This is a genomic window from Nocardia sp. NPDC055165 (assembly GCF_053606985.1).
Genome location: NZ_JBSGSS010000001.1, coordinates 674,532 through 732,202, shown reverse-complemented (window position 1 = coordinate 732,202; position 57,671 = coordinate 674,532). Strand labels below are relative to the sequence as shown.

General features: G+C 67.9%; 41 protein-coding genes (2 of these 41 cut by a window edge). 22 read left to right on the top strand and 19 right to left on the bottom strand.

What is annotated here, in order from left to right; translation table 11 throughout:
• The 4 genes in view from ACWFRF_RS03540 to ACWFRF_RS03525 are tightly spaced (at most 24 nt apart) and all read left to right on the top strand, a layout consistent with a single transcriptional unit that may run on beyond the window.
• Window positions 1–6,424, top strand: the 3' portion of a protein-coding gene (locus tag ACWFRF_RS03540; RefSeq protein WP_452448772.1) for a type I polyketide synthase. Its footprint begins 53 nt before the window's first position; 6,424 of the gene's 6,477 nt are visible here — the last part of the coding sequence; the start codon falls outside the window, past its left edge; its stop codon occupies window positions 6,422–6,424.
• 24 nt (window positions 6,425–6,448) lie between these two features.
• A complete protein-coding gene (locus ACWFRF_RS03535; RefSeq protein ID WP_452448771.1) occupies window positions 6,449–9,646 on the top strand; it encodes a type I polyketide synthase in 3,198 nt (1,065 codons plus the stop codon).
• Window positions 9,643–10,632, top strand: a complete 990-nt coding sequence (locus tag ACWFRF_RS03530) for an AfsA-related hotdog domain-containing protein (protein WP_378995021.1) — start codon at window positions 9,643–9,645, stop codon at window positions 10,630–10,632. Before ACWFRF_RS03535 ends, ACWFRF_RS03530 begins: the two co-directional genes overlap by 4 nt.
• The gene (locus ACWFRF_RS03525; RefSeq protein ID WP_452448769.1) at window positions 10,629–11,927 is read left to right on the top strand and encodes a protoporphyrinogen/coproporphyrinogen oxidase; all 1,299 of its coding nucleotides are present in this window, start codon (window positions 10,629–10,631) and stop codon (window positions 11,925–11,927) included. Before ACWFRF_RS03530 ends, ACWFRF_RS03525 begins: the two co-directional genes overlap by 4 nt.
• A gap of 25 nt (window positions 11,928–11,952) precedes the next feature.
• On the opposite strand, the gene ACWFRF_RS03520 is transcribed toward ACWFRF_RS03525, so the two are convergent.
• The 3 genes from ACWFRF_RS03520 to ACWFRF_RS03510 all read right to left on the bottom strand — a co-directional run bounded on the left by ACWFRF_RS03520 (window position 11,953) and on the right by ACWFRF_RS03510 (window position 14,990).
• Window positions 11,953–13,203 carry a PucR family transcriptional regulator gene (locus tag ACWFRF_RS03520; protein WP_378995016.1) on the bottom strand — a complete coding sequence of 417 codons (1,251 nt, stop codon included), beginning with the start codon at window positions 13,201–13,203 and terminating at the stop codon, window positions 11,953–11,955.
• A 165-nt stretch (window positions 13,204–13,368) separates the two neighbouring features.
• A complete protein-coding gene (locus ACWFRF_RS03515) occupies window positions 13,369–14,619 on the bottom strand; it encodes a YhgE/Pip domain-containing protein (RefSeq protein ID WP_452448768.1) in 1,251 nt (416 codons plus the stop codon).
• Between the two features lie 92 nt (window positions 14,620–14,711).
• Window positions 14,712–14,990 (bottom strand): hypothetical protein, encoded by a 279-nt coding sequence (locus ACWFRF_RS03510; RefSeq protein ID WP_452448767.1) that lies wholly within the window; start codon window positions 14,988–14,990, stop codon window positions 14,712–14,714.
• Window positions 14,991–15,144: 154 nt separating this feature from the next.
• On the opposite strand from ACWFRF_RS03510, the gene ACWFRF_RS03505 reads away from it, so the two are divergent.
• The gene (locus ACWFRF_RS03505) at window positions 15,145–16,056 is read left to right on the top strand and encodes a hypothetical protein (protein WP_452448766.1); all 912 of its coding nucleotides are present in this window, start codon (window positions 15,145–15,147) and stop codon (window positions 16,054–16,056) included.
• Window positions 16,057–16,063: 7 nt separating this feature from the next.
• Here ACWFRF_RS03505 and ACWFRF_RS03500 read toward each other — a convergent pair whose 3' ends face one another.
• From ACWFRF_RS03500 to ACWFRF_RS03475, 6 genes are all read right to left on the bottom strand, one after another.
• Window positions 16,064–17,734, bottom strand: coding sequence for a DUF885 domain-containing protein (locus ACWFRF_RS03500; RefSeq protein WP_452448765.1), 1,671 nt, complete (start codon window positions 17,732–17,734; stop codon window positions 16,064–16,066).
• Window positions 17,735–17,823: 89 nt separating this feature from the next.
• Window positions 17,824–18,492, bottom strand: a complete 669-nt coding sequence (locus ACWFRF_RS03495; protein ID WP_452448764.1) for a DNA alkylation repair protein — start codon at window positions 18,490–18,492, stop codon at window positions 17,824–17,826.
• A gap of 34 nt (window positions 18,493–18,526) precedes the next feature.
• Window positions 18,527–19,168, bottom strand: coding sequence for a class I SAM-dependent methyltransferase (locus ACWFRF_RS03490; RefSeq protein WP_379317535.1), 642 nt, complete (start codon window positions 19,166–19,168; stop codon window positions 18,527–18,529).
• Window positions 19,169–19,304: 136 nt separating this feature from the next.
• Window positions 19,305–19,946 carry a hypothetical protein gene (locus ACWFRF_RS03485; protein WP_452448763.1) on the bottom strand — a complete coding sequence of 214 codons (642 nt, stop codon included), beginning with the start codon at window positions 19,944–19,946 and terminating at the stop codon, window positions 19,305–19,307.
• A gap of 184 nt (window positions 19,947–20,130) precedes the next feature.
• Window positions 20,131–20,664 carry a hypothetical protein gene (locus ACWFRF_RS03480; protein WP_452448762.1) on the bottom strand — a complete coding sequence of 178 codons (534 nt, stop codon included), beginning with the start codon at window positions 20,662–20,664 and terminating at the stop codon, window positions 20,131–20,133.
• Window positions 20,665–20,911: 247 nt separating this feature from the next.
• Window positions 20,912–21,091 (bottom strand): hypothetical protein, encoded by a 180-nt coding sequence (locus ACWFRF_RS03475; protein ID WP_452448760.1) that lies wholly within the window; start codon window positions 21,089–21,091, stop codon window positions 20,912–20,914.
• A gap of 679 nt (window positions 21,092–21,770) precedes the next feature.
• Here ACWFRF_RS03475 and ACWFRF_RS03470 point away from each other — a divergent pair.
• The 5 genes from ACWFRF_RS03470 to ACWFRF_RS03450 all read left to right on the top strand — a co-directional run bounded on the left by ACWFRF_RS03470 (window position 21,771) and on the right by ACWFRF_RS03450 (window position 26,254).
• Window positions 21,771–22,109 (top strand): hypothetical protein, encoded by a 339-nt coding sequence (locus ACWFRF_RS03470; RefSeq protein ID WP_452448759.1) that lies wholly within the window; start codon window positions 21,771–21,773, stop codon window positions 22,107–22,109.
• Window positions 22,090–22,620, top strand: a complete 531-nt coding sequence (locus ACWFRF_RS03465) for a DUF6879 family protein (protein ID WP_452448758.1) — start codon at window positions 22,090–22,092, stop codon at window positions 22,618–22,620. The genes ACWFRF_RS03470 and ACWFRF_RS03465 overlap by 20 nt, the downstream gene beginning before the upstream one ends.
• Complete coding sequence (locus tag ACWFRF_RS03460) at window positions 22,617–23,450, top strand: helix-turn-helix domain-containing protein (protein ID WP_452448756.1); 834 nt, start codon at window positions 22,617–22,619, stop codon at window positions 23,448–23,450. The genes ACWFRF_RS03465 and ACWFRF_RS03460 overlap by 4 nt, the downstream gene beginning before the upstream one ends.
• Window positions 23,451–23,760: 310 nt before the next feature.
• Complete coding sequence (locus ACWFRF_RS03455) at window positions 23,761–24,576, top strand: NAD(P)H-binding protein (protein ID WP_452448755.1); 816 nt, start codon at window positions 23,761–23,763, stop codon at window positions 24,574–24,576.
• An 865-nt stretch (window positions 24,577–25,441) separates the two neighbouring features.
• Window positions 25,442–26,254, top strand: a complete 813-nt coding sequence (locus ACWFRF_RS03450; RefSeq protein WP_452448754.1) for a DUF4129 domain-containing protein — start codon at window positions 25,442–25,444, stop codon at window positions 26,252–26,254.
• A gap of 8 nt (window positions 26,255–26,262) precedes the next feature.
• Here the strand turns inward: ACWFRF_RS03450 and ACWFRF_RS03445 are convergent, their stop codons facing one another.
• Complete coding sequence (locus tag ACWFRF_RS03445) at window positions 26,263–26,910, bottom strand: TetR/AcrR family transcriptional regulator (protein WP_452448753.1); 648 nt, start codon at window positions 26,908–26,910, stop codon at window positions 26,263–26,265.
• A gap of 232 nt (window positions 26,911–27,142) precedes the next feature.
• Here ACWFRF_RS03445 and ACWFRF_RS03440 point away from each other — a divergent pair, with 232 nt between their 5' ends.
• Window positions 27,143–28,351: an esterase/lipase family protein gene (locus tag ACWFRF_RS03440; RefSeq protein WP_452448752.1), complete on the top strand. Its 1,209-nt coding sequence runs from the start codon at window positions 27,143–27,145 to the stop codon at window positions 28,349–28,351.
• Window positions 28,352–28,415: 64 nt separating this feature from the next.
• Here ACWFRF_RS03440 and ACWFRF_RS03435 read toward each other — a convergent pair whose 3' ends face one another.
• Genes ACWFRF_RS03435 through ACWFRF_RS03425 form a run of 3 tightly spaced genes read right to left on the bottom strand, consistent with a single transcriptional unit; the run spans window position 28,416 to window position 33,302 of the window.
• Complete coding sequence (locus tag ACWFRF_RS03435; RefSeq protein WP_452448750.1) at window positions 28,416–29,516, bottom strand: alpha/beta hydrolase; 1,101 nt, start codon at window positions 29,514–29,516, stop codon at window positions 28,416–28,418.
• A complete protein-coding gene (locus ACWFRF_RS03430) occupies window positions 29,506–31,074 on the bottom strand; it encodes an ArnT family glycosyltransferase (protein ID WP_452448749.1) in 1,569 nt (522 codons plus the stop codon). Before ACWFRF_RS03430 ends, ACWFRF_RS03435 begins: the two co-directional genes overlap by 11 nt.
• 17 nt (window positions 31,075–31,091) lie before the next feature.
• Window positions 31,092–33,302, bottom strand: coding sequence for an MMPL family transporter (locus ACWFRF_RS03425; protein ID WP_452448748.1), 2,211 nt, complete (start codon window positions 33,300–33,302; stop codon window positions 31,092–31,094).
• 272 nt (window positions 33,303–33,574) lie between these two features.
• Here ACWFRF_RS03425 and ACWFRF_RS03420 point away from each other — a divergent pair, with 272 nt between their 5' ends.
• From ACWFRF_RS03420 to ligA, 7 genes are all read left to right on the top strand, one after another.
• Window positions 33,575–40,000, top strand: coding sequence for a type I polyketide synthase (locus ACWFRF_RS03420; protein ID WP_452448747.1), 6,426 nt, complete (start codon window positions 33,575–33,577; stop codon window positions 39,998–40,000).
• Window positions 40,000–41,406: a condensation domain-containing protein gene (locus tag ACWFRF_RS03415; protein WP_452448746.1), complete on the top strand. Its 1,407-nt coding sequence runs from the start codon at window positions 40,000–40,002 to the stop codon at window positions 41,404–41,406. The genes ACWFRF_RS03420 and ACWFRF_RS03415 overlap by 1 nt, the downstream gene beginning before the upstream one ends.
• On the top strand, window positions 41,403–42,119 hold the full coding sequence (locus ACWFRF_RS03410) for a hypothetical protein (protein ID WP_452448745.1): 717 nt from the start codon (window positions 41,403–41,405) through the stop codon (window positions 42,117–42,119). Before ACWFRF_RS03415 ends, ACWFRF_RS03410 begins: the two co-directional genes overlap by 4 nt.
• Complete coding sequence (locus ACWFRF_RS03405; protein ID WP_452448744.1) at window positions 42,116–43,549, top strand: MFS transporter; 1,434 nt, start codon at window positions 42,116–42,118, stop codon at window positions 43,547–43,549. The genes ACWFRF_RS03410 and ACWFRF_RS03405 overlap by 4 nt, the downstream gene beginning before the upstream one ends.
• Window positions 43,550–43,615: 66 nt before the next feature.
• The gene (locus ACWFRF_RS03400) at window positions 43,616–45,280 is read left to right on the top strand and encodes a bifunctional 3'-5' exonuclease/DNA polymerase (protein WP_452448743.1); all 1,665 of its coding nucleotides are present in this window, start codon (window positions 43,616–43,618) and stop codon (window positions 45,278–45,280) included.
• Window positions 45,281–45,329: 49 nt separating this feature from the next.
• The gene (locus ACWFRF_RS03395; protein WP_452448741.1) at window positions 45,330–45,974 is read left to right on the top strand and encodes a LysE family translocator; all 645 of its coding nucleotides are present in this window, start codon (window positions 45,330–45,332) and stop codon (window positions 45,972–45,974) included.
• 131 nt (window positions 45,975–46,105) lie between these two features.
• Entirely contained in the window at window positions 46,106–48,097 is a 1,992-nt protein-coding gene (ligA, locus tag ACWFRF_RS03390; RefSeq protein WP_452448740.1) for an NAD-dependent DNA ligase LigA, read from the top strand.
• Between the two features lie 15 nt (window positions 48,098–48,112).
• Here the strand turns inward: ligA and ACWFRF_RS03385 are convergent, their stop codons facing one another.
• Genes ACWFRF_RS03385 through ACWFRF_RS03360 form a run of 6 tightly spaced genes read right to left on the bottom strand, consistent with a single transcriptional unit; the run spans window position 48,113 to window position 53,769 of the window.
• Window positions 48,113–49,723: an acyl-CoA synthetase gene (locus tag ACWFRF_RS03385; protein ID WP_452448739.1), complete on the bottom strand. Its 1,611-nt coding sequence runs from the start codon at window positions 49,721–49,723 to the stop codon at window positions 48,113–48,115.
• A gap of 24 nt (window positions 49,724–49,747) precedes the next feature.
• A complete protein-coding gene (locus ACWFRF_RS03380) occupies window positions 49,748–50,986 on the bottom strand; it encodes a hypothetical protein (protein WP_452448738.1) in 1,239 nt (412 codons plus the stop codon).
• A 5-nt stretch (window positions 50,987–50,991) separates the two neighbouring features.
• Window positions 50,992–51,543 (bottom strand): Cif family virulence factor, encoded by a 552-nt coding sequence (locus tag ACWFRF_RS03375; protein ID WP_378992706.1) that lies wholly within the window; start codon window positions 51,541–51,543, stop codon window positions 50,992–50,994.
• Window positions 51,543–51,770, bottom strand: coding sequence for a ferredoxin (locus ACWFRF_RS03370; protein WP_379295003.1), 228 nt, complete (start codon window positions 51,768–51,770; stop codon window positions 51,543–51,545). The genes ACWFRF_RS03375 and ACWFRF_RS03370 overlap by 1 nt, the downstream gene beginning before the upstream one ends.
• The gene (locus tag ACWFRF_RS03365) at window positions 51,767–52,564 is read right to left on the bottom strand and encodes an SDR family oxidoreductase (RefSeq protein WP_378992708.1); all 798 of its coding nucleotides are present in this window, start codon (window positions 52,562–52,564) and stop codon (window positions 51,767–51,769) included. The genes ACWFRF_RS03370 and ACWFRF_RS03365 overlap by 4 nt, the downstream gene beginning before the upstream one ends.
• Complete coding sequence (locus tag ACWFRF_RS03360) at window positions 52,564–53,769, bottom strand: cytochrome P450 (RefSeq protein ID WP_452448737.1); 1,206 nt, start codon at window positions 53,767–53,769, stop codon at window positions 52,564–52,566. Before ACWFRF_RS03360 ends, ACWFRF_RS03365 begins: the two co-directional genes overlap by 1 nt.
• Before the next feature lie 233 nt (window positions 53,770–54,002).
• Between ACWFRF_RS03360 and ACWFRF_RS03355 the strand changes: the two genes are divergently transcribed.
• The 4 genes in view from ACWFRF_RS03355 to ACWFRF_RS03340 are tightly spaced (at most 4 nt apart) and all read left to right on the top strand, a layout consistent with a single transcriptional unit that may run on beyond the window.
• Complete coding sequence (locus ACWFRF_RS03355; protein WP_452448736.1) at window positions 54,003–54,902, top strand: MlaE family ABC transporter permease; 900 nt, start codon at window positions 54,003–54,005, stop codon at window positions 54,900–54,902.
• On the top strand, window positions 54,902–55,768 hold the full coding sequence (locus ACWFRF_RS03350) for an ABC transporter permease (RefSeq protein ID WP_378992711.1): 867 nt from the start codon (window positions 54,902–54,904) through the stop codon (window positions 55,766–55,768). Before ACWFRF_RS03355 ends, ACWFRF_RS03350 begins: the two co-directional genes overlap by 1 nt.
• A 4-nt stretch (window positions 55,769–55,772) precedes the next feature.
• The gene (locus ACWFRF_RS03345; RefSeq protein WP_452448735.1) at window positions 55,773–56,816 is read left to right on the top strand and encodes a hypothetical protein; all 1,044 of its coding nucleotides are present in this window, start codon (window positions 55,773–55,775) and stop codon (window positions 56,814–56,816) included.
• Window positions 56,816–57,671, top strand: the 5' portion of a protein-coding gene (locus tag ACWFRF_RS03340) for an MlaD family protein (protein WP_378992715.1). The gene runs 143 nt beyond the window's last position; the window shows 856 of its 999 coding nt (coding positions 1–856); its start codon is at window positions 56,816–56,818; the stop codon falls past the right edge of the window. The genes ACWFRF_RS03345 and ACWFRF_RS03340 overlap by 1 nt, the downstream gene beginning before the upstream one ends.

Sequence of the window (57,671 nt, the reverse complement as noted above, 5' to 3'; positions counted from 1 at the left end):
GCAGACCACCCGCGCGCGCCTCGATGATGTGGAAGCGCGGGCGACCGAGCCGATCGCCATCGTCGGCATGGCGTGCCGTTATCCGGGTGGGGTCACCTCGCCGGAGGAGTTGTGGCAGGCGGCGGTCGAGGGGCGCAGTCTGGTGTCGCAGTGGCCGGCCGATCGCGGCTGGGATGTGGAGGGCCTGTTCGATCCCGAGCCGGGTGTGCCGGGCAAGTCGTATGTGCGCACGGGCGGATTCCTCGACGGCGCTACCGGATTCGACGCGAACTTCTTCGGGATCAGCCCGCGTGAGGCGCAGGCGATGGATGCGCAGCAGCGACTCGTGCTCGAGACGGCCTGGGAGGCCTTCGAGCGGGCGGGCATCGACCCGACGACTGTTCGCGGTAGCGCCACGGGGGTCTTCGTCGGCTTGATGCCCGACACCGAGGGCCCGTCGTCGCGCGATATCGACGAGCGGGTGCGCGCGACGATCGAACAGTTCCTGATGACCGGTCAGGCGTCGAGTATCGCCTCGGGCCGGGTGTCGTATGTGCTGGGGCTGGAAGGTCCGTCGGTCACTGTGGACACGGCGTGCTCGTCCTCGCTGGTCGCGATTCATCAGGCGGTGCGATCGTTGCGCTCCGGCGAGTCGACGATGGCGCTGGCCGGCGGTGTCACCGTGATGGCGACGCCCGCCGCGTTCGTCGCGTTCTCCACCCAGCGTGCGCTGGCGGCCGACGGTCGGTGCAAGTCGTTCGCCGCGGGCGCCGACGGCACCGCGTGGGGCGAGGGCGTCGGCATGCTGCTGCTCGAGCGCGTCTCCGAGGCCAGGCGCCTCGGGCACACGATCCTGGGTCTGGTGCGTGGCACCGCGGTGAATTCCGACGGCGCGTCCAACGGTCTGACCGCCCCGAACGGGCGGTCCCAGCAGCGGGTGATCCGATCCGCGCTGGCCGATGCCGGGTTGAGCACGACCGAGGTGGACGTCGTCGAGGCGCACGGCACCGGTACCCGCCTGGGTGACCCCATCGAAGCGGAAGCCTTGCTCGCGACCTACGGCGCCGAGCGCGAGGGCGGGGAGGCGCTGCTGCTCGGGTCGCTCAAGTCGAATATGGGGCACACGCAAGCCGCCGCCGGGGTCGGTGGGCTGATCAAGATGGTGATGGCGATGCGGCACGGGGTGGTGCCGCCGACACTGAACGTCGACGAGCCGACGCCGCATGTGGACTGGTCGTCGGGCTCGGTCCGGTTGGTCACCGAGGCGCGGGCATGGCCCGCGACCGGGCGGACGCCGCGCGCCGCGGTGTCGTCGTTCGGGATCAGCGGCACCAATGCGCACGTCGTCATCGAGCGGGGCGAGTCCTCGCCGGAGATCGAGCGATCGGCCGCAATCGTCGCACCGCCGGTGATTGCGTGGGTCCTCACCGCGCGGTCCGACGCGGCGGTGGCCGCGCAGGCAGGCGCGCTGCTCGGTCGGGTCGAGGCAGAACACGGCGCCGACCCGGTCGATATCGGTGTCGCGCTGCTCGAGACCCGCGCCCGGTTCGAGCATCGCGCCGTGATCGTCGGCCACGATGCCCAGGAGCTGACGGCAGGGCTGCGAGCACTCGCGGACGGGCAGGGCGCACCGAATGTGGTGCGTGGCAGCGCCATCGCGGCCGTTACTGCGGCGATGTTCCCCGGTCAGGGCGCGCAACGCGCCGGGATGGGGCACGAGCTGTACGAGGGTTACCCGGTCTATCGCGCCGCTTTCGACGAGATCTGTGCGGAATTCGATCAGCATCGCGAAACGCCGCTGCGCGAGATGATTTTCGACGATCGGGCAGACGCGACCTCGCTCGACCGAACTGAGATCGCCCAGATCGCGCTCTTCGCTACCGAGGTGGCGATGTACCGGCTGGCCGAATCCTGGGGATTGCGACCGGCATTCGTGCTCGGTCACTCGATCGGTGAGATCGTGGCGGCCTATGTGGCCGGGGTCTGGTCGCTGCCGGATGCCTGCACCCTGGTCGCCGCCCGTGGTCGGCTCATGCAGTCCGCGCCGCCGGGTGGGGCGATGGTCTCGGTCGCCGCGGACTCCGAGACCGTCGCCGAACTCGTGCGTCGATACGACGACGTGAGCATCGCCGCGGTGAACGGGCCCGCGTCCGTGGTTGTTTCGGGTGCGCACGCGTCCGTGACGGCCATCGCCGAGCAGTTGGCGGCCGACGGCGTGCGTACCCACCGATTGCGGGTGAGTCATGCGTTCCATTCGCCCCAGATGGACGCGGTGCTGGCCGAATTCGGTGAAGTCTGCCGGGGTCTGACCTATCGCCCGCCGACCGTGCCGGTGATCTCGGCGCTCACCGGCAAGGTGGCCGAGGCCGCGCAGTTGTGCTCGCCGGAATACTGGGTGAGCCACCTGCGTGAGCCGGTTCGCTACCTGGACGCGGTGCGGTGGGCCCGTGAACAGGGCGGGGTCAACTGCTTTGCCGAGTTGGGGCCGGGGGCCGCGCTGACGGCGATGGTGCACGAGATCGTCGACGACGGTGCGGCGATGGCCGCCGTCGCGTTGCAGCGGCCGGGCATCGCGGGCGACCTCGCGTTCGTCGCAGGACTGTCCACTCTGTATTCCCACGGGGCAGCGCTGGATCCGGGCTCGCTCTTCGAAGGCGCCGACGCCCGCCCGGTAGACCTGCCGACCTATGCCTTCCAGCGCGATCGGTACTGGCTCGAGGTGAGCGAGGGCAGCAATGTTCGTGGCGCCGGGCTCGACGCCGACGACCATCCGCTGCTCGGTGCGAAGATCGGCCTCGCTCAGGACGGTGGACTGCTGCTGACCGGGCGACTGTCGCTGCACTCGCACCCGTGGCTGGCCGGACACCGGATCGGTGGCGCGGTGCTGCTGCCCGGTACCGCGTTCATCGAACTCGCTTGGCATGCAGGTCAATTCGTTCAGTGCCCGACCGTCGGCGAACTCGTTCTCGAAGCCCCGCTCGTGATTCCCGAGACCGGCGCGGTGGAACTGCAGGTGCTGGTCGGACCGGCCGAGGAATCCGGGTATCGGACAGTCGGGGTGTACTCGCGCCTACAGACAGCGTCGGTGGAGGAGCTGCCGTGGACCGGACACGCCACCGGCACCGTGCAACCGTCGGACGATATCGCGGTGCCGGCCGGCGGGGCCTGGCCGCCGGTGGGTGCGGTGGCGGTGGCCGTCGGCGACCCGTACGAGGCGATGGCCGCGGTCGGTTACGACTACGGCTCCGCTTTTCGAGGCCTGCGCCAGATCTGGCGCCACGGCGACGAGGTCTTTGCCGAGGTGGCACTGCCCGAATCAGCCATCGGGGAGGCCGCCGAGTTCGGTCTGCACCCCGCGCTGCTCGACGCCGCACTGCACGCGATGATCGCGACCGGCACGGTCGGCCCGACCGAATCCGGCAAGATCCGGCTCCCGTTCGCCTGGGAAGGCGTCTCGCTGCATGCGGTCGGCGCGTCGTCGCTGCGGGTTCGCCTCACACCGGTCGGCACCGACCGCATCGGTCTCGAACTCACCGATTCGGCAGGTAGGCCGGTGGCCAGTGCGCGATCACTGGCGCTGCGCGAGATCTCCCTCGAAGCGCTGGGTCAGCGCCCGGCGTCCTCGGACGGCGGACTGTACGAGATGAACTGGGTGACCTTACCCTCGCCCGAACCCACTGCGGGACCGGGCGAATGGTCCGAGCTGGACTTTGTGGACGGCAGGGTAGCTGTAGAGCGCTGCGCACGCACTGATCGCGATCTCGTTGTCGTGCGCGTGCACAGCGATGTCACCGCGTCCGTTCCCGCCGCCGTGCGCGAGCAGGTGATCGCCGTACAGACGGTGGTGCAGCGATTGCTCACCGACGACGAATTCGCCGAGGCGCTGGTGGTTTTCGTGACCAGCGGCGCGGTGGCGATCCACGGCGCCGAGGATGTCGGTGACCTGGCCGGCGCGGCGGTGTGGGGTCTGCTGCGGTCCGCGCAGAACGAGAACCCCGGCCGCATCGCGCTGCTCGATCTCGATGATCGCAGCGACTACCGCGAGGCGGTGCGCAGCTGCGCCGCACTCACCACCGAGCCGCAACTAGCGATCCGGCACGGGGAGACGCACGCGCCGCGCCTGGTGCGCGCGGGTGCGGACACGGTCGGGTCGGCTGAGCTGCTCGGTGCGCACGACTGGCGATTGGTCGACCACGGGCGCGGAACCCTCAACGGCGACAACATAATTCTGGCGCCGGCCGAGATCGAGCCGCTCGCACCCGGGCAGGTGCGGATCGCGGTGCGGGCGGCGGGTGTCAACTTCCGCGATGTGCTGATCGTGCTCGGGATGTACCCGATTCCGAACACCGCCATCGGTGGTGAGGGTGCGGGGGTGATCGTCGAGGTCGCTCCCGATGTGGTGGACTTCGCGGTGGGCGATCGGGTGATGGGCATCTTCACCGGCGTCAGCGCCACGGTGGTGGCCGACCGGCGCACGGTCATCAAGATTCCGGAAGGCTGGTCGTTCGACGAGGCGGCGGCCGCACCGATCGTGTTCGCGACGGCCTACTACTCGCTGGTCGACCTGGCGCGGGTGCGGTCGGGGGAGTCGCTGCTGATCCACGCCGCCACCGGCGGTGTAGGCATGGCCGCGGTCCAGTTGGCCCGCCATCTCGGGTTGGACCTCTACGTCACGGCCAGCCCCGGCAAGTGGGATGTGCTGCGCGCGAACGGCTTCGACGACGAACGGATCGGCAATACGCGAACTACCGAGTTCAAGGCGAAGTTCCTCGAAGCGACCGGCGGACGCGGTGTCGATGTCGTGCTCGACTCCCTCGCGGGCGACAAGGTCGACGCGTCGCTGGACCTGTTGCCGCGCGGCGGTCGGTTCATCGAGATGGGCCTGACCGATCTGCGTGACGCCGACGAGATCGCGGCAACCCACCCGGGCGTCCGGTACCAGAACTTCATCCTGATGGAGGCAGGCCCGGACCGGCTGCACGAGATCCTGACCGAACTGCGCAAGCTGTTCGAATTCGGTGACCTGCAACCACTTCCGGTGACCCGGTGGGACGTGCGGCGTGCGCCCGAGGCATTCCGTCAGCTGAGCCAGGCACGCCACATCGGCAAATACGTCCTGACCGTGCCGACCCCACTCGACCGCGACGGCACCGTTCTGGTGACCGGCGGCACCGGCGGCCTCGGCGCGCTGGCCGCCCGGCATCTGGTGGCCACACACGGAGTTCGGCACCTGCTGCTCACCAGTCGTCGCGGACCCGACGCGGACGGCGCGAGCGAACTCGCCGCCGAGCTGACCGCGCTCGGCGCCCAGGTCGACATCGCCGCCTGCGATGTCGGCGACCGCGACGCTCTCACCGCACTGGTGGCGGCGATCCCCGCCGCGCATCCGCTCACCGGCGTCGTCCACACCGCGGGCGTCGTCGAGGACGCGTTGTTCAGCGAGCACACTCCCGAACACATCGCCACAGTGTTGCGCCCCAAGGCCGATGCCGCCTGGCACCTGCACGAGGTGACCGGCGGGCGCCCGCTGGCGATGTTCGTGATGTACTCCTCGATCGCGGGTCTGCTCGGCAACCCGGGCCAGGCGAACTACGCCGCGGCCAACGGGTTCCTCGACGCGCTGGCCCAGCACCGCAGACACCGTGGCCTGACCGCCACCGCGATGGCGTGGGGGCTGTGGGAGCGCGGGACCGGCATCACGGGGCACCTGACCGAGCGCGACCTGCGGCGAATGCGCCGAGAAGGGCTGGTCCCGCTCACCGACGACGACGGGATGGCCCTGTTCGACAACGCCCTGTCGACCGGCAGAGCACTGGCCGTACCCGCACGCCTCGACCTCACGGCACTGGGCTCGCTCGGCGATGTCGACGAGATGCCCGCGATGCTGCGGTCGCTGCTGCGTGGCCCGCGCCGGGCGGCCGGCGGGGGCTCCGACGAGTCGGCGAAGCTGCTGTCGAGCCTCACCGGTCAGGAGCCCGCCGAACAGGAGCGGATCATCCTCGGCGTCATCCGGTCGCACGCGGCGGCCGTCCTCGGTCACGCGTCGGCGGAGGCGGTGCCCGCCGATACCGCGTTCACCGACCTGGGTTTCGACTCGTTGGGCGCCGTGGAATTCCGCAACCGGCTGGAGGCGGCCACCGGCGCGAAGCTGCGCACGACGATCGTCTTCGACTACCCCAACGCCACCGCGCTGGCGAGCTACCTGCGCACCGAGATCGCGCCCGTGGACGACCCGGGCGCCCGCATCGCCGGACAGCTCGACGCAGTGGCGGCGGGATGCGCCGGTGTCGAGCTGCCACCGGAGCGGGTCGAGGAACTGCTGCTGCGGATCAACGACCTCGTGCGCACCCTGCGCGGCGACTCGGCGCGCGATCTGGTCGACAACATCGACGGTGCCGACGACGACGCCCTGTTCGATCTCATCGACCAGGTCCGTTCGGTCTGAGCCGAGACAGAAAGCGAGAGGCCGATGGCCACCGAAGCGGAACTTCGCACGTATCTCAAACGCGCCACCCGGCAGTTACAGGAGACCAGACAGCAGCTCGAGGACGAGCAGGCACGCGCACGGGAACCGATCGCGATCGTGGGTATGTCGTGCCGGTTCCCCGGCGGGATCGAATCGCCCGAGCACCTGTGGGAGGCGCTGATCGAGGGGCGCGACCTGATCTCGGAGTTCCCGGCGGATCGCGGCTGGGACGTGGACGGGTTCTACGATCCCGATCCGGACAAGTTCGCCAAATCCTATGTGCGAGAGGGCGGTTTTCTCGAAGGTGCGGGCGAGTTCGACGCCGGATTCTTCGGGATCAGCCCGCGCGAGGCCGAGGCGATGGACCCGCAGCAGCGCCTGCTGCTCGAGCTCGCCTGGGAATCGGTCGAACAGGCGCGCGTCGACCCGACGACATTGCGCGGCACCGATACCGGTGTGTTCGTGGGATTCAGTGATCAGGGTTACGGATTCGGCGCCACGCAGGCCTGGGATGGGGCGGAGACCTACTACTTCACCGGCAACCATGCCTCGATGGCGGCGGGTCGGGTCGCGTACCTGCTGGGTCTGGAAGGCCCGGCGGTCACCGTCGACACCGCCTGTTCTTCGTCGCTGGTCGCGATTCATCAGGCGATGCAGTCGCTCCGGCTGCGCGAATGCGGCATGGCGCTCGCCGGCGGCGTGACAGTGATGTCCACCCCGATGCCGTTCGCGCTGTTCTCGCGTCAGCGTGCGCTGGCGCCGAACGGTCGATGCAAGTCCTATGCCGCGGGCGCGGACGGCACCGCCTGGGGTGAGGGCGTCGGTGTCGTTCTCCTGGAACGTCTGTCGGAAGCGCAGCGACACGGGCACCGAGTGCTCGCGGTACTGCGCGGTTCGGCGGTGAACAGTGACGGCGCCTCCAACGGGCTCACCGCACCGCGCGGACCGGCACAGCAGCGGGTGATCGGGTCCGCGTTGGCCAACGCTGGTCTGCGCGCGTCCGACATCGACATGGTGGAGGGCCACGGCACCGGCACCGTACTCGGTGACCCGGTGGAGGCGCAGGCCCTGCTGGCCACCTACGGGCAGCGCGACGGTGCGCCACCACTGCTGCTGGGATCGGTGAAATCGAATATGGGACACACGCAGTCGGCCGCGGGCGTGGCCGGACTGATCAAGGCGGTGCAGGCGATCCGGCACGGGATGGTTCCGCCCACGCTGCACGTGGACGCGCCGACCTCGCACGCCGACTGGACCGGAGATCGAATCCGGCTGGCGCTGCGGCCACAGCCGTGGCCGACCTCCGAACATCCACGCCGGGCCGCGGTGTCGTCCTTCGGCATCAGCGGCACCAACGCCCACTTGATCATCGAGCAAGCACCGGAATCCGAAGCACCTGCGGCGATTTCGGCCGACACCCGCCACGCTGTGTCGCCCACGGTCGCCTCCCCGCAGACCGCCGCCCTGGCGCATGCGAGGCCCACGCCCTCGCCGACTCCGTGGCTGCTCTCGGCACGCACCGCCGCCGCACTGTGTGACCAGGCGGCCCGCCTACGCACGGCAGTCGCGAATTCCCCGGACGATCTCGCCGACATCGCGCACTCCTTGGCAACCACGAGAACGAGATTCGACCATCGCGCCGTCGTCGTGGCGAACACCCGCGGCGAGTTCCAGGACGGACTCACGGCCATCGCCGAGGAACGCACCGCCCCCTCGGCAGTCCTGTCACGCCGTGGCACCGGCGGCAGACTGGCGATGATGTTCCCCGGACAGGGTGGGCAACTCGCGGGCATCGGCCGCGGGCTCTCTGACACGTACCCGGTGTTCGCCGAGGCGCTCGACACGATCTGCGTGGGTTTCGACGCCTATCTCGAGCATCCGTTGCGTACCGAGATGTTCGGGACGGGTGAGTTGCTCGCGCGAACCGACTACACCCAGCCCGCCGTGTTCGCCGTGCAGGTGGCTCTGTTCCGGCTGCTCGAATCCTGGGGAGTGGTACCGGATTTCGTTATCGGTCACTCGATCGGTGAACTCTGCGCCGCGCACGTCGCGGGTGTGCTGTCCCTGGACGACGCGATGGCCGTGGTCGCCGCGCGTGGTCGGCTGATGCAGCGGATGGACCCGGGAGCGATGGTGTCCGTGCGGGCATCCATGGCCGAGGTCGCGGCCTCCATCGCCGGTCGCGAGGCCGAGGTATCGGTCGCCGCGGTCAACGGGCCGAACGCCACCGTGATCGCCGGCGATGTCGCCGCGGTGGGTGAGCTCGCCCGGCACTGGCGCGAACGCGGCCGACGAGTAGCCAGGCTCGGCGTAGACCGGGGCTTCCACTCGCCGCACGTGGATGCGATCGTCGACGATTTCCGCTCGGTCGTCGCGACCGTTCGCCTCCAGGAACCGCGCATCCCTTTCCTCTCCACCGTGACCGGCACGGAATCCACACCGGGACAGCTCACTTCGATCGACTACTGGGTACATCAGGCCCGCGAGCCGGTGCGTTTCCACGAGAGTGTGCTGCGGCTGCACGAATCCGGCGTCGTCACTTATCTCGAACTCGGCGCGGGAGACACCCTGTCCGGCCTGGTCTACGAGACACTCGCCGATACCGGCAGCACAGCCGTTCCGGTGCTGCGACCCGGCGCCGACGAAGCCGGTTCGGCGATCGAAGCCGTGGCGGGAGCCTGGGTAACCGGTGCCGAAGTCGGCTGGTCGGCACTGTGTTCCGGTGACACCGCCAGGGCCGTGGATCTGCCGACCTATGCGTTCCAGCATCGCCGCTACTGGGTCGACACCGACAGCGCCGTCCTCGAAAGCATGATCGGCGTCGCCGGCGCCGAACTCGCCGGTGACCGGATCGCCGGTCGGCACGACGCACCGGCAGTGGAGGCAGCGTCCACGCGTTCGGACCTGCTGACCGTTCCCGAGGACCGGCGCCGCGATGTCGCGGTCGGCCTGGTGGTCGATCAGATCCGCGAGATCCTCATCGACCTCACCGCGGACGAGATCGACCTCGACGCCACCGTTCTCGCGATCGGGCTCACCTCGCTGTCCGCTCTCGAACTGCGCGGAAGGATCAATGCCGCCGCGGGCACCCAGCTCTCGCTGGAGGATCTGTTCACCCACCCGACGCCGCGGGCACTGGGTGCCGTACTCGCCACCAGGATCTGGAGCGACGCGCCGACCCACGAGGCGGTGCTCGCGTGAGCGGGGGACTGTCGCCGGTACGCGGCACCCTCGGGTTCGAACAATTGGTGCCCGCTGCGCTGGCTCACCGGCGCGGACTCGCCGAGGTCTACGTCGCCGACACCGCCGTCGTCGGCAGCTCGGAATACCTCGCCGCCGTGCAGGTGCCGCGGGCGCACTCGCTGTGGTTCGATCGGCTCGTCGCCTACCACGATCCGTTCTCCGCCGTCGAGGCCGTCCGCCAGGCACTGCTCGTCGTCGGTCAGCGACACCTCGGTGTGCCCGCCGACGCGCCGGCCAGCCTGCAGCGGATGGCGTTCGCGGTGGAAGACCTGAGCCTGTTCCGCGACAGTGAACGCGACCCGCTCGAGGGGGTGGTGCGCCTGCGTCCCGGCGCGGCGGGCACCGGGCGCGGTTACTACCACGATGTATCCTTCGACGCCACGCTGTCCGTCCACGGGGCGCTGGCCATGACGCTGCGCGGCAGCGGAATCACCTTTCCCCGTGACGCTTACGACGAGTTCCGCGAACTCCAGCAGGGCAAGCGCTCCACCCTCGCCGCGGTCGGTCCCGACTCGGTGCGGCGATTGCCACCCGAACTCGTCGGCAGGCGCGACCCACGCAATGTCGTGCTGGCCCGCACCACGGCACAGGACCTCGTCGTGGTGGTGGACCGCGGCCATCCGAGCTTCTTCGACCATCAATACGACCATGTCCCCGGCCCGTTGCTGCTCGAGGCGTTCCGGCAGGCAGCGGTGCTGTCCGCGACCTCGGCGGGACTGCTCGGCTCACCGGTCGCCGCGGTGATCGACCTCGAAGCCCAGTTCACCGACTTCGCCGAACTGGACGCCCCCATCACCTGCACCACCGCCGCCGTCGGCGATCTCGACCTGGACGAGATCACGGTCGAGGTGGCGCTGCACCAGTACGGCAACCGCATCGCCCTCGCCCACGTCGAGTTGGCGCACTATCCCGTGTCCACGCAACGACAGGAGCTCGGATCATGACGACACCATCGGCGAAACGGTACGCGGTCATCGGCGGCGGCTTGTCCGGCATCGGCGCCGCGTTCGCGCTGCACCGGGCAGGCCACACCGTCGAACTGCTCGAGCAGGACGCGGTGCTCGGCGGCCGCTGCGGCTTCGACTCCCTCGGCGGTCGGCCGATCATGATGGGCGGCAAGAACATCGGCCGCCATTACCACGAGCTGCGCGGGTTCGTCGCCGCGTCCGGGGGACGGGCGTACGAGCCCTTCGGGATCAACAGCTCGCAGATCATCAACGGCGAACTGGTGACACTCGACAACCCCGGCATCGCCGGATTCCTTCGCCATCTGCTGCGGATGGGTTCGCCGATCGACGCGGCGCGCATGCTCTACTACGGTGCGCGCGTTCGATTCGACGAACGCAATCGCTACCTGGGGTCGGACTGGTTCGGGCGAGCGGGCACCGCCAACGACAGCGTCGCGCTCGGCGCGCATTTCGGCGCCGAGTTCGGACGTACTGTGTTGCGACCGTTGACAGTTCGGCTCAACGCTGCCGAGCCGGACGAGGTGTACCTCGGCGCGTTCGGGGTGAGCCTCGGCATGGTGCAGGATCGCTACGACCAGCTCGTCGACGGCATGCAGCCGGTCCTGGACTGGTTCGCCGGACAGGTGCCGGTCCGGCTCGGCACCCGCGTGGATCGGCTCGTGGTGCGGGACGGCCGGGTGATCGGGCTCGATACCGCGGAAAACGGTGGCGCCACTACCTTTTCCGCCTACGACGGTGTTGTGCTGGCGACCCCGGCGCACGCCGCGGCCGGCCTGCTGGAACCCGTGGTTCCCGCGCTGAGCAAGGCATTGAGCGAGGTGGCCTACTACCCGTCCACGGTCGCGGTGGTGCAGTACGAGCAGCCCTTCTTCGGCAGCGCCGTTCGCTCGATCGCGTTCGACTCGGGGCCGTGCAGTGCCGCGGGGGTCTACGGGGTGAACGATCTCGATATCGTCCGCTACACCTTCAGCGGGCGCGATGCCCGGCCGAGTCCGGATGCGCAGCTCTTGGCGACGTGGATCGACGACGCCGAGGCGAAGGTGCGCGGTCATCTCGGCGGTCCGGCGATCGAGCGGGTGCGGACCGAAACACGCAGCTGGGCCGCGGCGCATTGCGCCTACCTTCCCGATCACGCCGGTTTCCGCACAGTGGTGCGCGAACAGACCGAATCCGTTGCGGGACTCCAGCTTGCGGGTGACTACCTGCTGGGCGCCCAGTTGGAGGCCTGCTACCGATCCGGCATCGCCGCGGCCCGGGCGTTGATCGCGTGAGCCAGGCCCGGGGCGCCACGCGAGATCACGCGGCGCCCCGGGTGTGCACCATATCGTCGGCGAGCAGTGCGATACGGGCCCGCAGAATGCCCTCCGCGGTCGTCAGGTCGAGGTCGGTCAGTCCGCTCACTCGACGCAGCCGGTAGTCGATGGTGTTGGGGTGCACATGCAGCCGTCGGCCGGTGGCTTTGCGATTGAGGCCCGTGGCCATATAGGTCCGCAGCGTTTCCAGCAGCTCGGGATGGGTGGCGAGTGGGGCGATGACACCGGCCAGATGCTCGCGCGCCGGACCGGGGCGGGTGAGCTGATATTCGATCGCCACATCCGAGAGCTCGTACAGCCCAGCGGGTTTGGCGATGCCACGCACCAGCTCGAGCAGCTCGTGTGCCTCCTCGGTGGCCTGCGGGATCTGCTCGGTCGGGGCGGGCACCAGGGTCGCGGTGAGCTCGACTCCCGAGGTCGCGCTGATCGTGGCGAGGACATCGCCGGTCATGCGCACCAGCTCGGGTTCATCGCTCGGGATCAGCAGGGTGCCACCGTTGGTGCTCAGCAGGGCCAGTGATCGTGAGGCGAAAGCATCGGCCAGCGCCGCCTGCACCCGCCGCAGTTTGCGGCGCGCCACCACCTGCGCGTCCACGCGCGGGTCGTGCTCCTCGGCCAGCTCCGGAATCATCAGCGCCACCACCTGATAGGAATCGGCGACTCTGATCCCGGTCTGCCGGGTGAGCGCGCCGACGCCGTGGCCGCTCAGCAGCGCCGACACCATCGTCTGCGCACCGGTCTGGTGTTCCTTGGCGACCTGGCGCTGTTCGTCGAGATAGGCGCTCGTCACCGTCGCGTTGATGACCTCGAGCGTGCGCAGCAGCAGGCGGGTACCCGCGACGACCTCGGCGAGGTCGGCTGCGGTCACCTGCCCGACGACGAGCTCGAAGCCGATCCGGAACCCCTCCGCGTAGGCGCGCAACAAGGTGCCGACGGGCACGCCCTCCCGCGCGTGCTGGGCGGATGCCGCGCGCAGCGCCACCAGTTGCTGCTCGGACGGCGTGGTGCGCTTGTCCAGCATCTCCATCGCCAGCGCCAGGCAGCGGCGGGTGAACTCGGTGACGTCACCCCGCATCGCCTCGCTCGGCAGTGCTTGGCAGGGCATCACGTTCTCGGCGAAATAGGAGACCAGCTGCGAAACCAGCTCGTCGGCGTTTCCCAGAAAACTCGACGCGGCCCGGCCGCCCGCGATGGTGAGCGGATTGGGTATCCGGTCCATGGCTTGAGAATTCATCGAGTGCACTCCGGTGTGGCAGACAGCGAATGGGGCTGGTCGTGGGACTTGTGTGAATCGCAACATAGCCACATCGGAGGTCGTAGTCGCCGGTCCCATGGAATGGCCTGGTGGGATCACGACGACCTCACAGCCGGGGTTGTGCGGACTCACAAGCGCGTGGGGTCACCCGTTCGCTGCACGGTTGCGGTGCAGTCCGACGCGGTCATAGACCGACGTGCTCGCCGTGCCGAGGACCAGTCCGACCGCCAGGCCCAGCGCGGTCATCCAGAAACCCCTCGCGAGCCCGGACCCCAGATCGGCGTCGAAGTACAGGATCGCGCGGACCGCCGTGTACACCTGATGCAGCGGTTCGAACGAGGCCAGCACGCCGAAGTAGCGAGGGGTGGCCTCGATCGGCACCGAACCGGCCGAGGACGGCAGCCCGAGAATGACGAACACGATCAAGTTCACCAGTAGCCCCGCCGAGCCGAGCGCGGCGAGCACCGACAGGCCGGTGACACCGACGGCGATCATCGCGAACGCGCTGTAGAGAAACAGCGGAAGGGGCTGCGCGATCGGCATTTCCAGCACGCGCGTGACGACGAGCAGTACCGCTGCCACGAGGTGCGCCGCGACGATGAGCACGCCCCATTTGAGCAGCAGTGTGCGCCATCGGGAGATCCGCGCGGGTCGCACGTGCGGTGACCACGGCCCGTACTCGGTCGGCACGAATCCCAGTGCGCCGTCGACCATCGTGTGGACGATCATCGCGCCGAGCGTGCCCGCGAGCAGGAGTACGAGAGCGTAGAAGAAGGCACCCAGCCCGGCCCCGCTGCCGTCGGGCAGTGGATGGAACTCGGTGTGGATCACCTCGACCGGGTTGCGCAGTGTCACTGCGGTCGCACCCGGCAGTGCGTAATCAGGACCGAGTGACCCGGACACGGTATCGAGTAGTTGCTCACCGATCCGCGTGTTCACCTCGGTCAACGCCCGGTCACTGAATCGCTGCACGATCGCCGAGGCGAACGCGCCGGTGCGTGGATTGGTCCGCACGGTGATCGTGGGACGTTCGATCTCGCCGGGAATCACGCTTCCCATGCCGAGATTGCCGAGTCGTTTGGTGAAGTCGCCCGCGATGATGATCGCGCCGTAGAGTTCGCCGCTGCGTAGCTGTCTTTCGGCCTGGGCAATTCCCAGTACGCGCAGGTCGATCTTGTCCGCGGGGACACCGTCGCGCAATGCTGTGGTGATCTCGTTGCCGATATCGCGCCACTGCGGCGGTGAACCGAGCGTATCGCCCACATCCTGGTCGACCAGCGCGATCGGGAAGTCGTGCAGATTCTTCTCGGGGTCCACGATGTAGCCGAGATACATCGTGGCCATCAGCGCACTGAGCAAGGTCAGGACGATCGTCGGGAACAGCCAGATACGCACCGCCGCACGCTAACAGCGGCCGAGGCCGCGCGGCGGTGCGTTGGAATCTGTCCAACGCCGGTGATCGAGCGTTGGCGCCGGTCCGAAAAAGCTCACACGCCGGGTAACGGTTTCGCGTCGGACGGTACATTCATGAATGCCGAAATCACGTGATCGCTGAGGTAGAGCCTCAGTTCTGAACGCCACTCGGCGGGGATGCCCGCCGGGACCAGGTCGAGTGCGTCTTCGACCTCTTCCCATATTCGGGGAAAGGGGATTCCGTTGCGCGAGCAGGATTCGACGGCGACCATCAGCTGTTGCGTCAGGCAATCCATGTGGACGGTCGGTGTCACAGTGAATGCCGTGTCGAGTAGCAGCTCGAGATCGTCCATTGTTTTCCCCTTACCGGTTTCGCACCCCTGCTGTGCGCTCAACGTAGGGGACCGATTCACGGTGTGGGAAATCGTGCGGGGGTTACTGGTGGTTCAGATATCTTTCGGCTGCCGACTTGTGATCCGCACCGACCGGCCGGTGTAGGTTCGACCGATGACCTCCACCGCCCTGTACTGCGGCACTCGCTGGGACGAACAGGGTCGATGGTTCTACGAGCTGCTCGGCGACGACGGGACCACCGAGCTGCTGCCCGGGATCGGCACGCGGCTGGCGTTCCGGATCACCGATTCGGGACGATTCTGCTTGGGCTACAACGGGTTCGGTGCGGGACGTCGCGGGAAAATTGCGTGTCCCCGTCGCGCACGGGTCGAGACCGGGCGCCAGTGCGAGCAGTGCCGGGTCACCGAGGGGTGGTCGGTGGTGCACAGCCACCGGGGCCCGCTCACGGCATTGCCCGAACAGGTCCGCGCTTATATGTCGCAGCCGCACCATCTCTACATCGCGTATTTCGGGGACGGGATGACCAAGGTCGGTACGGCCTCGGCGTCGCGGCGCAATCGCCGTCTCTTCGAACAGGGTGCGCTGGTCGCCCGGTTCATCACCGATTCCCCGGACGGGCTGCACGTTCGAGACCTGGAGCGGACGGTGACCGAGCGAGCCGGGATCGGGCAGGCGGTCGCCGGGGTCACCAAGACCCGCATCCTCACGAAACCGCTGCGTCCCTGGGCGGTGCTGGAATCCGCGGTCGCCGACGCGGCCGAGCACGCCGCGGGCGCGCTGCCCGCCGACATCACGCGCACCGACATCGCCTGGTCGGGCGGGCGGGACTTCTACGCCACGATCCAGGCGTACGGCCGATTCCCGGTCGCCACCGAAATCGCCGGTGAGCCAGGCGAATACGTCCTCGACGCGGTCACCGCGCACGGCCACACCATCGCCTGCCGCGACACCGCGGGCGCGAGCGAACTCGTGTTGGTCAACGACACCCGCCTGGTCGGTCGCCGCATCGAACTCGACTCCGCGATCACGGCGACGCCGGAACCCGCGCAGACCAGCCTGTTCTGACGTCCGCTCACTCCATGGCGGCGAGTTGTGCCCGCATCGTGTCCAGTCCCATGCCACCCAATCGCAAAGCGCGGGTGTGGAATCGCCGCATGTCGAACGACGCTCCAGCGCGCGCCCGGGCTTCCTCGCGAGCCGCCAGCCAGAGGCGTTCACCGATCTTGTAGGCGGGCGCCTGTCCGGGCCAGCCCAGGTAGCGGTCGATCTCGTCGCGAGCGGTGGTTTCGTCTTCGAGGGTCCGCGTCAGCAGGAACTCCAGGCCGAGATCGGGAGTCCACCGCTCGCCCTCGTGGAAGTCGGCGCCGGCCGGAATCTCCCACTCGAGGTGCATCCCGATGTCCACGACCACCCGGGCAGCGCGGAACAGCTGCTGGGAGAGCATCCCGAACAGGTGGCCGTCGTCGTCGAGGTAGCCGAGTTCCTGCATGAGGCGTTCGGCATAGAGCGCCCACCCCTCGCCGTGCCCGGAAGTGAACGACATCAACCGCTGGTAGGTGTTCAGCGAATCCGCCTCGTACACCCCGGTCGCGATCTGGAGATGATGGCCCGGCACACCCTCGTGATAGACCGTGCTGACCTCGCGCCAGGTCGTGAAATCCTCTTTGTCCGGCTCCACCGACCAGGTCATGCGTCCGGGTCGGCGGAAATCGGCGGTCGGGCCGATGTAATACGCACCGACGACTCCGCCCGGCGGCGCGATCGTGCATTCCAATCGCATGAGCTCGTCGGGGATCTCGAAGTGCTTCTCGCGCAACGATGCCAGGGCTTCGTCGGACACCTTCTGTAGCCACGCCCGGAGTCCGGCCCGCCCGCGCACCCGGTATTTCGGGTCTGCGTCGAGCGCTGTCGCGGTCTCGGTGAGGGAGGCACCCGGCGCGATCCGGGCGGCAACGGCGATCATCTCGGCCTCGAGCCGGGCGAACTCCGCCCAGCCCCAGTCGTAGGCTTCCCGCAGGTCGAGGTCCGCGCCGGTGAAATAGCGTGACCAGAGCCGGTAGGTCTGCTCACCGACGGCATCCTTGGCGGGCGCGCTCGCCATGAGGTCGGCGCGCAGGAACTCGGCGAGAGCGGCATAGGCCTGCTCTGCAGCCTGCGCGCCCTGTCGCAGCCGCGCCAGCGGCGCACCCTCGACACCTTCCGCGGCGGCGACAAAAGTGGTGAAGAACCCGGTGTTCGCGCCGGAACCCGCCCAGGTGTCCGCCTGCTCGGCGACCTTGATGATCTGGCGCAGCGCACTGACCTGCCCGCGCTCGGCCGCGACCAGCAGCGAAGCCCGCAGACCTGCCAGCGCCTCCGGCACCCCCGCGAGACGCTCGGCGATCACCGCCCAGTCCTCGGCAGTCTCGGCGGCCATCACGTCGAACACCATCCGAATGTGCTGTACCGGACTTTCGATCACATTGAGCGCGGCGAGGGGGAGCCCGGCGTCATGGATCTCCACGTCGAGCCCCACGCGCTCGGTGAACACGGCTTTCGCTACCCGTTCGCCGTCATCGGTAGGGTGTGCGGCGAGCATGGCGTGCAACGCATTTCGCGCTATCCGCGCCCGAATATCGTGCCCGGCAGGCGAATAGTCGGTCAGGCGATCGTCGTGTCCCGCGATGCCGAACATGGTCGCCGTGACCGGATCAGCGGCCGCGTAGTCCTCGACGAACCGATCACAGATCTCATCCACACCCATGCGGACACGCTAACGGCCATCGGCCGCCCGCGGGCAACCTACGATCGCGAGCACGGCCACCGCGGTGTGAGCGCGCCGCACAGGAACCGCTAGGCGCTCTGCCGACGCACGATCTCGGTGATCCAGGTGGGCGCGAACGGGGAGGTGCAGCCAGGGGGAGTGGGGTAGTCCTTCAAGACCTGGAGGCGTTCGCCGATGTCGAGGGCGCGGGCGCGATGGCCGGGGTGGTCGATACCGATCTGGGCGAGGCAGTGGTTCATCGCCCACTGCAGGCGATCGGGTGCGGTCTTCATCTGCGCTTCGACGAGGTCGAGCAGACCCGTGAGGTCGAGGCCGTCGGGCTTCTTCGCGACTCGTTCGGTGGTCAGTGCCCAGCCCGCGCTCGCGACCACGGGGTCCGGGTCGTCGAACCAGGCGACACGCAGTTCCTCGGCGTGCGAGTTCTTCTTCACGACATAGTTGACGATCCAGTCGTGGACCTTGGGTGTGCGCGCCTGGCGGACCATGGCGTCCAGTTCGTCACGCTCGAACATCTTCGGTCGGCAGATCAGCAGGGCGAGGAGTTTCGCCGCGGTGTCGTCAGTGTCCCAGAGTTGCCGGGCAAGCGCCGGTTGTGTCTTCAGGCGTTTGGCGAGCGCGCGCAGCTCGGTGAGGTTGACGCCGTGATCGTCGCCGTGCTTCTCGTTCACCGCGCGCATCTTCGGGTTGTCGAGGGCGGCCAGTTCGGCCAGCACCTCGTCCACCGTCGTTTCCGGCACCTGCGCCTCCTGGTCTAGTGCTCCTCGGAGACCATCATGCGTCGGACCGTGTCGAGGTGCCAGGGCCGGGTGCTCGGGAGAACACCGCGACCAGGAAGTCGGAGTCGTCGGTGAAGGGCCGAAGATCCCAGGTCGACAGCAGCAGGTCGACGGTGAGCCCGGCGGATCCGGCGTCGGTCAGGAACTCGGCGAACTCGTAGCCGCGGTCCGCACCGAATCCGATGATCGCCCGCCCGCCCGGCGCGAGATGCCCGGCGAATCCCGCCAGCACCGCCGACCGGGTGGACGGGGCCAGGAACGTCATCACATTGCCCGCGCACACGATGGCGTCGAAGTCGGCGACGGGCAGGTCCAGCTCGGCGAGGTCGCCGACCAGCCATGTCGGACCGGGATGGTCCGCGCGTGCCGCGTCGATCAGCACCGGGTCGACATCGACGCCCACCACCGTGTGCCCCACATCGTGCAGGTATCCACCGGTCCGCCCCGGCCCGCACCCCGCGTCGAGCACCCGGCTGCCACGTCCGAGCATCGCGTCGACCAACCGCGCCTCACCCACGATGTCGGTCCCCTGCGTGGCAAGCGTCCGGAACCGCTCCACATACCGGCTCGAGTGCGCCGGATCCGCGGCGACGATGTCCTCCCAGCCACTGGGTGTGCGCTCGTTCGACGCGTTCATGATCGCTCCCTCGATTCGGCCGCTATACCAACCTTGCCGACCTTAGCCGCGCTGGTGAGAAGTCCGAGCCGGCTGATCGGACGAGCGGCCGGCTGAGAACTGCCGCGAAGGCATCTGCCCTGCGCGGGAGCATTGTCTAGATCGATGGAGGCATCGCGGGCCTGAATCCGCTTGCCGGTGGTCGCTGGGCGCGGCTGCGGCGGATGAGGGTGACGATCAGAATGGCGATGCCGAGCAGGATGGCGGTGATCGCGATGGCCACCGCGAGCAGGATCGGGCCTGCGAGGGCGGAGCCGAGGTCTTGGCCGACGGCTAGGGTGATGCCGGGGCCGCCGTCGGTTTCGAGGGCGTAGACGCCGTCTCGGTCCGCGTGGAAGGTGAACTCGGCGGTTCCCTCGTGGCCACTCAGCTGATACGACTGCTCACCACTGACGGCCTCGGTCGGTACGACTTGCCCTGTGGGGTCGGTCAATCGGGCTCGCACCGCTTCCGGCGGCTCGATCGTGGCCGCACCCGGATACTCGAAGTAGACGGTGTAATCGCCTGTCGCGAGGTTCAGATCGCCGGAGCCGGGGACCGTGACGCGCTGGTATCGGTCGACGCTGTCCGACATGCGGAAGAATCCGATGGCGCCGACACCGACGGCGCCGAGCATTCCGCCCACGATCACGAGTACCGCCGCCACGATCCACCCACCCGACGACTGCTGCGGCCGCGCGGGGAGTTGGTGAAACGTCCGGCCCTGATGAGTGGTTGGAAAGCGTACGGTGTCGGACACAGCGGAGCCTCCTGAGCGCCGCGCGGTCTCACGGCTTCGCTGCTCAACTTATCTTGTCCCACAGACAGTTTCGTAGAACACTCGTGTGTCCTCCGGCGCCCACCCTCTGGTGGCGACCCGGACGGTCCGAGTGGTGACCGGTCCGAGTGGTGGCCGCGCGAGGCCGGCCACCACTCGGGACCCGTTACGGCGTCGAGTAGCCGATGAGGGCGCCGATGCCCGCACCGATCGGGATGGTCACCAGCGCGCCGACTCCGCCGAGGAAGAAGCCGAGCACTGCGCCGATGCCGGCGCCGATGAGCGCGCCGATGCCCGCGTTGTGCTGCTTGCGGGCCTCGGTGTCACCGGCCGCGTCGACGAATTCGGCCATGTTGGTGGTGACGACGGCCGGTGCGGCGGTGGGGGTCAGCGTCGCTGACCTGCCGTCGGCGGAGATCTCCGCGACCAGGTCGAAATCGCCTGCTCCGGTGATGATGCGGGTCGGCACGGCCGCGACCACGTTGCCCTCCCTGTTCGTGAGCGTGACCGCACCGCCGACGACCCGGAACGTGCCGTCCGGGGCGGACACCGTGAGCCCGGAGCCATCGGCCAGCGGACTCGCGGTGAACGCCACGCCGCTGTCGACACCCTGCACGATCGGAGCCGCGGCTGATGGTGCGGCCTGCGCGGTGGTGGTGGCCGCGAGGCCGACAGCGCCTGCCGCGAGAACGGCGATCACGCCGAATCGTTGTGCGCCCGAAGTTGTTCGAGACGAGAAATGCATCCTGCCCCTCCAGTCTGCCCGCCAGATCCGGCGGAACATCCTCTGCCGGACCGGATCTCGGTCCGAGGACATTTTCGCATCGACGGCGATTCCGTGGAACCCACCAGCGGTGATACCGGAAAAACATCATCACTTCGACATAAATGATGAATTACATTGCCACACCGTAGATATAGGTATGGTTACCGGAAATATTCCGGTCCTACGGGACGGTCGACGGTCCCGGCTCGTCTTCGGGCTCCTGGGCGACGACCAGGTTCGCCGACAGTGCGGCGGAATCGATACGGGTGATCGAGTCCAGCATCAACTGCGAGACATCGACAACCCCGACACCCTCGCCCTGACCCTGCTCCTGACGCGCGGTCACCCCATCGTTGAGCATCACCCCGACCGCACACGCTGGGAGGAGGTGCGGGGGTCACTTCGATGCGATTTTGCGCGTTGGGCGTGGCTCATTCGGGCCACAGCATCGCTGCGACCAAGACGACCACCGGAATCGTAAACGCAACAACCCATCCGGCGATGATCATTTGTCTCGGCTCTCCGCTGCTGTCAACCAATCCGCGATGTTCTCCAAGGTCCCGTGACAGACGACTCGGAACGGGTTCGAGAGCTGCCACCCGTACGGTGGTTCTTCAGCTCTACGGATGCCCATCGAACGATTGGCAGCGCGCTGGTTCAGTGCGTCCAGCTGGGCTTGTATCGCCTTGCTCATGATGCTCGCCGCTTCGGTTCCCACCGGGCGAGTGCTTCGAGCAATCTCCGGATCACCTCGGGCGGGGCGACCTCTATGGGGTCGAGCCGTGTCGGCTTCTGTATGCGTTGTGGGAGCACTGCGGGCCTCCTGGTGGCGCTCGTTGGCTTCCACCCCCGGCGGGGACTCTTGGTTCACCCGCCGGGAGCGTTGAGACGAACTTACGAACCAACGAACCAGTGTCGGTACAAACTTGACAGAACTTGCCCGTATTGGTGTCTAGCTGCCCCATAGGCACCCGAAACCGGCGACACTAGATCCTGTTGCATGCCAAACAATGCCAAGCCGTTAGACGGGGGTTCATGTCATGTTGAAACTGAGGTTCTTGGGCAATGGTGGTTCGGGTACGGGTGAGTGCCCAGCGTTGTACGCGACAGATCAGGACACCTACGCGATACAAGGCTGGACAACCAGCCACGCTGACACGATTGAGATCCCACACTTGCTGTTGGGTTTCGTTGAGCCTGATACCTACGTCGGCGCTCAGCTCGCTGACAGTGGAAGGGGAACATTCACCCTCACAGGTCGGCCTGTCACCGACCCTGAGACCCTGGCACAAGTGAAGAACCTTGCCGAAGACGAATCGGTCATCGAGGTTCCCAAGAACACGCGGAGGTTCTACGGCAATGCTGCTGCGGCTCAATGAAGAACCAGACCTCTGGGAGTCGCTGTTCGCGGAGTGCGAGCAGGAGGCGTTCCACCTGGAGACCCTGGACGCATACTCGGTTGCATCCGAGTCCGAGCCATTGCGGAGGTTCCTCGCGGGTGAACCAGCGGACCACACATGGTTCGATCCGTGGCGTTCGCTAGTCAGGCACACCACCGGACGCGGTGTGGCGATTCGGCGAGTTCGTGTACTCACCGAGCCAGCGAGTGACTACCACCGATGGATTCTGACGCTGAACCCCGAGAGCATCGAGGCCGGCGAAGAGATTAGGTACTTGCCTCGACACAACGCGGGAGATCCGCCGCTCACCGAGGACTACTGGTTGCTCGATGGTTCTCGCGTGGCTTTCCACGCCCGAGACACGTCTACTCGTGGGCGCGGTGTCGTAATCACCGAAGACGCTGGCCTGGTTGAGTACTGCGTAGAGCAACGAAACCGAGTGTGGAAGCTAGCAACACCGTTCAGCGAGTACGTGGAACACATCGCGTGACCACACCTCGCCAAGCTCGCGAGCAACTGGGTAGACGCCTTCGTGAGATTCGTAGGGATGCTGAGCTGACCGGCCGCCGGTTGGCTCAGCTCTCCGGGTGGCACGAGTCCAAGGTCTCGAAAATCGAGAACGGCACCAGGCCGCCCAACGAGGCGGACCTTCGCGCGTACACCGCGCATACCGGCACCGCGGATCAGCTGCCGGACCTGATTGCCACTCTGAGGGGCATCGAAGCCGCGTACATAGAGTGGAGACGACTCCTCGCTACGGGCACGCGCCGCCGTCAGGAACGATCGGTGACACTCGCGGAGGAAACCCGCCTACAGCGGGTGTACGAGCCGCAGATAATTCCCGGAATCTTCCAGACGCCCGAGTACGCGGAGCAAATTCTCCGGCGTGCTGTGAGGTTCTATGGCATCCCCGATGACGTAGACGCTGGGGTGTCGAAACGTATCGAGCGCCAACAGTGGTTGTACCGGGGAGACCGTAGGTTTCACGTCTTGGTGACCGAGCAGGCTATCTACAACCCGGTCGGCGGTCCTGGCGTCCATCGCGGGCAGCTCGACCGTCTGTTGTCAGTCTCGGGGTTACCCCGTGTGATGCTTGGAGTCATCCCAGCAGCGGCTCCGATGCCGATGCAATCAACCAACTTCGTGATGTTCGATTCCCGGTTGGTGCTGGTCGAGACCCCTACCGCTGAGCTATCGATTACTCAACCGAGGGAGATCGAGACCTACGCTCGGTTGTTCGCCGAACTGGCCGAGTCCTCGCTAACCGGGGGCTCCGCACGTCACATTATTCGCCATGCGATCGACACGCGGTCTGGCTAGACGGGAACTGCCCTGAACCATCACGGGTTGGGGGGCGGCTTCTTCCTTGTGGAAGATGGTTCCCATCATGACGAAGCGTTACCCGCTCGAAGTTCATGAGAAGGCCGTCCGTCTGGTCTTGGAACGACTCGGTGAGTTCGAGTGGCGAGGCCGAGGTTTTCCTCCAGTAGGTGGGCCGATCCGTGATCGGTCGGGAGACCGCCGCGGAGTTGCGAACCTGCCTGCGATCCCGCCCGAAATTGCCATGTGCGCTGCTCGGATTTCGTTGGCAGGATCGAGTGGTCCAACGAACCGAGACGAAGGGAAACCGATGACAATCCTGGTTACCGGGGCGACGGCCAATATCGGGCGCATGGTCGTGGATCAGCTGATCGCGCGCGGTGCGACCGACATTCGCGCGCTGACCATCAACCCCACCAAGGCGGCGCTGCCCGCCGGTGTTCAGGTGGCGCGGGGGCATCTGGGGCGACCGGCCGGCTTGCCCGCGGCGTTCGAGGGTGTCGACCGGATGTATCTCGCACCTTCGCCGGACAATGTCACCGAGGTCCTCGAGCTGGCGCGGGCAGCCGGGGTGCGGTACGTCGTGGATCTGTCGGGCGAGCCCGAAAGCTGGTGGGGCAGTGTGTGTAACGCCGTCGAGGGCAGCGGCTTGGCATGGACTCATCTGTGGCCCGCCGACTTCATGGAGAACACCCTGACGTGGTCTCAGCAGATCCGTGACACCGGTGCTGTTCACGAGCCGCACCCCGGCACCGCCAGTGCGCCCATCGCCATGAACGACATCGCCGCCGTAGCCGCGACCGCCCTGCTGGAGGACGGTCACCTCGGCCGCGCGCACTCCCTCGCGGGCCCGCAGGTCCTCACTCGCGCGAACCTGGTCGCGCACCTCGCCGATGCCCTCGACCGCGAGATCACCTTCCGCACCTCCACCCGCGAGGAGACCATCACCGCGCTGCAACCCACCATGGGCGACAACTCGGCCTGGTATGTCGACAACGTCCTGCTCGATTTCGCCCCGCCGCCGGAATCCCTGCCCACCGCCAGTGTCGAAGACATCACCGGCCACCCCGCTACCACGTTCGATCGATGGGCGCACGCGAACGCCGCCCGGTTTCTCGCCGACTGACACACCCCGGGCCGCGGCGGCCATCAGGGAACCGGTCACGGAAACGATGCGGAGGCGACGGACGGGGTGCACACTGGTCGGGTATCCGATTGCGGCGCTTGGTTTTCCGGGAGGGGGTCCGGTGAGCACTGTCCTTCTCGCCGTACACGACGCTGTGGGTCCCGTGCTCGCACAGGCTCCGACGCCCGAGCCGCCGCCGGAATCCGCGAGATATTTGCAACTCGTGCGCTACCTGTCGTGGCTCGCGCTCCTGCTGGTCCCGGTGCTCGTGATCATCGTCGTCCTCGTGATCGTGCGGGTGACGCGGTCGCGCCGCACCGAGCCGAGCCGGCACCCGCGCCCGGCACCGCCGCCGGTAGCGGCTCCCCCTGTCGTGGCGCCGCCGAGCTCCGCGACACCGCCGGCGCCACGTCCGCTTCGAGGTGGATGGCATCGGATTGCCGATTCGTCGAGCCCCGATCGATCGAGTGCCGTGTCAGACCTTCCGCTCCCGGGGGCGGATGGCTGGCCACCGCCGGACCCGACGGTGTGGGGACGCCCCGAGCAGAGATGATCGCGCGGGAATATTTCTTGCCTCGCGGTAGGAAATGTTGTCGGAGACAAGGAATCCGGGGGCCCTGAGGGAATTCGACCAAATCTTGTGCGGTCGGTTCCCGAGGGCCGGGGGAAATGTCATTATGTGGGCATTTCGGGTGGCATCCAGGGGTTCGGCGGTAGGTCTGTGGGAAAAATATTGGCGCCAATAGGTCGTCTGGTAGCGGCGGTCGTTCTGATTGTCGCGGCGATTATTGCGCTGCACGGGCGTTTACCTGGGACCGTTGTTCCCAGTGAAACCGGTGGGACTTCGCCGGTCGCTGTCGCGTTGATGCCGGTCTTGCTGCTGGTATCGGTGGTGATCTTGCTCGCGGGCGTCATCGTCAGTCAGCATCGGCTGCCGTTGGCGATGCCCGCGGTCGAACACGGTCTCCGGGTTCGTCTGTCGTTCACGCGGTTCGCGGTGCTGGCCCCGATCGCGCTCAGTACCGTCGCGCTGACGTTCGCGGTCGGTATCACCATGCTGTTCGTCTTGCCCGGCGCGCGGCGTCAGCCGACACCGGTGGCCTCGGTGACACCGGCGCAAGCGGGACAGCCCGGTGCGCCCGCCGCTGTCGATGTGCAGGTGGTCGATTCGGCGGTCGACTCGTCGCGTCTGAGCGGGATGGCGTTGCTGGGAGCCGCGGGCCTGGCGATCGTGCTGATCGGCATCGCGGTGGCCGGTCTCGTCGGCGTCACCGTCGCAGGCCGGGCGCCGCTGGTCGACAGCGTGGAACTGACCGAGGAGCAGGTCTCGACGACGGTCGACTCGCTGACCAGGGCCGCCGAGATGGGACTGGCGGCGATGAACGCGCCAGGTCAGGATCCGCGGACCGCGGTGATCGCCTGCTATGTGGCCATGGAGGCCGGGTTGGCCGCGGATCGTGCCGCGGCGCCGTTGATCTCGGATACGCCGAGGGAAGTGCTGGAGCGGGCTTTCGACAGCGGCGTGCTGCACGACGACGGCGCACACGAGCTGGTCGCGCTGTTCGAGGAAGCCAGGTTCAGTCCGCACGCGATGCTGGGCTGGCAGCGTATCCGGGCCGAACAGCTGCTGCGCCTGGTTCTCGCCGACCTCCAGTCCCGCGACGAGGTGCCGGTGTGAGCCCAGTGCTAGTCGCGGCCCCGCATCTCGCCGTACAGCCAGGTGCCGATCATCCGCGCGGTCATGGCGATGGCGGCGGCGCGGTCGCCGTCGGCCACGTCGTCGGCCGAAGCGCGCACGACCGCGGCGAATCCGGTGTTGACCAGAACCCAGGACATCATGTCGTTGTCACGGTCGTCGCCGGGCCCGACGAACTGGATCACGATGAGCTTGACCAGCATTCGCAATCGCGGCTCGAATTCGGGTAACCCGCTGCTGTAGAACTGCACACTGCCGACGAGCGCGCGAACCAGATCCGACTTCGCGATCAGCACTTCGGCGAAGACATCGAGTATCTCGGAGGCGATGGCGACAAAGTCGTCGCTGTTCCTGGGCGACGTCGCCACGGGCAGGCTGAATACCCGCTGGGTGAACTCCTGCTCGACATCGGCGATGAGCCGATCGAGGAGTTCGTCGACGAGAAACGACCGCTCCGGAAAGTAGCGGTACAGCGTTCCGATACTGACGTGCGCCTGCGCCGCGATGACATTGGTGGAGGTGTTGTCGATTCCCCGCTGCCCGAACAGTTCGGCGGCGGTGTCGAGAATGTGTTCCCGGGTCGCCTTCGCCCGCTCCTGCTTCGGCCGGATCCGCCGGTCGACGGGTTTCGGTGGCATCGGTATTCCTTTCGGCGGCCATCTGCTGCACTGATTCTCGTGGAAATATTCCGAAAGGTGGTCCGCATTGCGCGGAATAATATTTCCTGTGCGCGGCCATGGGGTTCCGCGACAGTGAATGGTGAGGTGCACACACCTGACCGGAAGCGATTTCCGTGCCGGTTGTTCCGGCATACGTTCGGGACGGCTTACGAGCCGATTCCTTTTTCGCATTCGGAAAGGCAGACCTTGCATGACCATTACTCGTGGCCGCACACGCTCGGTGCGTGCGGCAATACTGATGGGCGTCAGCGTTGTTGCTGTCGCCCTCTCCGGGGCGGGGGCGACGGCTGACCCGGCGTCCGAACCCACCGAACAGCAGCTGGCCGAAATCATCCACCAGGGCCGCGATGTGGCCTGGGGTACCGACGGCGGACTCGGCGGCACGGGGTCGGCCTGTACCTCCGGTAGCGGTGCGGGCTCGGGTAACGGCTCCGGCGACTGCCTCGGTGGTTCCGGCTCCAGCTCGGGCTCCTCGGGCGGCTACTCCTCCGACCCGGGCGCTATCGGCCCCGCGTCGACGGCGTTCCTGCCCGCGTTCGGCTACGGACTGCTCAATCCCGACGCGGGTGCTCCCGGCACCAACGATTGGAACTGCAAGCCGACCGCGCAACATCCGCGCCCGGTGGTGTTGTTGCACGGCACCTGGATGAACGCCTACAACGGGTACGCCTACATGGGCCAGCCCATCAAGGACGCCGGCTACTGCACGTTCACGTTCAACTACGGCCGTTCCAACATCGTCGAAGGCGGCGGGCTCGGTTCGTTCCTGCCCGGTGTCATGGGCACCGGTTACATCGAGGATTCGGCCAAGCAGACCGCGGCGTTCGTCGATCGCGTGCTCGCCGCGACCGGTTCCGACGAGGTCGACATCATCGCGCACTCCCAAGGTGGGTCGATGGCGAACTACTACACGAAGTTCGAGGGCGGGGCGGCCAAGGTCAACAAGCTGATCACTTTCGGCGCCACCCACCACGGCACCAGCCTCGACGGCATCGGCGCCCTGGGTCGCATGGTCAACAACCTGGGTATCGATGTGCTGGGTCCGATCGAGATCTTCGTCGGGCACGCGGGTATCCAGCAGACCGTCGGTTCGGATTTCGTCAAGACGCTCAACGCCAACGGTGGCACCGTTCCCGGTGTCGATTACACCGTGGTCGGCACGCGCTACGACGAGGTGACGAACCCGTACGAGCTGACGTTCCTCGACCAGGGCCCCGGCTCGACGGTCAACAACGTTGTGCTGCAGGAAGGGTGCGAGCAGGACATCTCCGATCACCTGACGATGATGTACTCGCCGCGTGCTTTGTCGATCGCGCTGCGGGCGCTCGATCCGGTGCAGAACCCGAACCTGACCTGCACGTTCAACCCGTGGCTGATCGGGGGTGGTGGCTCCCTGTAGACGAGCGGACGATTCGGGTGCATCGCGGCACGGCTTGGCCGCGATGCACCCGATTTTCGTGTGTTCAGGGGACGAGCAGCGCGGCGGCGCGTTCCCAATAGGTGTGCATGTCCTGCTCCCAGTAGCCCCACGAATGCGTGCCCGCCGGGCGGAAATCGAAGGTCGCCGGGATATCCAGGGCGGCCAGGCGGTCGCGCAGCAACGCGGTGCACACCACGGTGATCCCGTCGAGCACGCCGCCGATGAGCAGCTGATCGAGTAGTTTCACCGGATTGCGCTGGATACCAGGGCCGTTCAAGGTGTCCAGCGGGCCGGGCAGGCCGTTGCCGGTGCTCACATACACCTGAACTCCGCGTAGCTTCTCGGCATTGAGGGCGGCGTCATTGGCCGTCCAGGCCGGATCGGTGGGTGGTCCCCACATGTTGAGCGGGTTGCCGCGGCGCGCGGTGACGATCGAGGCCACCATCGCCTGTCCGGCCGGGTTGCTGGTCTGGATGCAGCCGCTGAACGAGCCGACCATCTGAAACCGCTGCGGTGCTTGCTGTGCCATCCGGAAGACCGCCGAGCTGGCCATCGACAGTCCGGCGACGGCGTCGCGGCCGGTCCCGTGGAAGGCCGAATCGATGATCGGCGGCAGTTCGGTGGTGAGGAAGGTCAGCCAGCGGTTACGTCCGGTACCGGGATCGTCGGCCTGCCAGTCGGTGTAGAAGGTGCCCGCACCGCCGATCGGCATCACGATGTTCGCCTGTTTCGCGGCGAAGAAGTCGAGGGCGTCGGTCTTGGTGAACCAGTTGCTGCCCTCGCGCCAGTCGGGGGTGTCGGTGCCACCGTCGACGCCGTTGATCAGATACAGCGAGCCGGCGGGCGCCTCGGGGTCGGCGGCGGGAATGACCGCGACGGTGACCGGTCGATTCATCGCCGCGGAGTGCACGGTCACATCGATCACCGTGCCCGGCCCGTTCGCCGCGGCCGCGACGGCGTAGGAGCCGTTCGGCGCGGGCAGCGCCGCCGCCATGGCACGGGCGGCCACCATGTCCGGGGCCGCCTGCGCCGTCGCGACGACGGGCAGGCCCGCGGCGGCGACCGCCACCGTGAGCGCGAGCCGTCGCACCATCGAATTGCGCACTGTCTTGTCTCCGTTCACTGCTGCGTCGTTATCGCCCATGCCGACTCGTTCCGTCGACCAGGCGCAGTTCCTTGGCGTCGGGCCACAGCGCCGACCACGGTTCGCTCGGGCCGTCGCACAGCCACAGCGCGACGCCGCGGTTCACGCCGGGAAAGCCGAGGGGCTCGTCGACGCGGGTCAGCAGCGTCGTCTGCGTGAAACGGGTACGCAGCGCGGTGTCGGGACCGTCGACCCCGAGGTAGAGCACCGTGGTCGCGGTGTCGGGTGGGGCGCCGAAGTAGCCATAGCCGCGGTTCGGACTGAACACCGCGGGAAGACCGGCGGCAGGCCCGAATTCCTCGAGTGCCGCTGCCTGCCAATAGTTCTGGGTCACGATCACCACACCCTCGCGCTGCCGCGGCGGTATCCGGTGATAGGTCTCGGCAACCGCGGTGACCAGGTCGTCCCAACCGCTCGGACCGAAAAGCACACTGCGCGAGTGGATCTGGGAATAGTCGGTCGTCGACTGCCGCAAGGCCGACTCCGGTAGGGGCAGCGCGACGACGAGCGCGACGCAGATCGCGGTAGCGAGCGTGCCGAAACCACCGCCGATGATCGCGCCGCGTCGCGTGATACCCCGGTCCGCCAGATACACCGCGCCCGCGGCGAACAGCCCGGGGAAAGCACCGGCCACGAAGTAGGGGCGCAGGCCCGCCAGCACGACCGCGCCCAGCCCGATCGCGATCATCGGGATCAGGAAGTAGTACGGACGGAACCGCTGCGCGCGCAGCCCGGCCCACATGCCGGCGAGCAACAGCAGACCGGCCGCACCGGTGACCTGAATCATCGTCCACGGCGCCGCGAGAACCCCGGCGGTGGCGAGCTGCTCATCGCGCACGATCGCGCCCATCGCCAGCTGTGGCCAGCCATTGCTGTGCTGCCACCACAGAATCGGGACCGCCGACCCCGCGAGCAGACCCGAGCCGAGCCACCACGCGGGCCTGCGCAGCATCTCCCGCGGCCCGAACACGGCCACGCCGAGCGCGAGCACCGCCCAGATGATCGGAATCAGCCACTTGACCTGGAAGTCGACGGCGGCGACGAACCCCGCCGCGACCAACAGGTAGTCCTCGCGAGTGCGCACCCAGCGGATCAGCAGCCACGCGAGCACCGCCGTCAAAGTGATGTCGAGGGCGAAGGTGCTCAGCATCGCCGATTGCATCACCGCCATCGGGGTGGTCGCGTAGGCGAGCGCGGCGACGGTCTGGGGGAGTCGGCCGCCGCCGAACTCCCTGGCCATCACCGCGCTGAGCACGATGGCCAGCACTGTGAACAGCAGCGCGGGTACCCGCAGTGCCACTGTGGATCCCGGTGCGAGGTGGTCCGACAGTGCCGCCAGCAGCGGAACCAGCGGGCCCTGATCGGCATAGCTCACCGACGGATGCCGTCCGGCCGCGAGGAAATACAGTTCGTCACCGCCGATCCGATAGCGGTCGATCCTGGCGAGGAACAGGATGGCGGCCACGGCGGCGACGATCGATACCTCGCGCCACGCGAAGGCGGGCAGCGTGCGGAGGGGGGCGGCGGGCACCTCGACGGTGCCGCTCCGGACGTTCATGGTGGCACTCCGCGGGTTCAGTCCCGGTCGCCGCGGACTGGCGTCGGAGCAGCTCCGGAAGGTGTCGGGTGGGCGAGGGTCTGGTGTTGCGGCGCGGGCCGCAGGCGTTCGAGCCACGCCGGCGCCCACCAGCAGGCGTCGCCGAGCAGCCGCATGGACGCGGGCACCAGCAGCATCCGCAGGATGGTGGCGTCGATGACCAGTGCGGTCACCATGCCGAAGGCGATGTACTGCATCATCAGCAGATCCGACAGTGCGAACGCGCCGGTGACCACCAGCAGGATCACCGCGGCCGCGGTGATGATGCGGCCCGTCCGGGCGATACCCGCCTGCACGGCTTCGGTGGTGGAAGCGCCCGCGGCTCTGGCTTCGACGATGCGTGACAGCAGGAATACCTCGTAGTCGGTCGAGAGCCCGTAGACCACCGACACGATCACGACCAGGACCAGCGACATGATCGGTTGCGGGGTGAAGCCGAACACCCCCGCGCCGTGCCCGTCGATGAAGACCCAGGTGAGCACGCCCAGTGTGGCGCCGAGCCCGAGCAGATTCAGCACGGCTGCTTTGAGCGGCAGCACCAGCGAACCGAACGTCAGCGCCAGCAGTAGCGTGCTGGCCAGGAAGACGAACAGGACCATCAGCGGCATCCGCTCGACCAGCGCGTCGATGCTGTCCTTCTCCACGGCGGGCTGCCCACCGACCATCAGCGTCGTGCCGGGCGGCAACGGCATCGAGCGCAGATAGTCGATGGTCGCCTCGGCATCGCCGGATCCGGCGAGCACGGTCTGGGTGGTGAGGACCTGGGGCTGGAACGGCGACTGCATCGGTTCGGCGAACGGCGCGGCCAGGCCGGGGGCGTGGTTGGCGTCGGCGCGCACGGTATCGGCGGTGGTGGGGTCGAAGGTAACGATGACCAGGTCGATCGGGTCGATCTGGCGCAATGGGAACAGTTCGTCGAAGTGCTGCTGGGCCAGGCGCGTCGGATGCGACGGCGGGAGAAACCGCTCGTTGATGGAACCGAAGGCCAGATTCTGGATCGGGACGATGAGCAGCAGCAGCCCGAGGCAGATCGGAACGGCCACCACCAGTGGACGTTTCATGACTCCCGCGGCGAATCGGCCCCAGCCGTTGCCGGGAACACGATCTCTCGCGACCGGTTTACGGAACCAGTCGACGCCGAGCCAGTCGACGCGCCTGCCCAGTACGGCCAGCATCGCGGGGAGAAGGGTGATCGAGGTCAGTGCGGCCAGGGAGATGGTGATGATCGCGCCGTAGGCGAACGACCGCAGGAAGCCCTGCGGGAACACCAGAATCCCGGCTGCCGCGACCACCACGATCAAGGCGGAGAACAACACAGTGCGTCCCGCCGTGGTCAGCGAACGCCGGACCGCATCGTCGACAGTGCGTCCGTCGGCGAGTTCCTCGCGGAACCGGCTGAGCACGAACAGTCCGTAGTCGATCGCCAGGCCGAGCCCGATCATCGAAACGACCGGGGAGACGAAGGAGTTCACCTCGGTGACCGCGGTGAGGCAGCGCAGCAGTCCCCACGCGCCGAGCATGGTGAGTCCGCCGACGATCAGCGGCAGCGCCGCGGCGACGACGCCGCCGAACAGGAAGAACAGCAGGATCGCGACCGCGGGGACGGCGAACAACTCCACCCGGCGCTGATCCTGAACCATGGTGTCGTTCAACGCGAGTGCGACCGGTTGTCCGCCGGCGAGCTCGACCTCGACTCCGGGGATCACGAACTCCTCGGCGACCTTGCGGTAATTGCGGCCCTGTTCGGTGGGGTCGACGCCGCTGACCGCGACCGAGGCGAACGCGTAGTCACGGTCGGGAGAACCGAAGACCTCGGGAATCGCCACGCCGGTATCGGTCGGCCAATACGCGCCGTTGACGCGGTCGATCTCGTTCGGGAACCGCTGCGGCAGAGTGTTCAGGCCCGCCACGACCGTCGCGGCGAAAGCCGGATCGTCGATGGTGGTGCCTTCGGGCGCCCGCACCAGCAGGATCACGTCGCTGCTGTGATCACGGCCGAACGCGTTGTCGCGCACGTGCGCCGCGCGCACCGATTCCGAAGACGGATCGTCGAAGCCCTTCGCACTGAGATCCGCGCCGAGTCCGAGCCCGTAGGTGCCCAGTGCCAGTAATCCGGTCACCATTATCAAGATCACCAGATATCGCCGCCGCACGACGGTGTCTGCCCATTGTGTCAACTCGGCGAACACATTCGCCTCCCAACTGCTCGCGATGTGGTCGAACTTGTCAGGAGTCGCCTGTCTTTTCGGTCGCTACCGCGCAATGTTGCGGCCGGTCACAACGATTCTCGGAATGCTGTTGTGAGCCATGACTTCGCGCTCTGGGCCCGATCACAGGAGACCGCGCGATTACCCGTCCGAAATTCCAGAGGTCGGTAATCGCCACGATCGCCGCGGGGGTGGGCTTCTACGTTGACACCAACGGTCACATGCCACAGGCCGGTCGAGCCGGAGGAAATTTCGTGTCGGATATTGCCATTGTCGGAATCGGATGTCGGTTCGCGGGCGGAATCGATTCCCCGGAATCGTTCTGGGACTTTATCGTCGACAAGCGCGACGGCGTCGTGGAGATGCCCGCCGATCGCTGGGATTGGCGCCGCTACTACGACCCCGAACCGCGAACCCCGGGGCGCAGCTACACCAAACACGGCGCCTTCATGACCAACGATCCGTGGGAGTTCGATCCCGACTTCTTCGGGATCTCACCGCGCGAGGCCACGGTGCTCGACCCGCAGCAGCGGTTGATGCTCGAGGTGACCTGGGAGGCCCTCGACGATGCCGGGATCGCGGGGCGCTCGGCCGGCGCGCAGGTGGGGGTCTATGTGGGCGGCTTCGTTGTCGACCAGTCGGTGATCGGCGTGGTGGGCCCCGCGCTGTTCCACACCGACATGCACACCCCGGCCAGCGCCTCCTACACGATGCTGTCCAACCGCATCGCCTACGCGCTGAACCTGGTCGGTCCGGCGATCACCGTCGACACCGCGTGCTCGTCGTCGCTGGTCGCGCTGCACCTGGCCTGCCAGGCGCTGGAGAACGACGACTGCGAGGTCGCGCTGGCGGGCGGGGTCAATGTGATGCTGCAGCCGGAAACCTTCGTGCTCATGTGCAAAGGCGGCTTCCTGGCCACCGACGGCCGCTGCAAGTCCTTCGACGCGTCCGCCGACGGTTACGGTCGCGGCGAGGGCGCGGGCATGGTGGCGCTGAAGAAGCTCGAAGACGCTGTCCGCGACGGTGATCGCGTGTACGCGGTGATCAAGGCCACCGGGTCGAATCAGGACGGGCGAACGACCGCGATCACGGTGCCGAACGCCGACTCGCAGGAGGCGCTGGCCCGCACCGTGTGCGAACGCTCGGGCCTGGCGCCCGACGAGATCACCTATCTGGAGGCGCACGGCACGGGCACGCTGGTCGGCGATCCGGTCGAATTGCGCGCTCTCGGCCGGGTTTTCGGTGCCGCGTCCGGGCGCACCGGCACCATCGGCGTCGGCTCGGTGAAAGCCACGATCGGTCACACCGAGGCCGCCGCGGGCGTGGCCAGCGTGATCAAAGCCGCACTGGCACTGCGACATCGCACGTTGCCGCCGCAGGGCTGGCTGAACGAGCCGAACCCCGACATCGCGTTCGACGAACTGGGCTTGCACATCCAGACCGAGGCGCAACCGCTGCCCGCCGACGCCGCGCCGATGTCGGTGGCGGTCAACGGGTTCGGCTACGGCGGCACCAATGCCCACGCGATCCTGCAGGAGTTCCGCGCGCCCGAATCGCCGACCGAACCGGCCCGCCACCTCGGCATTCTGCCCATCTCGGCCCGCAGTACGGGTGCCGCGCGTGCGTTGGCAGGCCGGTTCGCCGACCTGATCACCGCGGGGGCCGACCCGGACCGGCTGGCCGAAGCGGCGTGGACCCGGATGGCGCACCACCCGTTCCGCACCGGTGTACTCCTCGACGGTTCCACCGACGACCTGGTCCGTGAACTGCACGAGTACGCCTCGGGTACCGGGCGCGACGCCGGCCGCACGGTGTCCTCCAGCGCCGCCGAGCCGGTGTTCGTCTTCTCGGGGATGGGTCCGCAGCACTGGAAGATGGCTCGCGGGCTGCTCGCCGCCGGTGGAGTGTTCGCCGAGACCGCCGAGCAGATCGACGCGGAATTTCGCGCGATCGCGGGCTGGTCGATCATCGAGGAGCTGAGCAAGCCGGAGGACGAGTCCCGGGTGACCAGCACCGAGGTCGCGCAGCCCGCGAACTTCCTCGTCCAAGTAGGTCTCGTACGCGAGCTGGCCGAATACGGCATCGTCCCCGCGGCCATCGTCGGACACAGTGTGGGCGAGGTGTCGGCGGCGTACGTCAGCGGCATGCTGACACTGCGCGAAGCGGTGCGGGTGGCCTATCACCGAGCGCGACTGCAGGCCACGACCGCCGGAACCGGCGGGATGCTCGCTGTCGGCTTGACCAAGGAACAGGCCGACGCGCTCGTCGCCGACGATCCGCGCGTCGACATCGCCGCGATCAACAGCCCCACCTCCCTGACGCTGTCCGGCGACGTCGACCGACTCGACGAGATCGCCGAGAAGCTCACGGAGGACGGCATATTCGCGCGCCGGCTGCGGGTAGAGGTGCCGTATCACAGTCGCCTGATGGATCCGATCCACGACGAACTGCGCACGGCGCTGGCCGATCTGGCGCCGCAGGCGCCCACGGTGGCGCTGTACTCCTCGGTGACGGGGGAACTCGTCACCGACGGCGACTGGAACGCCGAGTACTGGTGGTCGAATGTCCGGCAGCCGGTGCGGTTCTTCGCCGCGATCGCGAGCTTGATCGCCGCGGGCAACCGGATCTTCCTCGAGGTCGGTCCCCATCCGGTGCTGTCGGGCAATATCCGCGAGGCCCTGGTCGACGCGGACGTGAACGGCACCACGGTGCCCACCCTCGACCGCGAGCAGTCCGATTCGCACAGCATCCGGCGCACCCTCGTCGGTCTGCATGCCGCCGGGGTGCTCGACCGTGAACTGCTGTTTCCCGCCGAGCGTGGCGTCACCGCGCACGTACCGTTGCCGCGCTATCCCTGGCAGCGCACCCGCCTGCACTCGGCGCTGCCACTGTTCGAGCAGGCCCGCCTCGGCACACCCGGCGGGCACGCGATGCTCGGCGACCCTGATGTGGAGGGCCGCCCCGAGTGGCTGCTGCAGGTGGGCACCGAACTGCTGCCGTGGCTGGCCGACCACGTCGTCAACGGCGTCAAGATCATGCCCGGCGCGGCGTACCTGGACGCCGCGCTGAGCGCCACCGCCGCGCGGATCGGCAGCAAACAGGTTGCGCTGGAGGGCGTTCGGTTCGTCGCGCCGCTGATCATGGGTGCCCCCGATGTGCCGTTGGTCGCGATGAGCGTCGAGGAGGCCAGCGGTCGCTTCATGATCAGATCGCGCAGCGCGACCGGAACGGCGTGGACGGTGCACTCGACCGGGCGCACCCTGACCGGCAGCCACGAACAGACCGAAGTCGCGTTGCCCACCATCGAGGTCGGGGTCGACGTCGACCCGGCGATGTTCTACGCGGGCCTGGCCTCGGCCGGGCTGCAATACGGTCCGACGTTCCAGCGGGTGACCTCCGTGCGGGTGGGACGCGACGTGGTGCTGGCCACCGTCGACGGGAGCATCGCCGAAGGCTCGCGACATCTGGCGCATCCGGCCGTCGTCGACGCCGCGATGCAGTGCGCGGCCATGCTTTTCACCGACGAACGGATCAACGAGGGCGTGATGGTGCCCGTCGGGGTGAACGCGGTGCGGCTGCTCGCCGAACTCCCCGCGGAGATCACCGTCATCGCCCGCCGCGACCCCGGTGCCCGCCTGCGCGCCGATGTCGACCTGCTCGACCGGGACCGAAACCTGGTGGCGCGGTTGACCGGCCTGCAGATCGGTGCGCTCAAGCCCGGTGACAGCCCGCTGCACCGGATGGCCGACTTCTACTACACCGAGGTGCTCGAAGAGCGCGACCCGATCGACCCCGCGGCGCTGACCGAAGCCGGGTCGGTGTCCACCGTGATCGTCGCGCTCGGTGACAGCCCGCGCACCGCCGAACTGGCCGCCGCGATCCCGGGGTCGCGGGTGCAGCTCGTCGACCCGACCAGCGACGAACTGGAGTCGGAGCTCGTCGCGAATCTGGAGGCGGCGAAAGCCGACGAAACGCAGCGCACCCACGTCTGTGTGGTCGTCGGTGCGGGCACCGACGACGTCGCCGACTTGTGGACGCTCAAGCGCGTCGCGGTCGCGGTGTCGGAGTACGTCACCCCGACCGTGGAAGGCGCCCCGCCACAGATCAGCTTCGGCGACGGCAATGTCCACGCCACGCTGGTCACCGAATCCGCCTTCACGGTTCCCGGCAGCGATGTCGCACCGGACCCGCGCCAGGCCGCGCTCGCCGGTGGCCGCCGGGTGCTGCTCAACGAACAGACCCCGCTGCGCTGGCGGTTGGTCGACACCGAACCCGGCACCACCGTCGCCGAACTCGTCGCCGAACTGGGTGTGCCCGGTGCCTTCACCCTCGACAACAGCGACGAGGTGCTGCTGCGCGACGGCAGGCGCTGGGCGCCGATGGTGACCAAGCCGCTGCCCGAGCGCATCGACGAGCTCGAGACGTCGCATCCGCTGGCCGATCCGGCGGCGAACTTCGAGCTGGACATGCCACGCACGCGGGTGCTTTCGCAGGTGGCGTGGCGTGAATGCCCACGTCCGGAGCCGGCCGCGGGCCAGATCGAGGTCGCGATGGCGGTGATCGGATTGAACTACAAGGATCCGCTCAAGGTCATCGGCCTGCTCGGCGAACGCGAACTCGCGCCGACGTATTTCGGCACCGTGCCCGGTATGGAGGGCATCGGCACCGTGGTTCGGGTCGGTGCCGAGGTCACCGATGTCGCGGTCGGCGACAAGGTCGCGGTGGCGTCCAAGGGCATGATGCGCCGATTCGCCGTCGTCGATCGGGCGCTGGCGGTGATCGTGCCCGCCGACACCGATCCCGGCTACTGCACCAGCACCATCGCCTTCGGCACGGCCGAATACGCCCTGCACGACCTGGCCCGCCTCGAACCGGGCGAGACCGTGCTGATCCACGGTGCGGCGGGCGGCGTCGGCACCGCGGCCATCCAGGTGGCCAAGTCGATCGGCGCCCGCATCATCGGCACCGCGAGCTCGCCCGAGCGGCGCGAACACGTCCTGGCCATGGGCGCGGATTTCGCGGTGAACTCGCGTTCGCTCAATTTCGTCGACGATGTCCTCGCGCTGACCGGCGGCGCAGGTGCCGATGTGATCGTCAGCAGCGCACCCGGTGAGATCCTGCGCCAGAACTTCAACGCCGCAGCCGAATTCGGTCGCATCGTCGAGGTCGGCAAGGCCGACATCTACACCGGCGGGCTGCTGGAACTGGCCAACTTCGACAAGAACCTCGCCTACTACTCGATGGATCTGGACCGCCTGGTCGCGGTGCGTCCGCAACGGCTGTCGCGACTGCTGGAGCGGGTGTTCGAGAAGGTCACCGAAGGCGTCTACACCCCGTTGCCGTACCAGATGTTCGAGACACACGAGGTGAGTCAGGCGTTCGAGGAGACACTGCGGTCCTCGCGCGTCGGCCGGGTCGCCCTGCGGATGGACGATCCGCGCCCGCCCGTGCGGCCCTCGCTGCCGCCGCTCGACATCGACAGTGCCGGAGGCTATCTCATCACCGGTGGATTCGGTGGGTTCGGCATGGCGATCGGCCGCTGGCTGGCGCTGCGCGGTGCGCGCAGGCTGGTACTGGTCGGGCGCAGCGGCGCCGCCACCGAGACGGCGCGCCGTCAGCTCGAGGTGTGGCGCGCGGTCGGCGTCGAGGTGATCGAAGAACACGCTGACGTCACCGATGCCGCCGCCGTCGCCGCGATCGTCGCCCGCGCTCACAGCGAACAACACCCGTTGCGCGCGGTGTTCCACGCCGCGGGCGCGGTGGCCGACAACCGTCTCGCCAGCATGGCGCGCGACGAGCTCGACCGGGTCTATCGCCCCAAAGTCCATGGCGCGCAGGTGATCCACCAGGCGGTAGCCGATGCGGGCATCACCCTCGACATGTTCGTGCTGTGTTCCTCGGGCGGCTCGATGTACGGGATCTACGGTCAATACAACTACTGCGCTGCCAACGTCGCCGTCGAAACACTGGCCCGGCGCTGGGCCGCCGCGGGGGAACGCGCACTGTGCATCGGCTGGGGACACCTGTCCGGCGCCTCGGGCGGCATGGCATCGGATGAAACCGCCGAAAAGTATCTGGACCTGGTGGGTTTCGGTCCGATCGACATGGCCGACGCCACCGCCTACCTCGAACAGACCCTGCGCCTCGGCGTGACGAACGCGGCGATCATTCCCACCGACTGGGCGAAACTGACCGGAACCTTCCCGCAGCTGGTACGCACCGGCCGCACCGCCGCCCTGGCGCAGTCCTCGGCCAAGGACACCTCCGAATTGGCCAAGCTCCGCGCCGAACTCGCCGCGATGGAGGAAGCCAAGCGCGGACCCGCCATCGCCCGCAAGATGGCCGACGAACTCGCGGTGGTCATGGGGGTTCCGGTCGAATCGATCGACATGACGGTGCCCGTGCCGGAGCTGGGGCTCGACTCGTTGATGGCGGTCGAACTGGGCGCGCGGGTCACCAAGACGCTCGGCATCGACCTGATGTCGATGCAGATGGGCCGCTCGTTCAGTTTGGAACAGGCGGGCCCGAAGGTCGCGGAGCTGATTCTGGCCTCCGAACCCGCTGTCACACCGCCACTTCCGGAGGTGACGCCCGGTGAATCCGCCCCGCGGATCGTCGACGTGCCCGACCAGTGGACCGTCGAGCGACCGGCGGAGGTCTCGATGGCGGGATCGCACTGATGGTCGACTTCGGCTTGATCGACGAATGGCGCCCGGCGCCCGGCCGGCTCGTGACCTGGTTCGCTTCGGCGGACTCGGTCGCGCGCGCGGCCAGGGCGCCGGTCCATCCGGCGCCGCCCTCGCTCCAGCAGGAGCAGTATCTGCGCCTGGCCGACCGGCACGCGGGCGCGGACTTCCGGTTCTCCGGCCTGTGCCTGGTCACCGCCGAGATCCCCACCGGTGACCTCGACCGCGACGCGATCACCCGGGCGATCCACGCATTCCTGCTGCGCCACGACACCTTTCGCACGTGGTTCGCTGTCGAAGCCGGCGGCACAGTGCGGCGTCATCTGGTGCCCGAGGCCGATGTCGAGTTCGTGCCGGTCGACTACGGCCACATCGACGATCCCGAGGCGATCTGCCGGCACGTGGAGAAGACGACACCGGGCCCGTTCCAGTGGGATTGCTTCACCTTCGGTGCCATCGAGCACGGCGATTCCACCACCGTGTACCTGGCCGTCGACCACCTGCACACTGACGGACTCGGGCAGTACCTGTCCGCAGCCGACTTCGCCCAGCTCTACGCCGCGCAGCTGTGGGACGAGGCCGAACCGCTCGCGCCCGCGGCGAGCTATCTCGACTACTGCCGCAACGAGCGGTTCTTCAGCGACCAGCAGAGCCTTTCCTCTCCCGGTGTGAAGAAATGGCTGGCGCTGTTGGGCGGCAACGACAACAAGCTTCCGGTCTTCCCGCTCGACCTCGGCAAGAAGACCGACGGATACCATCGCAGCGCCCACCGCAGCGTCGTGCTGTTCGACGACGACGAGGCCGATCGATTCGACGAGGTCTGCCGTGCCAACGGCGCCGAATTCGTCGGCGGTGTGTTCGCCGCGGCCGCACTGGCCGAACGCGAGCTGGTCGGATCGGACTACTACTTCGGCATGACCCCGGTGAGCACCAGGACCTCGGCGGCCGAGAACAATTCGGTGGGCTGGTACGTGACGCTCGTTCCGGTCGCGTTCCCGCTCGGCGAACGCACCACGGTCGCCCGCACGCTCACCATCGCGCAACGTGCCTATGACAGCGGACTCCTGCTGGCGCCCACCTCTTTTCACCGTGTTCTCGATCTGCTGCCCCCCGATTCCGAGATCAAGGCCGAGCCGGGGTGGGTCACCCCGATGATCTCGTTCATCGACGCCAGGGACTTCCTGGGCAACGAGCTGTTCGACAGCATGAACGCCGGGGTCTTCGCCAACAGGGCTGCCTCCGAGGAAGCACTCATCTGGATCAACCGGCTACCGGGCCGGACCTCGTTGAGCGTCATCTTCCCCGACACCGCGATCGCGCAGGAGTCGGTGCGCCGCTACCTGGCCACCATGAAGTCCGTATTCGGAGCCATCATCGACAGCGCCGCGGAGAACCCATGATCCGAGAAGAGTTCGTCCCGACCATCTTTCGCGACCCCGCCATTCCCGATGGCGAGAAGTCGAGATACCGCGTCGGCATCGCCGGCGAGCCCGGCGGCTTCGAGATAGCGCACGTCGTCGTGCACGACCGGGGCGGCTATCACACGACACTCGAGGCGAGCCCGGAAGAAAAGAGTGGACGCGACCGTGAACTGGTGATGACCGTCGAGCAGCGCATAGGGCGTATCGACGGCCGACTGCACGCGGAAACCTATCGCGCGCAGACCCGGTCGGGGTCGACGGTGGTTTCGCGCGAGGAAGTGAATTTCGTCGACACCGTGCACCTGCAGTTCGGTGGCCTGCCCGGACCGTTCCCGCCGAATGTGATGCCGATCGCCGGTGGGCTGACGATGTTGCGTGGACTGGACTTCGCCGACGGGCTGGTCGAAACGGTCGACGTGTGGCTCGCGGCGTCGGTGCACTGGCCACTGCTCGTCCGGGTGGAGAAGCAGGTCGTCTTCGCGGGACCGGCCGGGGTGTTCCCGTGCTGGCAGGTGCGGTTGCGGCCCGGCTTCGACCAGGTGAACGGGATGCTGGACAAGATGGTCGGCTCGGTCGTGCCGCCGTTCATCGCCCTGTTCGAGGTGGCGGCGCCGCACCGGATGGTGCAGTTGAGCTTCCCGACCCAGATGTCGATGTCGGCACCGCGCGCCACGATGGAATTGGTGTCATGAGCGACACCACCGGGGTCGCGAAGGCGCAGGTGCCCGAGCTCGGCGCGTGGCTGGCGTTCGGCGCCTGCCTGATCGCGGTGTTCATGCAGATGATCGACGTGACGATCGTGAACACCGCGCTGCCGAGTCTGACCGCCGACCTCGGTGCGTCCAGGTCGGCACAGCTGCTGGTGATCTCCGGGTACGCGCTGGCGTTCGCCTGCACCCTGCTCACCGCCGCGCGGATCGGTGCGATGGTCGGTCGGCGCACGATGTTCCTGGTGTCGGTGGTCGCCTTCACCGCGGCTTCGGTGTGGTGTGGATCGGCCGGTGGCCCTGCCGAACTCGTGCTCGCGCGGGTGGTCCAGGGTGCGGCGGGGGCGGGGATGGCCGCCCAGACGATCGCCATTCTCACCGCCGGTTTTCCGCGCGAGCGCCATCCCCTGGTTTTCGCGCTGTACGGGGGAGTGGCCGGATTCGCCGGGATGCTCGGACCCATCGTGGGCGGTGTGCTGCTCACCATCGATATCGGTGGGTGGGGGTGGCGGTCGGTCTTCCTGATCAACCTGCCGATCGGGCTGTTCGCGTTCGGATTGGCCTGGAAATTCCTGGACCGGAGCAGCCCGGCCGGTCGTCACCCACTCGATCTGGTCGGTGCCGCGCTGTCCGGGCTCGGCTTGTTCGCGCTGATCGGGGGCCTGGCTCAGATCCAGGAGCACGGGTGGCGGCTCGACCTGCTCGCCGTCACCGGTGCCGGGCTCGTGCTGACGGCAGGGTTCCTCGCCCAGCAGCGCACCCGCACCGCGCGCGGCGCCGACCCGCTCGTGCGGCTGGACCTGTTCGGCAACCACGGCTTCCGGATCGGCTCGGTGCTGGTCGGCGCGTTCTTCGGGCTGTTCACCGCGTTCGTGTTCGCCGCCTCGATCACCATGCAGGATGTGCTCGGCTACTCGCCGCTGCTCACCGGCATGGTGATGACCCTGTTCGCCCTCGGTGCGGGCGCCGGCGCCCTCGGTTCGCTGATTCTGGTGCCGCGCTGGGATATCTGGGCGCTGGCTGCCGGGATCGCCCTGTTCGGCGGATGTATCGGCGCGGGCGGGGTGTACCTGTATCTGGTCGACGGTGTAGCGAACGCGCTGCTCTGCGCGGGTCCGGTGTTCGCGGCCGGATTCGGTGTCGGCCTGTTCGGCGTGCAGTTGCAGCCGATGATGCTGTCCGGGTTGGACGCGAATCGGATGGCCGAGTCCTCCGGTGTGCTGCCCACCATCGAACAGGTCGGCAATGCGGTCGGACTCGCGGTGCTGACCACAGTGTTCTTCAGTTCGCACAGCCTCGGCGGCAGCATCATGATGATGGGCGCCATCGCCGCCGTGGCGCTGGTGCTGGCGGTGCTCACCTTGGCGATGCCCTCGCGCGAGCGTCGAGAACAGGCCGCGATCGGCGTTTCGTAGGGTTTTCGCTGGTCGTCGGCGTGCGGGTGCCGCTGGTTGTCGGACCCCGGTGTCAGACTCTGGCACGTGAGATGGGCGATAGCGGAGACAAGCGAGGGCGGCGCTCGGTTGTGTCCGCTCGATCAGGACGGTCACCCGGCGGGACCGGTGCTCGACGAGCCCTCGCTCATCGAGGCGGTGCGCACCCGCCCGGACGTGCAGCGGTGGGTCTGGCGGTCCACGGCCGACATCTACCGTGTGCTGCTGGCAGCGGGCGTGTGGGTCGAACGGTGCTACGACGTCCAGGTGGCGGAGTCGCTGCTGATCGGCCACGAGGAAGGACAGTCGGGGCAGGCGCGCTCGCTGGCGGCCGGCTGGGCGCGGTTGCACAACCTGGCCGTTCCGCCGGATGCGCCGGTGCGGGCCGCCGAGACGCAGCCGTCGCTGTTCGAATCGGGTCCGGTGCCACTGCCGCCGGGGATCGACGAGTTCACCGCCCTGCTGGCGGTGTACGCGGGACAGGTCGCGCGCACCGCCCGGGCCGAGCACCCCGAGCGCATGCGACTGCTGCTCGCCGCCGAATCGGCGGGCATGCTCGTCGCCGTCGAAATGGGGCAGCTCGGCATTCCGTGGCGCGCCGACGTCCACCGCGAACTCCTGGATTCGATGCTGGGAGAGCGCTTTCCGGGGGGATCGGAACCGCGGCGGATGGCGGAACTGGCCGAGGAGGTGTCGCGGGCGTTCGGGACCGGAGTCCGAGTCCGGCCCGACCTGCCCGCCGACATCATCAGGGCTTTCGGTCGCGCCGGAATCCTGCTGTCCTCCACCAGGAAATGGGAACTCCAACGGATCGACCACCCGGCGGTAGCGCCGCTGCTCGCCTACAAATCGCTGTACCGTCTCTACACAGCGCATGGCTGGTCCTGGCTCGAACAGTGGGTGCACGGCGGCCGCTTCCGCCCCGAATACTTACCCGGCGGCACAGTGTCCGGGCGCTGGACCACCAATGGTGGTGGCGCACTACAGATTCCGAAGATCGTCCGGCAAGCGATCCGGGCCGACCCCGGGTGGTCGCTGGTGGTCGCCGACGCCGACCAGATGGAGCCGCGGATCCTCGCGGCGATCTCGCGCGACCCGGGGCTGATGGAAGTGGCCGGTCGTGGCGAGGACCTCTACGCGGACCTGGCCGCTCGCGGATTCGGCGGCGACCGCGATCAAGCCAAGATCGCGCTACTCGGCGCCATCTACGGCCAGACCTCCGGCGACGCCCTGACCCACCTCGCGGGCCTGCGCCGGCGCTATCCCGCCGCCGTGGCCTACGTCGACGACGCCGCGCGCGCCGGCGAGGAAGGCCGCCTCGTGCGCACCTGGTTGGGGCGTACCTGCACGCCGCTGTCGGTCGCGCTCGACGACGCGGACCCGCCCCAGGACACCCGCACCGAGTTCGGCGCCGACTCCGCCGCCCGCGCCCGTGGCCGCTTCACCCGCAACTTCGTGGTGCAGGGCAGCGCCGCCGACTGGGCCCTGCTGGTCCTGGCCGGAATCCGGCACGCGATCCGCGACCTCCGTGCGGAACTGGTCTTCTTCCAGCACGATGAAGTGATCGTGCACTGCCCGACCGAGGAAGCCGCTGTGGTGGCCGAAGCGATCGCCACCGCCGCAGACACCGCGGGCCGGATCGCCTTCGGGCAGACGCCGGTCCGCTTCCCGTTCACCACCGCCGTGGTGCAGTGCTACGGCGATGCCAAGTAGGAACGCCGCTAGATCAGTACTTCCCGCAGGTGGGGTCTAGCGTGGTCGCATGCTCAGTCTCGAACAGCTGGTCACCTTCGGCGCGGCAGCCTTGATCATCATCGTGATTCCCGGTCCCAGCGTGGTTTTCGCCATCGGCAGGGCTCTCGCCCACGGCCGGTCCGTCGCATTGGCCAGTGTGGCCGGCAACACCCTGGGTCTGCTCACAGTGCTGGCGCTGGTCTCGGTGGGGCTCGGTGCGGTCGTCGCCGAGTCGGCCACGGTGTTCTGGATCGTGAAAATCGCCGGGGCGGCCTACCTGGTCTACCTCGGGGCCACCGCGATCCGACACCGCGCGGCGTTCGGAGCGGGAGACCTAAACCCGGAACGCTCGGCGTTGCCGTGGCGGACCTCGGTGCGGCAGGGCTTCGTCGTCGGCGCGTCGAACCCGAAGTCGTTCATCCTGGCCGCCGCCGTCGTACCGCAGTTCGTGGATCGCGACGCCGGGCAAGTCCAGCTTCAGATCTTGCTGCTCGGCTTGATCGCGGTCGCGATCGCCTTGGTGTCGGACAGCCTCTGGGCGGTGCTGGCCGCACGGCTGCGCGATTGGTTCCGCCGGTCTCCGCGACGCGAGGAGACGCTCGGGACCGTCGGGGGCTTGTCGATGATCGGGCTCGGTGTCTCGGTGGCGTTCACCGGCAACCATGCGAAGTAGCGTTGTGACCAGTTCGAACGGCGACATCTGCCGCTCACGGGATTCGGCCGAACGGGGTGAGTTTCCCCCGATCCTGACAGCTCGAGAATGTCGGTCCGTAGATGTCGGTGGGTATCGGTAGCGTCTTGTCCGTGGAAACAGGGGAACGTATCCAAGAACTCGCCGACCGGATGGTGGCGCTGCGCGACGCCTACTACCAGGGGGCGCCGCTGGTAGCCGACGCGGAATTCGACGCGATCGAAGACGAGTTGCGCGCCCTGATCGAGGCGCACCCCGACCTCGCGCCGGACCCGAATCCGCTCGAGCAAGTCGGTGCGCCCGCGGTGCTGCACGCCCCGGTCCGGCACTCGCGGCCGATGCTGTCGCTGGAGAAGGCGACCAAGCCGGAGCAGGTCGAGGCGTTCTTCGATCGATTTCCCGGTCAGCCGGTGGTCGTGATGCCCAAGCTGGACGGCTTGTCGCTGGCTCTGGTCTTCGAGAACGGGCGGCTGGCGCGTGCTGTCACCCGCGGTGACGGCACCACCGGTGACGACGTCACCCCGCTGGTCCGTGCCCTCGTCGACGGGGTCCCCGAGCGGATCGACCTGCCGGGCCGCGTCGAGGTGCGTGGGGAGGCGGTGATGTTGCGTTCGACCTTCCTGGCCTACAACGCCGCACACCCCGACAAGCCACTGATCAATCCGCGCAATGCCGCGGCGGGCACCCTGCGCGCGAAAGACCCGGCGACCGTGTCGGAACGGCGCCTGCAGTTCTTCGGCTTCGACCTGGATACCGCCGCCGACGACGCCGCGCACGACCTCGGAGAAGGACTGCGGGCGATCGGCGTCGCGGGGGCGCAGATGCGGCTGTGCGCCGACGCCGCGCGGGCACAGGCGGCGATCACCGAGATCGAGCAGGGTCGCAACGACCTGGACTACGACATCGACGGTGCCGTCCTGCGGCTGGCCGACCGTGACGCCTACGCGGCGGCCGGAACCCGGTCGAACTCCCCGCGCGGGGCGCTGGCGTTCAAGTTCGCCGCCGAGGAGAAGACCACGCTGCTGCGCGAGGTGATCTGGGATGTCGGCAAGACAGGCAAGATCGTCCCTGTCGCGTGGCTCGAGCCGGTGTTCGTCGGCGGTACGACGGTCACGAAGGCGACGCTGGCGAACCAAGAGGTGATCCGCGCCCGTGACATCAAGGTCGGTGACACGGTGCTGGTGCGTCGCGCCGGTGATGTCATCCCGTTCGTGGCCGGCGTGCTCGACGCCGCCAAGCGCACGGGCGAGGAGCTCGAGATCATCTCGCCCACCGAGTGCCCCTCGTGCGCTCAGCCGGTCATCGAGCAGGGCAACAGCCGAGAACTGTTCTGTACCAACGTCGCCTGTCCCGCCCAAACAGTGCGCAGGCTGATCCACTGGGCCTCGCGCGCGGCGGCCGACATCGACGCCATCGGGGGAGTGTGGATCGAACGCCTCGCCGAGGCGGGCATTCTCGAAAGTCCGTCGGACTTCTACACGCTCACCAAGGAACGCTTGCTCGAATTCGATCGCATCGGCGAGGTCTCCGCCGCGCGCATGATCGATTCGATCGACGCCAGCCGCCAGGTCGGCCTGCGCCGCGCCCTGATCGGCCTCGCCATCCCGATGGCCTCCGACGGCACCGCCGCGCGCCTGGCCAGGTCGGGCTTCGGCTCCCTCGAAGAGGTCGCCGACGCGGGCGAGGAACGCCTTGTCGCGGTAGAGGACATCGGCCCGAAGGTCGCCGCCTCCCTGGTCGCCCACCTGACCCGGTTGCGTCCGGAACTGGACCGCTTGCGCGAGCTCGGTGTCTGCCTGGATGTGCGCGAAGAGGACCTGCCGCCGGTCATCGCGGCAGGCGCACCCCTCGAAGGCAGAACAGTGGTGATCACCGGTGCGATCAGCGACCCACGCTCCGGCGAGAAGGTGGCCCGCCCGACGTTCCAGCGCCTGTGCGAGCAGGCGGGCGCGACGGCGGCCTCCTCGGTCTCGGCGAACACCGACATGCTCATCACCGGCGCGGGAGTCGGTGACAGCAAGCTGGCGAAGGCCGAGAAGCTCGGCGTCGAGGTCGTCGACCAGGGCGAGATCTGGAGGCTGCTGATCGACGCCAAGATCATCTGACGAGCCCGCGATGCCTCACTCGGACTGATGGTCGGGGGCTCGGTCGGTGACGAAGTCCTTGGCCCAGCGGTAGTCGGGTTTGCCACTGGGGGAGCGGGAGATCGTCTCCGCCACCCAGATGCGTTTGGGGATCTTGTACCCCGCGAGATGGGGGCGCAGGTGGGTGCGCACGGCATCGAAGTCCAGGGTGTGGTCGGGGGCGATCGAGATGATCGCCGCCACCTGCTGGCCCCACCGTTCGTGCGCGACGCCGATGACGACCGCGTCGTAGATCGCGTCGTGTGACTTCACGACGGCCTCGACCTCCTCCGGGAACACCTTCTCCCCGCCGGTGTTGATCACCATGTTGCCGCGCCCGATCAGGGTGATCGAGCCGTCGGACTCGGCGCGGGCGCGGTCGTCGGTGACCACGATGCGGGCACCGTCCACCGTCTTGAACAGCCGGGCGGTACGTTCGGGGTCGTTGTAGTAGCCGAGCGGGACCGCGCCGGTCTTGGCCAGCCAACCCTCCTCGCCGGCGGCGACGGGCCGCCCGTCCTCGTCGACGACCACCGCGCCGCGCCCGGTCTGCACTCGTGGTCCGCGCGCCGGATCGTCGTCCTTCTGCGCGAAACCGATACCGCCGAAGCCGGTTTCGGACGACCCGATCGAGTCCGACACCATCGACGTCGGAAACTGCTCCAGCAGTGCGTTCTTCACGGGTTGGGACAGCAGCGCGGCCCCGGAGGCGATGACGAGCAGCGAGGAGGCGTCCACCGGTTCCGCGCTGTAGGTGTCGATGAGCGGGCGAGCCATCGCGTCGCCGGTGATGACCATGACGTGCGGTTTGTGCGTGGCGACGGATTCCCACACCCGCGCCGGGTCGAAGCGCGGCTCGAACAGCACGGTATTGCCCGACCAGAGTGCGTTGAACGTCGGCATCATCGCCGCGGCATGGATCAGCGGCGGGAGCACGAACCAGATGGCGGGCACCCCCTGGGCGCCCGTCGCGGACTGCTGATATTCGTCGCGCACCGGTTCACCGCTGTAGAAGTCGACACCGCCACCGAGCACACGCCACATGTCTTCCTGCCGCCACATGACGCCTTTCGGCATGCCGGTGGTGCCGCCGGTGTACATCATGAACAGGTCGTCCGCGGTGCGAGTGACCGAGGGGCGGAACGGTTTTCCCGCCTCGACGAGCTGCTCGTACAGGACCGCGCCGGTCTCGGGGGTGCCGACGTCGCGGTCGTCGTCGACACAGATCGACAGGCGCACCCCCGGCGCGAGCGCGAGGCCGGCGCGGACTGTCTCGGCGTAACAGGCGTGGTACAGCAGCACTTCGAGGTCGGCGTTGTTGTAGACATAGGCCAGCTCGGTCGGGCCGTACCGATAGTTGATATTGATCGGGACGGCGGCCAGCTTGAAGCACGCGAGCAACGTCTCCATGGTCTCGATGCTGTTGTGCATCTGGAATCCGACGTGCGTGCCGTGGCCGACGCCCGACTCGGCGAGCCGGTGCGCGAGCCGGTTGGCGCGAATATCCAGTTCCCGGAACGTCACTCGACGATCGCGCTGAATCAGCGCGATCCGATCGGGCATGGCGTCGACGGAGTGTTCGAACAGGTCGGCGAAGTTGTTGGCCATGTCAATCCATCTCTCGACGATCTCTCACACGACGGTGAGCGGCAGGGGTTTGCCCCGGTCGGTGAAGGCGAAGCCCGCACCGGTGCTGAAGCGGGTCACCGCGACCTCGGACGCTTCGCGGAACGGTTGTTCGGCCAGGTCGATCTCGACGGTCCAGCCGTGCTGGTCGGTGGCGGCGACCCGGGCGACGAACCGTGGGTCGACCCCACGCACAAGGGCATCGAGAGGGCGAAGGTCCTCGGGCGTCAGCATCGAGGGCCACGCACGGTCGGTCCGCGCCCCGCTGGCATGCGGAAACCGCAAACGCACCCCGGATTCCACGACGGATATGTCGATTCCCGTGTAGCCCAGCGGGTTCAGCGCGGGATGTACGCGCAAGACCCGGGCCAGCGCGTCCGGATCGCGGCCGAGGTTCAGGCAGTTGCGGATGCGCTCGGAGGTCAGTCCGGCGATTCCGGCGAACTGCTTGCGCCCGATCCCGAGGGCGGTCGCCGCATCGGCGCGTTCCCCGATGGCGACCATGAACCCGAGGGTCAGCAGGTGCTGTTGCAGGCAGATCTCGTCGGCCATCCGGCGCAACGCGGCATGGGAGAAATCGGCGAACCGCAGATCACTCAGCAGCGGCCCCGTGTAGTCGGCCCTGCCCTCCTCACCCACGTCGATGTCGGCCAGCTCGAGCTGCGCGGCAACGGAGTTCGTGAGCAGCGCGGCGTTGCGGGGAACCTCGGGTGGGACGTGCGCGGCATCGATGACGACCGTCCACGCGCACACCGGGGTCCGGTCGGCGGGCTTGCGCGGTGGGCGGTGCACCGGCCGCACCTGGGCGTGCGGATTGGTGGCCAGCGCCGTGGCATCGAAGGTGGGGTCCTCGATGTCGTGGCACATCGCCACCACGAACTCCTCGCCCATCGGCTCCACATCGGCCAGTGCCCCGCAGTGATCGAGCCAGAACTCGCCGTGATCGTGGTCGTCGACGCGGAACCGGAAGTCCATGAACTGCGGTGGCGCGCCGATGTCGAGTTGCAGCCCTTTGAAGATGGTTTCGACGCTGTCGCCGGTGAAGCGCAGCGCGCGCTGCATCCGGCGGGTGTAGATCGGACTGGCCAGCTGCCACTCCTCGATCGCGACCGCCGTCATTCCCTCGCGGCCGAAGGCGGCGATGGTGTGCGCCATCCCGGACCGGTCGATGAGGTGACCGCACAGCAGCAGTTCGGGGACCAGTGCGGCCAGCTGGTCCCGGGACAGCTCCGCGTATCTGCTCATCGACGTCACCACAGGGAAGCGGGCGATTCGCCGATGGGGTACCAGCCGGGCAGCGGGTCCCGCGAGACGGAGCGCTCGATGCGCTGGTGCATGCCCGGCGACAGCGCGTTGTCGGTGATCATGTCGAGGAACATCGCCGAGACATTGCCGAAGTCGAAGAAGTCACGCTGCCAGGACCATTGGAAGTCGCCGCCGTAGCGGAACCAGCTGCCGCCGATGCCCTCGGGGGAGTAGTGGCGGCCGTCGGCGCGCTTGCCCTCGTTGATCTGCTTCCAGAAGCCGATGACGGTGCCGCTGCGCTCGTCGACGACGAACTCCTGATACGGGTAGGTCCAGCCCTCGAGGCCGAGCATCTCCTGGCCCAGGGCGTAGTCGCGGATCTCGTCGCGGCCGACGGCCATGAACTCCTGCTTGGGGCCGTAGTTCCAGCCGTAGGTGGCGTCGGCCGTGTACATCTCGGCGAGGGGCTTCCAGTCGCCCTTCTCCTCACATCGCTGGTTCTCCACGACCCAGCGCCGAACCATCTCGTCGAGTTCGGCCCGCTCGAAATTTGCCATCAGTCTGTGCCTTTCGCAGGGGAGTCGGATTCGCCGCCGTCGGCGATCGACAGAGCTCGGGTGGGGCAGTAGCGGATCGCGGCCTCGACGGCCTTGTGCTCCGCGGCGTCGGGGGTGGCGTCGGTGATCTGAACCGGGCCGCGCTTGGGCACGGTGAAGACCGCGGGCGCCTCGTCCTGGCAGACGCCGTGTCCCTGGCACAGGTCGAGGTCGACCACGATTCTCATGACGCGCCTCCGTCCGGCGTCGGCCGCAGCGGTGCCTCGGGCTGCACCTCGACCAGCACCATGTGGGCACCTCGCGGGACCGAGACCACCGTCGCGACCGCGTCGGCGAGGTGGTGCGGTCGCAGCATGTAGGGGTGGCGGGCCAGGCCCCAGTCCTTCCAGTCCTGCAGTACCGGCCCGACGATCTCGGGAGTCGAATCCATGCCCATCCCGGTGAGGGTCGGGCCGGGACGTACCAGCGAGGCGCGAATTCCGGTGCCCTCCAGTTCCATGCGCAACTGACCGACCATCGCCTCCAGCCCGTTCTTGGCGGCGCTGTAGGCGCCGGACCGCGGCCGCGGGTTGTCGGCGCAATCGGAGCTGATCACGACGAGATCGCCACGGCGCCGCGCGGTCATCCCGGGCAGTACCCGGTGGACGAGACGTTGCGCGCCGACGAGATGGACCTGGACCTGGAACAGGAAGCGTTCCGGGTCCATCTCCCCGACCAGGGAGAATTCGATGTCGCCCGCGCCGGAGACGAGGATCTCGGTCGGGCCGAGCGTGCGCTCGGCGGCCGTCACGAACTCGTCGACGGAGTCGGCATCGGTGACGTCGAGACGGTGGGCGTACGCCTCGCCGCCGCCGGCCCGGATCTTGGCCGCGATCTCCTCGCACAGCTCGACCCGGCGCGCGCCCAAGGTCACCGGATGGCCGAGTTCGGCGAGCGCGACGGCCGTCGCGGCGCCGATACCGGAGGACGCGCCGGCGATCAGCGCGGGCCTGCGGTCGGGATGGGGTTCGAATCGGGGCACTAGCTGACCTCTACTGTGATGGGGAGTTTGGCGAAGCCACGGACGTTGGTGGAGTGCACCCGTTCGATGCCGTCGGCGTCGACCTCGTATCCGGTGACGCGCGAGGCGAATTCGCCGAGCACGATGGTGGCCTCGAGCCGGGCCAGGTGCGCGCCGAGGCAGAAGTGCACGCCCGCGCCGAAACTGGCGAGCGCGCTGCTGTCGTTGCGGTCGATCACGTAGCTGTCGCCGTCGTCGAAGGCGGTCGCGTCGCGATTGGCCGAGCCGATCAGCAGCAGCACCTTGGCGCCTGCCGGGATGGTGCCGCCGTGGTAGTCGAGGTCGACCGCCGCGGTGCGGGCCACGATCTGGCTGGAGGTGTCGTAGCGCAGCGTCTCCTCCACCCAGTCGCTCACCAGTTCCGGGTCGGCGACCACCTTGGCGTACTCCACGGGATTTGCCGCCGCCCAATAGAGTGCGTTGCCCAAAAGCTTGGTGGTGGTTTCGTTTCCGGCGACGACCATCAGGAACATGAAGCCGATGATCTCCTCGTCGGTGAGGGTGTCGTCGTCGATTTCGGCGTCCAGCAGCGCCGAGGTGAGGTCGTCGGCGGGCGCGGCGCGGCGCTGGGCGACCATGTCGGCGTAGTAGCCGAACAGCCGAATCGAGGCGTCGATCGCGTCGACGGGCACATCGAGGACGCCCTCTTCGCGGTGCACCACGAGATCGGCCAACCGGCGGATCTCGGCACGGTCGGGTTCGGGCACGCCCATCAGTTCGGAGATGACGTCCATCGGCAACTTGCCCGCGACGTCGTCGATCCAGTCGAAGCTGCCGCGCGCGAGGGCGGGCTCGAGATGCTCGAGGGTGATCTCGCGGATGCGGACTTCCATCTCGGCGACGCGTTTCGGCGTGAATCCCTTGAAGACGAGCCTGCGCATCCGCATATGCCGTGGGTCGTCCATCGCCAGGAACGACATCACCCGATGCGCGTGCGGACCCCAGGCCGCCGGATCGAGGGAGACGCCATTGGCGCTGGAGAGCCGGTTGCTGTCCCGAAAAGCCGCGATCACATCGGAATGCCGGGAAAGCGCCCAGAAATCGAGATCGGGATTGTGATAAAGCGGCGCCTCGGTGCGCAGGCGGTGATAAGTCGGATACGGATCATCGTGGAATCCGTAGTCGTACGGGTCGAAAGTCAGGGGTTCCACAGCGGCGCTCGTCATCGTGAATACCCCGGTTTCGATAGGTCGTCGCCGCCGGGTGCTGGGGTCGATCGCACCGAAGGAGACAGGTAGCTGGACATGTGTCTGGACGGTACCATCGACACAAGTTCAACACAACGGTTTCCGGGCCGAAGGAGGGCCTCGACCGGCCGTTGTCGGCGGATTTCAGGGCTGGTCAGAAATCTGGACCAGTGTCTGGAATGTGGTCCAAATCATATGGTACGGTCACCGCCATGGCAGGGGTAGACGGCGAAGTCGCACCGGCTCGGGTCGGTGCGGCGGACACGGGCGACCCGGCTGTACCGGAGGCGGAACAGGCGAGTGCGGCCCGGATAATTCGACGCAACTTCTCCGAGACCGTCCTTTCGAGCGTGGCGACGCTCGGCCGGGCATTGCGGATGGGCGCCGGCGCCGTCTATCTCGGGGCGAACGACGCCCTTCGCGGCCGATTCCAGATACACGAAACTCTCGCGCAGGCCTGGTTTCTGATCAGAGTCACCGCGGTGCCGAGCATTTTGATGGCCATTCCGTTCGGTGTCATCGTTTCCGCCCAGGTGGGCAATATCGTGTCCGAACTCGGCGCCGATTCGATGATCGGTGCCGCGGGTGGTCTCGGCGTCATCAAACAGGGCGCGCCGATGGCCACCGCGATGCTGCTCGGCGGTGCGGGCGCCGCAGCGATCGCCGCCGATCTCGGGGCGAGAACCATCCGAGAAGAAGTCGACGCGCTCCGGGTGATGGGCATCGACCCGGTGCAACGGCTGGTCGTGCCCCGCATCGCGGCCATGATGCTGGTCGCGCCGCTACTCAATATCTTGATCATCTTCGTCGGCATCAGCTCCGGGTTCGTGGTCGCGGTATCGGCGTTGAACGTCACCCCGGGCAGCTACTGGCAGTCCTTCGGTTCCTTCACCACCTCGATCGACGTGTGGGTCTCGCTGGTCAAGGCGTTGATCTTCGGGTTCCTGGTCGTCGTGATCGCCTGTCAGCGCGGGTTGGAGGCCAAGGGCGGGCCGCGCGGCGTCGCCGACGGGGTCAACGCGGCCGTGGTGATGTCGATCGCCGCGGCCGTTGTGCTGAACACCGTGATCACCCAGGTGGTCACCATGTTCTTCCCGGTGAGGATGGCCTGATGAGCGCCGCTCCGTACTATCCCGCCGGGCTGCGCTGGGTGGGCAGACTGCGGCGCCGCCGCATCCGTCCACTCGGCCCGATCGAGTCGATCGGCTTCGTGATCGGCTTCGGTTGGCAGGTGCTCTCGTCGGTGCCCTACACGCTCGTGCACTACCGGCGCCAGACGGTCACGATGGTGACGGACATGACGTGGGGTCGCGGTTCGGTGATCATCGGCGGCGGCGTGGTGCCCCTGATGCTGTTGCTCGGCGCCGCCATGGGAGCGTCCATCGGCATCGAGGCGTTCAGCGCGCTGAACCTGTTGTCGCTGGGTCAGCTCAGCGGCCTGATCTCGGCCTTCGGCGTGACCCGCGAGCTCGCGCCGATCGCGGCCGGGATCGGCTTCGCGGCCCAGGCCGGGTGCCGGATGACCGCCGAGATCGGTTCGATGCGCATCTCCGAGGAGATCGACGCGCTGGAATCACTCGGGATCCGGTCGGTGCCCTTCGTCGTCACGACGCGGGTCATCGCCGGGATCTTCGCCGTGGCACCGGCATTCGTGGTCGCGCTGATTCTGAGCTACGCCTCCTGCGCCTTCATCGTGACGACCATCCACGGCACACCGACCGGAACCTACAACCACTACTTCGATCAGTTCGTGGTCGGGTGGGACGTTTTCGCCGCGACCGTCAAGGTGATGGTGTTCGCCATCGCCGTCGTGCTGATCCATTGCTATCAGGGCTATTTCGCCACGGGCGGCCCCGAGGGCGTCGGTATCGGCTCCGGGCGCGCCATTCGGGCGAGCCTGGTGGCCATCATCGCGCTCGACATGGTCGCCACCATCGCACTGTGGGGATTTCAATCCCCCGTCACGTTCACCGGGTGATGCCATGCCTGCTTACGCCCTGCCGGGCACCGAAGTCGGGCCGCTGCGCGCCCGGATCCTCGGCGCGCTCGCCATCGCGCTCGCGCTACTCGCCGTGCTGATCTGGCGCGTGGTGCCCGACAGCGTGCCCGCCGACCAGATCCGGGTCGCGCTGCTGGTCGGCGCGGTCGGCGAGGGAGTGGGGGAGGGCACCGATGTCCGGCTCGACGGCGTGCGGGTCGGCTCGGTCGACACGATCGACTTCGCCGGCCGGAGCACGCAGCGAATCGAGCTGACGCTGAGCGGGTCTCAACTGTTCGGCCTGACCGACGCGCTGGCCGTCGACTACGCGCCGGGAAACCTGTTCGGCATCAGCGCCATCGAGCTGCACTCGACGGTGGGCGGTGCTGAGCTGGTCGACGGTTCGACCGTCGACCTGACCGGTCGCGACGCTGCTCGGGTACACGACGCCACGCTCTCCGCCCTGCTGAAAGCAACGGGACAACTCACCGACGAGGTACTGACACCGAAACTCGTCGCATTGCTCAGCACCGTCTCCCGCGATCTCACGGCGTTCACCCCGCTGCTGGAAGCGATCGGCACGACCGCCCGCTCGTACGCGGAGACCAGACAGCTACCGCCCTCGGTGCTGTTCGAACAGTTCGGTTCGGCGCTGACCGGTCTGCCGCCGATGCTGACCGGTGGCCTGACGTTGCTGAACGCGGAATACACGAACAAATACCTGGCGGTCCCCGATCAGCTCCAGCGGTTCGGCCGGATGTTCGAGGGTGTCCAGTACCAATTGCTGCCGACGGTCACGCGACTGTTCAGCACCTCTCAGCAGTACTTCGGGGAGATCCTGCCGATGCTCAGCCTTGTCCTCGACCGACTCGCCGCCTCGGTCAGCACCCCGCAGCGCTCGGCGCAGCAGCTGAGCGAGCTGCTCACCCGACTCGACACCGCCTTCCAGGACACACCCGAGGGCCCGGTGCTCCGGGCCGAGGTCGCGCTCGACGGTGTGCCGGGTCTGGCGGCGCCGCTGGCCGCGATGCTCGGGGGCGGGCGCTGATGACGACGCGTGCCCTGCTGATCCGGGTAGCCACCGCGGTCGCGCTGATGGCCGTGGTGCTGGTCGGCGTCCTGCGCGTGATCGAGCGACCCGTCGACGGCGAAACCGACACCTACACAGCGCTGTTCACCGATGCGAACGGCCTGCGCAGCGGTGACGACGTGCGCCTCTACGGGGTGCAGGTCGGCAAGGTGCAGGCCGTCGAGCTCGACGGCGCGCTCGCCCGCGTGCGCTTCACCGTCGCACGGGATCGGACGCTGTTCCTCAACTCCCGGATCGCCATCCGCTACCAGAACCTCACGGGTTTCCGGTATCTGGGCGTCGAGCAACCCGACCAGCCGACGGGCCGACGTGATCCGGCGTCGGTTTTCAGTACCGCGGAGACGGTGCCGGACTTCGACATCACCCGTCTGTTCAAGGGTTTGCAGCCGGTGCTGGCCGAACTCTCCCCCGAGGATCTCAACCAGTTCGCGACCAGCATCCTCGCCGTGATCCAGGGCGAGGGCACAGGTCTCGGGCAGGCACTGGGCGCCATCGACAAGCTCAGCCGCTTCGCCTCCGACCGTCAAATGGTCCTGTCGACCCTGGCGCGCAACCTCGCCGAGGTCGCCGATCATCTCGACGGAAAGTCGGGCAACGCCATCACGCTGCTGACCAATCTGACCAACCTGTTCATGGCCATCACCGCGAAACTGCCCGGGCTGGTGGACTTCTCGATCGGCATTCCCGGTGTGCTGAAACCGCTGCGCAGCATGCTGACCGTCTTCGGGGTCACCGGCGAGCCGAACAGCGATCTCGACGCGGCGCTCACCCGAGCCTTCCCCGATCCGTACGAGGCGGTGGCCGCGTTCGAGA

Excerpts from the sequence above, each read along its gene's own strand:
- ACWFRF_RS03435 (WP_452448750.1), bottom strand. The coding sequence starts at position 29,516 with ATGGGCGATAACGACGCAGCAGTGAACGGAGACAAGACAGTGCGCAAT.
- ACWFRF_RS03470 (WP_452448759.1), top strand. The coding sequence starts at position 21,771 with ATGTTGAAACTGAGGTTCTTGGGCAATGGTGGTTCGGGTACGGGTGAG.
- ACWFRF_RS03430 (WP_452448749.1), bottom strand. The coding sequence starts at position 31,074 with ATGAACGTCCGGAGCGGCACCGTCGAGGTGCCCGCCGCCCCCCTCCGC.
- ACWFRF_RS03475 (WP_452448760.1), bottom strand. The coding sequence starts at position 21,091 with ATGCTCAACGATGGGGTGACCGCGCGTCAGGAGCAGGGTCAGGGCGAG.
- ACWFRF_RS03505 (WP_452448766.1), top strand. The coding sequence starts at position 15,145 with ATGACCTCCACCGCCCTGTACTGCGGCACTCGCTGGGACGAACAGGGT.
- ACWFRF_RS03350 (WP_378992711.1), top strand. The coding sequence starts at position 54,902 with ATGAGCGCCGCTCCGTACTATCCCGCCGGGCTGCGCTGGGTGGGCAGA.
- ACWFRF_RS03490 (WP_379317535.1), bottom strand. The coding sequence starts at position 19,168 with ATGAACGCGTCGAACGAGCGCACACCCAGTGGCTGGGAGGACATCGTC.
- ACWFRF_RS03380 (WP_452448738.1), bottom strand. The coding sequence starts at position 50,986 with ATGAGCAGATACGCGGAGCTGTCCCGGGACCAGCTGGCCGCACTGGTC.
- ACWFRF_RS03405 (WP_452448744.1), top strand. The coding sequence starts at position 42,116 with ATGAGCGACACCACCGGGGTCGCGAAGGCGCAGGTGCCCGAGCTCGGC.
- ACWFRF_RS03510 (WP_452448767.1), bottom strand. The coding sequence starts at position 14,990 with ATGGACGATCTCGAGCTGCTACTCGACACGGCATTCACTGTGACACCG.
- ACWFRF_RS03370 (WP_379295003.1), bottom strand. The coding sequence starts at position 51,770 with ATGAGAATCGTGGTCGACCTCGACCTGTGCCAGGGACACGGCGTCTGC.
- ACWFRF_RS03465 (WP_452448758.1), top strand. The coding sequence starts at position 22,090 with ATGCTGCTGCGGCTCAATGAAGAACCAGACCTCTGGGAGTCGCTGTTC.
- ACWFRF_RS03355 (WP_452448736.1), top strand. The coding sequence starts at position 54,003 with ATGGCAGGGGTAGACGGCGAAGTCGCACCGGCTCGGGTCGGTGCGGCG.
- ACWFRF_RS03440 (WP_452448752.1), top strand. The coding sequence starts at position 27,143 with ATGACCATTACTCGTGGCCGCACACGCTCGGTGCGTGCGGCAATACTG.
- ACWFRF_RS03385 (WP_452448739.1), bottom strand. The coding sequence starts at position 49,723 with ATGGCCAACAACTTCGCCGACCTGTTCGAACACTCCGTCGACGCCATG.
- ACWFRF_RS03500 (WP_452448765.1), bottom strand. The coding sequence starts at position 17,734 with ATGGGTGTGGATGAGATCTGTGATCGGTTCGTCGAGGACTACGCGGCC.
- ACWFRF_RS03525 (WP_452448769.1), top strand. The coding sequence starts at position 10,629 with ATGACGACACCATCGGCGAAACGGTACGCGGTCATCGGCGGCGGCTTG.
- ACWFRF_RS03345 (WP_452448735.1), top strand. The coding sequence starts at position 55,773 with ATGCCTGCTTACGCCCTGCCGGGCACCGAAGTCGGGCCGCTGCGCGCC.
- ACWFRF_RS03445 (WP_452448753.1), bottom strand. The coding sequence starts at position 26,910 with ATGCCACCGAAACCCGTCGACCGGCGGATCCGGCCGAAGCAGGAGCGG.
- ACWFRF_RS03450 (WP_452448754.1), top strand. The coding sequence starts at position 25,442 with ATGCCGGTCTTGCTGCTGGTATCGGTGGTGATCTTGCTCGCGGGCGTC.
- ACWFRF_RS03520 (WP_378995016.1), bottom strand. The coding sequence starts at position 13,203 with ATGAATTCTCAAGCCATGGACCGGATACCCAATCCGCTCACCATCGCG.
- ACWFRF_RS03455 (WP_452448755.1), top strand. The coding sequence starts at position 23,761 with ATGACAATCCTGGTTACCGGGGCGACGGCCAATATCGGGCGCATGGTC.
- ACWFRF_RS03535 (WP_452448771.1), top strand. The coding sequence starts at position 6,449 with ATGGCCACCGAAGCGGAACTTCGCACGTATCTCAAACGCGCCACCCGG.
- ACWFRF_RS03360 (WP_452448737.1), bottom strand. The coding sequence starts at position 53,769 with ATGACGAGCGCCGCTGTGGAACCCCTGACTTTCGACCCGTACGACTAC.
- ACWFRF_RS03410 (WP_452448745.1), top strand. The coding sequence starts at position 41,403 with ATGATCCGAGAAGAGTTCGTCCCGACCATCTTTCGCGACCCCGCCATT.
- ACWFRF_RS03395 (WP_452448741.1), top strand. The coding sequence starts at position 45,330 with ATGCTCAGTCTCGAACAGCTGGTCACCTTCGGCGCGGCAGCCTTGATC.
- ACWFRF_RS03375 (WP_378992706.1), bottom strand. The coding sequence starts at position 51,543 with ATGGCAAATTTCGAGCGGGCCGAACTCGACGAGATGGTTCGGCGCTGG.
- ACWFRF_RS03415 (WP_452448746.1), top strand. The coding sequence starts at position 40,000 with ATGGTCGACTTCGGCTTGATCGACGAATGGCGCCCGGCGCCCGGCCGG.